Source organism: Falsiroseomonas stagni DSM 19981 (assembly GCF_900114315.1).
GTDB lineage: Bacteria > Pseudomonadota > Alphaproteobacteria > Acetobacterales > Acetobacteraceae > Falsiroseomonas > Falsiroseomonas stagni.
In genome coordinates this window covers 56,800-111,838 of sequence record NZ_FOSQ01000009.1, presented here as the reverse complement: position 1 = coordinate 111,838, position 55,039 = coordinate 56,800, and the positions used below count along the sequence as shown (strand labels likewise).

General features: G+C 70.6%; 56 protein-coding genes (2 of these 56 running past the window's edge). 40 read left to right on the top strand and 16 right to left on the bottom strand.

Annotated elements, in window-relative coordinates; translation table 11 throughout:
- Both BM041_RS20675 and glmS read left to right on the top strand, forming a co-directional pair.
- Positions 1–233, top strand: partial view of a glycosyltransferase family 4 protein gene (locus BM041_RS20675; protein WP_092961796.1) — the 3' portion only. 859 nt of this gene lie to the left of the window's left edge; 233 of the gene's 1,092 nt are visible here — the last part of the coding sequence; its start codon lies off the left edge, out of view; its stop codon occupies positions 231–233.
- 127 nt (positions 234–360) lie between these two features.
- Positions 361–2,184, top strand: a complete 1,824-nt coding sequence (gene glmS / locus BM041_RS20670) for a glutamine--fructose-6-phosphate transaminase (isomerizing) (RefSeq protein WP_092961795.1) — start codon at positions 361–363, stop codon at positions 2,182–2,184.
- 254 nt (positions 2,185–2,438) lie between these two features.
- Here the strand turns inward: glmS and BM041_RS20665 are convergent, their stop codons facing one another.
- Positions 2,439–3,158 (bottom strand): ImuA family protein, encoded by a 720-nt coding sequence (locus BM041_RS20665; RefSeq protein ID WP_139226120.1) that lies wholly within the window; start codon positions 3,156–3,158, stop codon positions 2,439–2,441.
- Between the two features lie 286 nt (positions 3,159–3,444).
- Between BM041_RS20665 and BM041_RS20660 the strand changes: the two genes are divergently transcribed.
- The 4 genes from BM041_RS20660 to BM041_RS30715 all read left to right on the top strand — a co-directional run bounded on the left by BM041_RS20660 (position 3,445) and on the right by BM041_RS30715 (position 7,342).
- Positions 3,445–4,209, top strand: coding sequence for a S1 family peptidase (locus BM041_RS20660; protein ID WP_092961793.1), 765 nt, complete (start codon positions 3,445–3,447; stop codon positions 4,207–4,209).
- A 77-nt stretch (positions 4,210–4,286) separates the two neighbouring features.
- Positions 4,287–4,712 (top strand): septal ring lytic transglycosylase RlpA family protein, encoded by a 426-nt coding sequence (locus tag BM041_RS20655; RefSeq protein WP_245762196.1) that lies wholly within the window; start codon positions 4,287–4,289, stop codon positions 4,710–4,712.
- A gap of 177 nt (positions 4,713–4,889) precedes the next feature.
- On the top strand, positions 4,890–7,091 hold the full coding sequence (locus BM041_RS20650; protein ID WP_092961791.1) for a ComEC/Rec2 family competence protein: 2,202 nt from the start codon (positions 4,890–4,892) through the stop codon (positions 7,089–7,091).
- 95 nt (positions 7,092–7,186) lie between these two features.
- Positions 7,187–7,342 carry a hypothetical protein gene (locus tag BM041_RS30715; RefSeq protein ID WP_175534060.1) on the top strand — a complete coding sequence of 52 codons (156 nt, stop codon included), beginning with the start codon at positions 7,187–7,189 and terminating at the stop codon, positions 7,340–7,342.
- 39 nt (positions 7,343–7,381) lie between these two features.
- Here the strand turns inward: BM041_RS30715 and lexA are convergent, their stop codons facing one another.
- The 6 genes from lexA to BM041_RS20620 form a co-directional block, all read right to left on the bottom strand.
- The gene (gene lexA / locus BM041_RS20645) at positions 7,382–8,119 is read right to left on the bottom strand and encodes a transcriptional repressor LexA (protein WP_092961790.1); all 738 of its coding nucleotides are present in this window, start codon (positions 8,117–8,119) and stop codon (positions 7,382–7,384) included.
- Positions 8,120–8,313: 194 nt separating this feature from the next.
- Positions 8,314–9,519, bottom strand: a complete 1,206-nt coding sequence (locus BM041_RS20640; RefSeq protein ID WP_092961789.1) for a molybdopterin molybdotransferase MoeA — start codon at positions 9,517–9,519, stop codon at positions 8,314–8,316.
- Entirely contained in the window at positions 9,519–9,992 is a 474-nt protein-coding gene (gene moaC, locus BM041_RS20635; RefSeq protein WP_139226119.1) for a cyclic pyranopterin monophosphate synthase MoaC, read from the bottom strand. Before moaC ends, BM041_RS20640 begins: the two co-directional genes overlap by 1 nt.
- 7 nt (positions 9,993–9,999) lie before the next feature.
- Entirely contained in the window at positions 10,000–10,818 is an 819-nt protein-coding gene (trpC, locus tag BM041_RS20630; RefSeq protein WP_456303966.1) for an indole-3-glycerol phosphate synthase TrpC, read from the bottom strand.
- Between the two features lie 9 nt (positions 10,819–10,827).
- The gene (gene trpD / locus BM041_RS20625; RefSeq protein WP_092961786.1) at positions 10,828–11,856 is read right to left on the bottom strand and encodes an anthranilate phosphoribosyltransferase; all 1,029 of its coding nucleotides are present in this window, start codon (positions 11,854–11,856) and stop codon (positions 10,828–10,830) included.
- Positions 11,857–11,901: 45 nt separating this feature from the next.
- The gene (locus BM041_RS20620; protein WP_092961785.1) at positions 11,902–12,492 is read right to left on the bottom strand and encodes an anthranilate synthase component II; all 591 of its coding nucleotides are present in this window, start codon (positions 12,490–12,492) and stop codon (positions 11,902–11,904) included.
- Positions 12,493–12,591: 99 nt separating this feature from the next.
- Here BM041_RS20620 and BM041_RS20615 point away from each other — a divergent pair, with 99 nt between their 5' ends.
- From BM041_RS20615 to BM041_RS31900, 7 genes are all read left to right on the top strand, one after another.
- Entirely contained in the window at positions 12,592–13,287 is a 696-nt protein-coding gene (locus tag BM041_RS20615; RefSeq protein ID WP_342713813.1) for a GntR family transcriptional regulator, read from the top strand.
- Positions 13,288–13,324: 37 nt separating this feature from the next.
- Positions 13,325–14,293: a Bug family tripartite tricarboxylate transporter substrate binding protein gene (locus tag BM041_RS20610; RefSeq protein ID WP_245762194.1), complete on the top strand. Its 969-nt coding sequence runs from the start codon at positions 13,325–13,327 to the stop codon at positions 14,291–14,293.
- Positions 14,294–14,297: 4 nt separating this feature from the next.
- Entirely contained in the window at positions 14,298–15,206 is a 909-nt protein-coding gene (locus tag BM041_RS20605; RefSeq protein WP_092961782.1) for a dihydrodipicolinate synthase family protein, read from the top strand.
- 26 nt (positions 15,207–15,232) lie between these two features.
- Complete coding sequence (locus tag BM041_RS20600; protein ID WP_245762193.1) at positions 15,233–16,195, top strand: Bug family tripartite tricarboxylate transporter substrate binding protein; 963 nt, start codon at positions 15,233–15,235, stop codon at positions 16,193–16,195.
- Complete coding sequence (locus tag BM041_RS20595; protein WP_092961780.1) at positions 16,192–17,397, top strand: mandelate racemase/muconate lactonizing enzyme family protein; 1,206 nt, start codon at positions 16,192–16,194, stop codon at positions 17,395–17,397. The genes BM041_RS20600 and BM041_RS20595 overlap by 4 nt, the downstream gene beginning before the upstream one ends.
- A gap of 44 nt (positions 17,398–17,441) precedes the next feature.
- Positions 17,442–18,965 carry a hypothetical protein gene (locus BM041_RS20590; protein ID WP_092961779.1) on the top strand — a complete coding sequence of 508 codons (1,524 nt, stop codon included), beginning with the start codon at positions 17,442–17,444 and terminating at the stop codon, positions 18,963–18,965.
- A 111-nt stretch (positions 18,966–19,076) separates the two neighbouring features.
- Positions 19,077–20,081: a sensor histidine kinase gene (locus BM041_RS31900; RefSeq protein ID WP_092961778.1), complete on the top strand. Its 1,005-nt coding sequence runs from the start codon at positions 19,077–19,079 to the stop codon at positions 20,079–20,081.
- Positions 20,082–20,093: 12 nt separating this feature from the next.
- Here the strand turns inward: BM041_RS31900 and BM041_RS20580 are convergent, their stop codons facing one another.
- Positions 20,094–20,999 (bottom strand): hypothetical protein, encoded by a 906-nt coding sequence (locus BM041_RS20580; protein ID WP_092961777.1) that lies wholly within the window; start codon positions 20,997–20,999, stop codon positions 20,094–20,096.
- Positions 21,000–21,147: 148 nt separating this feature from the next.
- Between BM041_RS20580 and BM041_RS20575 the strand changes: the two genes are divergently transcribed.
- The gene (locus BM041_RS20575) at positions 21,148–21,696 is read left to right on the top strand and encodes a hypothetical protein (protein ID WP_092961776.1); all 549 of its coding nucleotides are present in this window, start codon (positions 21,148–21,150) and stop codon (positions 21,694–21,696) included.
- 37 nt (positions 21,697–21,733) lie between these two features.
- On the opposite strand, the gene trpE is transcribed toward BM041_RS20575, so the two are convergent.
- The gene (gene trpE / locus BM041_RS20570; protein ID WP_092961775.1) at positions 21,734–23,233 is read right to left on the bottom strand and encodes an anthranilate synthase component I; all 1,500 of its coding nucleotides are present in this window, start codon (positions 23,231–23,233) and stop codon (positions 21,734–21,736) included.
- Positions 23,230–25,131 (bottom strand): peptidylprolyl isomerase, encoded by a 1,902-nt coding sequence (locus BM041_RS20565; protein ID WP_175534059.1) that lies wholly within the window; start codon positions 25,129–25,131, stop codon positions 23,230–23,232. The genes trpE and BM041_RS20565 overlap by 4 nt, the downstream gene beginning before the upstream one ends.
- 87 nt (positions 25,132–25,218) lie before the next feature.
- On the opposite strand from BM041_RS20565, the gene tpiA reads away from it, so the two are divergent.
- Positions 25,219–25,968, top strand: a complete 750-nt coding sequence (tpiA, locus tag BM041_RS20560; RefSeq protein WP_092961898.1) for a triose-phosphate isomerase — start codon at positions 25,219–25,221, stop codon at positions 25,966–25,968.
- A 3-nt stretch (positions 25,969–25,971) separates the two neighbouring features.
- On the opposite strand, the gene BM041_RS20555 is transcribed toward tpiA, so the two are convergent.
- Entirely contained in the window at positions 25,972–26,358 is a 387-nt protein-coding gene (locus tag BM041_RS20555; RefSeq protein WP_092961773.1) for a type II toxin-antitoxin system VapC family toxin, read from the bottom strand.
- Entirely contained in the window at positions 26,355–26,621 is a 267-nt protein-coding gene (locus BM041_RS20550) for a type II toxin-antitoxin system Phd/YefM family antitoxin (protein ID WP_092961772.1), read from the bottom strand. Before BM041_RS20550 ends, BM041_RS20555 begins: the two co-directional genes overlap by 4 nt.
- 116 nt (positions 26,622–26,737) lie before the next feature.
- On the opposite strand from BM041_RS20550, the gene secG reads away from it, so the two are divergent.
- From secG to BM041_RS20530, 5 genes are all read left to right on the top strand, one after another.
- The gene (secG, locus tag BM041_RS20545) at positions 26,738–27,052 is read left to right on the top strand and encodes a preprotein translocase subunit SecG (RefSeq protein WP_092961771.1); all 315 of its coding nucleotides are present in this window, start codon (positions 26,738–26,740) and stop codon (positions 27,050–27,052) included.
- A gap of 133 nt (positions 27,053–27,185) precedes the next feature.
- Entirely contained in the window at positions 27,186–28,823 is a 1,638-nt protein-coding gene (locus BM041_RS20540) for a CTP synthase (protein WP_092961770.1), read from the top strand.
- A 13-nt stretch (positions 28,824–28,836) separates the two neighbouring features.
- Positions 28,837–29,001, top strand: coding sequence for a hypothetical protein (locus BM041_RS30710; protein WP_175534058.1), 165 nt, complete (start codon positions 28,837–28,839; stop codon positions 28,999–29,001).
- A gap of 44 nt (positions 29,002–29,045) precedes the next feature.
- Entirely contained in the window at positions 29,046–29,351 is a 306-nt protein-coding gene (locus tag BM041_RS20535; RefSeq protein ID WP_092961769.1) for a hypothetical protein, read from the top strand.
- Between the two features lie 68 nt (positions 29,352–29,419).
- Positions 29,420–29,728, top strand: coding sequence for a hypothetical protein (locus BM041_RS20530; RefSeq protein WP_092961768.1), 309 nt, complete (start codon positions 29,420–29,422; stop codon positions 29,726–29,728).
- A gap of 14 nt (positions 29,729–29,742) precedes the next feature.
- Here the strand turns inward: BM041_RS20530 and BM041_RS20525 are convergent, their stop codons facing one another.
- Positions 29,743–30,615: a dienelactone hydrolase family protein gene (locus BM041_RS20525; RefSeq protein ID WP_092961767.1), complete on the bottom strand. Its 873-nt coding sequence runs from the start codon at positions 30,613–30,615 to the stop codon at positions 29,743–29,745.
- Positions 30,616–30,817: 202 nt separating this feature from the next.
- Here BM041_RS20525 and BM041_RS20520 point away from each other — a divergent pair, with 202 nt between their 5' ends.
- The 4 genes from BM041_RS20520 (at position 30,818) to BM041_RS20505 (ending at position 34,110) form a co-directional block, all read left to right on the top strand.
- A complete protein-coding gene (locus tag BM041_RS20520) occupies positions 30,818–31,939 on the top strand; it encodes a methyl-accepting chemotaxis protein (RefSeq protein WP_092961766.1) in 1,122 nt (373 codons plus the stop codon).
- 71 nt (positions 31,940–32,010) lie between these two features.
- Positions 32,011–32,274, top strand: coding sequence for a hypothetical protein (locus tag BM041_RS20515; RefSeq protein WP_092961765.1), 264 nt, complete (start codon positions 32,011–32,013; stop codon positions 32,272–32,274).
- Positions 32,275–32,355: 81 nt separating this feature from the next.
- On the top strand, positions 32,356–33,633 hold the full coding sequence (gene eno, locus BM041_RS20510; RefSeq protein ID WP_092961764.1) for a phosphopyruvate hydratase: 1,278 nt from the start codon (positions 32,356–32,358) through the stop codon (positions 33,631–33,633).
- 114 nt (positions 33,634–33,747) lie between these two features.
- Positions 33,748–34,110, top strand: coding sequence for an FtsB family cell division protein (locus BM041_RS20505; protein WP_245762192.1), 363 nt, complete (start codon positions 33,748–33,750; stop codon positions 34,108–34,110).
- A 16-nt stretch (positions 34,111–34,126) separates the two neighbouring features.
- Here the strand turns inward: BM041_RS20505 and BM041_RS20500 are convergent, their stop codons facing one another.
- Positions 34,127–35,170 (bottom strand): phytanoyl-CoA dioxygenase family protein, encoded by a 1,044-nt coding sequence (locus BM041_RS20500; RefSeq protein WP_139226116.1) that lies wholly within the window; start codon positions 35,168–35,170, stop codon positions 34,127–34,129.
- A 197-nt stretch (positions 35,171–35,367) separates the two neighbouring features.
- Between BM041_RS20500 and BM041_RS31460 the strand changes: the two genes are divergently transcribed.
- The 11 genes from BM041_RS31460 (at position 35,368) to BM041_RS20450 (ending at position 44,587) form a co-directional block, all read left to right on the top strand.
- Positions 35,368–35,712, top strand: coding sequence for a patatin-like phospholipase family protein (locus BM041_RS31460; protein WP_245762191.1), 345 nt, complete (start codon positions 35,368–35,370; stop codon positions 35,710–35,712).
- Positions 35,685–36,098 carry a patatin-like phospholipase family protein gene (locus BM041_RS31455; protein WP_342713812.1) on the top strand — a complete coding sequence of 138 codons (414 nt, stop codon included), beginning with the start codon at positions 35,685–35,687 and terminating at the stop codon, positions 36,096–36,098. The genes BM041_RS31460 and BM041_RS31455 overlap by 28 nt, the downstream gene beginning before the upstream one ends.
- Before the next feature lie 98 nt (positions 36,099–36,196).
- A complete protein-coding gene (locus BM041_RS20490) occupies positions 36,197–36,397 on the top strand; it encodes a hypothetical protein (protein WP_092961762.1) in 201 nt (66 codons plus the stop codon).
- A gap of 281 nt (positions 36,398–36,678) precedes the next feature.
- Positions 36,679–37,728, top strand: coding sequence for a pyruvate dehydrogenase (acetyl-transferring) E1 component subunit alpha (pdhA, locus tag BM041_RS20485; RefSeq protein WP_092961761.1), 1,050 nt, complete (start codon positions 36,679–36,681; stop codon positions 37,726–37,728).
- A gap of 1 nt (position 37,729) precedes the next feature.
- Positions 37,730–39,067, top strand: a complete 1,338-nt coding sequence (locus BM041_RS20480; RefSeq protein WP_092961760.1) for a pyruvate dehydrogenase complex E1 component subunit beta — start codon at positions 37,730–37,732, stop codon at positions 39,065–39,067.
- Positions 39,068–39,084: 17 nt separating this feature from the next.
- Positions 39,085–40,377: a pyruvate dehydrogenase complex dihydrolipoamide acetyltransferase gene (locus BM041_RS20475; RefSeq protein ID WP_092961759.1), complete on the top strand. Its 1,293-nt coding sequence runs from the start codon at positions 39,085–39,087 to the stop codon at positions 40,375–40,377.
- Positions 40,374–40,865, top strand: coding sequence for a GNAT family N-acetyltransferase (locus BM041_RS20470; RefSeq protein ID WP_092961758.1), 492 nt, complete (start codon positions 40,374–40,376; stop codon positions 40,863–40,865). Before BM041_RS20475 ends, BM041_RS20470 begins: the two co-directional genes overlap by 4 nt.
- Positions 40,866–40,870: 5 nt before the next feature.
- Positions 40,871–42,265, top strand: coding sequence for a dihydrolipoyl dehydrogenase (gene lpdA / locus BM041_RS20465; protein WP_092961896.1), 1,395 nt, complete (start codon positions 40,871–40,873; stop codon positions 42,263–42,265).
- Positions 42,243–43,094 (top strand): class I SAM-dependent methyltransferase, encoded by an 852-nt coding sequence (locus tag BM041_RS20460; protein ID WP_175534057.1) that lies wholly within the window; start codon positions 42,243–42,245, stop codon positions 43,092–43,094. The genes lpdA and BM041_RS20460 overlap by 23 nt, the downstream gene beginning before the upstream one ends.
- A gap of 40 nt (positions 43,095–43,134) precedes the next feature.
- A complete protein-coding gene (lipA, locus tag BM041_RS20455; protein ID WP_092961756.1) occupies positions 43,135–44,106 on the top strand; it encodes a lipoyl synthase in 972 nt (323 codons plus the stop codon).
- Positions 44,107–44,113: 7 nt separating this feature from the next.
- Entirely contained in the window at positions 44,114–44,587 is a 474-nt protein-coding gene (locus BM041_RS20450) for a type II toxin-antitoxin system RatA family toxin (RefSeq protein ID WP_092961755.1), read from the top strand.
- Positions 44,588–44,600: 13 nt separating this feature from the next.
- On the opposite strand, the gene BM041_RS20445 is transcribed toward BM041_RS20450, so the two are convergent.
- Both BM041_RS20445 and BM041_RS20440 read right to left on the bottom strand, forming a co-directional pair.
- Positions 44,601–45,242 carry a hypothetical protein gene (locus tag BM041_RS20445; protein WP_092961754.1) on the bottom strand — a complete coding sequence of 214 codons (642 nt, stop codon included), beginning with the start codon at positions 45,240–45,242 and terminating at the stop codon, positions 44,601–44,603.
- Positions 45,243–45,327: 85 nt separating this feature from the next.
- Entirely contained in the window at positions 45,328–45,876 is a 549-nt protein-coding gene (locus BM041_RS20440) for an amino acid synthesis family protein (RefSeq protein ID WP_175534056.1), read from the bottom strand.
- A gap of 122 nt (positions 45,877–45,998) precedes the next feature.
- On the opposite strand from BM041_RS20440, the gene BM041_RS20435 reads away from it, so the two are divergent.
- The 5 genes from BM041_RS20435 to BM041_RS20415 form a co-directional block, all read left to right on the top strand.
- Positions 45,999–46,646: a glutathione S-transferase family protein gene (locus tag BM041_RS20435; RefSeq protein ID WP_092961895.1), complete on the top strand. Its 648-nt coding sequence runs from the start codon at positions 45,999–46,001 to the stop codon at positions 46,644–46,646.
- Positions 46,647–46,796: 150 nt separating this feature from the next.
- Positions 46,797–49,535 carry a beta strand repeat-containing protein gene (locus BM041_RS20430; RefSeq protein ID WP_139226115.1) on the top strand — a complete coding sequence of 913 codons (2,739 nt, stop codon included), beginning with the start codon at positions 46,797–46,799 and terminating at the stop codon, positions 49,533–49,535.
- A gap of 127 nt (positions 49,536–49,662) precedes the next feature.
- A complete protein-coding gene (locus BM041_RS20425; RefSeq protein ID WP_092961751.1) occupies positions 49,663–51,183 on the top strand; it encodes an amidohydrolase family protein in 1,521 nt (506 codons plus the stop codon).
- A gap of 81 nt (positions 51,184–51,264) precedes the next feature.
- Complete coding sequence (locus BM041_RS20420; protein ID WP_092961750.1) at positions 51,265–52,332, top strand: threonine aldolase family protein; 1,068 nt, start codon at positions 51,265–51,267, stop codon at positions 52,330–52,332.
- Positions 52,333–52,419: 87 nt separating this feature from the next.
- Positions 52,420–55,039: the 5' portion of a beta strand repeat-containing protein gene (locus tag BM041_RS20415; RefSeq protein ID WP_092961749.1), read on the top strand. Its footprint extends 1,013 nt past the window's final position; the window shows 2,620 of its 3,633 coding nt (coding positions 1–2,620); its start codon is at positions 52,420–52,422; its stop codon lies beyond the right edge, outside the window.

The following is a 55,039-nucleotide window of genomic DNA, read 5'->3' as shown; positions in this document are numbered from 1 at the left end:
TGAGCCTCGGCAAGCCGGTGCTGGCCTCCCTCAGCTCCAGCTTCCCGGAAGTGATCGGGCCGGCGGGGCTGTTCTTCGACCCCTTCTCCGTCGACGGCTTCGTGGCGGCGCTGGAGGAGATGTCGAACCCGTCCGTCCAGGCGGAGCTGGCGGCGCAGGCGATGCCCCAGGCGGCGCGCTTCAATGCGGGGGTCATGGCGGCGCCGGTGCTGGAGTGGCTGGCGGGAGGGTAGCGCCGCAATCCGGCGAAGCATCTTATGATCGGGCGCGGCGCCTGTTTGCGGCGGCGCAGCATTCCGCCGGCGCGGGGGCATCGCCTAATCTCCGCCGCGACAAGGCTACAGGGGGACTGCCGGCTTCATGTGCGGGATCGTGGGGGTGATCGGCCGGGCCGATGCAGGGCCGCTGCTGCTGGAGGCGCTGCGCCGCCTGGAATACCGGGGCTATGACAGCGCCGGCATCGCCACCCTGGTGAATGGCCACATCGACCGGCGCCGGGCGGAAGGCAAGCTCGGCAACCTCGCCGCCGTGCTGGCGCAGGACCCGCTGCCGGGCACCACGGGCGTCGGCCACACGCGCTGGGCCACCCATGGCGCCCCCACCGAACGCAACGCCCACCCCCACGCCACCGCCCGCGTCGCCGTGGTGCATAACGGCATCATCGAGAACCACGCCGAACTCCGCACCGAACTGGAAGCCGAAGGCGCGGTGTTCGAGACGGAGACGGATACCGAGACCTTCGTCCGCCTGCTGGACCACCTGCTGGCCCAGGGCCTGGCGCCGGAAGCCGCCTTCGCCGCCGCGCTGAAGCGCGTGCACGGCGCCTTCGCGCTGGCCGCCATCTTCGCGGGCCACCCGAAGCTGCTGCTCGGCGCGCGCCAGGGCGCGCCGCTGGCGGTCGGGTTCGGGGAGGGGGAGATGTTCCTCGGCTCCGACGCGCTGGCGCTGGCGCCACTCACCCGCCGCATCGCCTATCTCGAGGAAGGCGACTGGGTGGCGGTGACGGAAGACGGTGCCCGCTTCCACGACGCCACCGACCAGGCCGTGGAGCGTGCCGTCGTCGTCACCGCCGTCTCCGGCGCCGCGGTCGGCAAGGGCAACTACCGCCACTTCATGGAAAAGGAACTGCACGAGCACCCCGCCGTCATCGGCGATACGCTCCGCCAGTACCTGGACCCCGGCACCCACGCCGTGCGCCTGCCGCGCCTGCCCTTCGACCCGGCGGTGGTGCCGCGCCTGACGCTGTCCGCCTGCGGCAGCGCCTTCCTGGCCGCCCATGTCGGGCGCTACTGGATCGAACAACTCGCCCGCATCCCCTGCGACGCCGATGTCGCCAGCGAACTCCGCTACCGCGACCCGCCGCTGGCGCCAGGCGGCGGCGCCATCCTCGTCTCCCAGTCCGGCGAGACGGCGGACACGATGGCGGCGCTGCGACTGCTGCGGGACGGCGGGCAGCGGGTGCTGTCCATCGTCAACGTGCCGGAAAGCACCATGGCACGCCTGTCCGACGCCGCGCTGCTGACCGTGGCGGGCCCCGAGATCGGCGTCGCCTCCACCAAGGCCTTCACCGCCCAGCTCTCCGTCCTGGCCTGCCTGGCACTCGGCTTCGCCCGCGCCCGCGGCACCATCGATGCGGCGGAGGAGGAGCGGCTGACGGAGGCGCTGCTCTCCATCCCCGGCCACGCCGCCGCCGTGCTGGAACAGGATGGGCGCATCAAGGCCCTGGCCGCGGAGATCATGACGGCGCGGGACGTGCTCTTCCTCGGCCGCGGATCGATGTTCCCGATCGCCATGGAAGGCGCGCTGAAACTCAAGGAAATCAGCTATATCCACGCGGAAGGCTACGCGGCCGGAGAGATGAAGCACGGCCCCATCGCCCTGATCGACCCCGCCGTGCCGGTGATCGCGCTGTGCCCCTCCGGCCCCCTCTTCGAAAAGACGGCCTCCAACCTCCAGGAAGCCGCGGCGCGCGGCGGACGCATCATGGCCTTCACCGACGCCGCCGGCGCAGGACCACTGGGCCGCTTCGCCGAACAGGTCATCACCCTGCCCAGCATCGACCCCTTCGCCGCCCCCATCCTGCACAGCATCCCCGTGCAACTCCTGGCCTACCACGTGGCCGCCCTGAAAGGCACCGACGTGGACCAGCCCCGGAACCTGGCGAAAAGCGTGACGGTGGAATAGCGGGGGGCGTGTTGCGCTCGTTGCTTCCAGGAGGGGCTTTGCCCCTCCCGGACCCTCCCCACCAAAGGCCAGCGGGCCTTTGGAAACCAGAGGATGGGGTGGGGAAAGAGGGGGCCGGCGCACCCGTTTCACGGTCACTCCGGCCCCCTCTTTCCCCACCCCATTGCTCGCGGTCCAGGGTCCCGTTGGACCCTGGTGGGGGAGCACGAGGGGGCAACGCCCCCTCGTGAATCACCGGCGCAACACGTGCCCCGCTAAGCCCGCCGTCGCCTTGTCGCCGGCATCGGGGTTGTGTCCCCTTCGGTGTCCAGTCGGTCGAGGGTGGTGCGCCAGGTGGCGGTCCAGGTGCGGGGTTGGCCGCTGCGGCAGCGCAGCAGGTCGAGGGACCAGCGCGGGTCGCCGAGGTTGTGCTGGGTGCCGCCGAGGCCGGGCAGGGCGTTGACGCGCCAGCGGGTGAGGGCGGCGGAGGGGCCTGGTTCCTCGGTATCCGGGCGGAGCAGGAGGCCGAGCGCGCCGCCGGCTTCGGCGGCGAGCTGGAGGCGGCGGGCGGCGGTGAGGTCGATGTCCGAGAGGGTCAGCAGGGCGCCGGCGATGGCGGGGCAGCGCAGGGCTTCCTCCATGGCCCAGAGGGCGTCGGCGGGGCGGGGGGCGCGGACCATGACGAGGTTGGCCGGGGAGAGTCCGTAGCGGGCGAGGCCGGAGGGCCAGGCATCCGGGTCCGGTCCGATCCAGAGCACGGGGCCGTTGGCGCGGCCCAGGATGAGGCTGGCGAAGCCGGTGGCGGCGCCCGGTTCGGCGGCCAGGATCTCATGCAGCCCGGCGCGGGCCAGGCCGCCATCGGGCAGGGTGGCGTCGATGGAATCGGCGAGGGGGATGGTGCCGGCCTCGGCGCGGGCGAGGGCGGCCGCGGCGCCGCCGCGTTCGAGCCGGCCGATGCGGGCGCGGAGCGCGGCCATCAGGGCGGGCCGGTCCATGGGGAGGGGATCCGTGGGGATGCCGTCCGGCGGGGCGTTCGCGGCGAGGGGGGGAAGGATATCGGGGGCCATGGCTGTTCTTGCTATGTTCCGACCCCGAGGTGGTCGCGGTCAAGCGATTTGGAAGGATGGAAGCGATACGATCCCTGACGATCGTTCGTAATCAGCTACTTGCGATGTTATCCTGATGTAAGTTGCCAATGGGGGTTGGCGGGCTTCTTCCAACCACACGGCGGGTTAACCTGTGTGTCGCACAACCCGGGGGCTACTGACCGGAACCCCGAGGATGCGAGTCGCCCCGCCGTCGCGCCTGGCCTGGCTGGCACCATGGCTCGCGTCATGCCTGCTGCTGTTCCTGGCCGGCTGTGCCCGCCTGCCGGCGGAGGAGGCGCGGGCCACGCCGGCCGCGGCCGTGGCCGCCTGGGGCTTTGCGGCGTTGTCGAGCCATGGCGCGCCGCTCGGTTCCGCCGTGGCCGTGGCGCCGGGGCGCCTGCTGACCAGCGCCCATCTGCTGCCCGATGGCGTGGCGGTGGTCGAGGCCCGGCGCGGCGATGGGGTGGGGCGGGCGCCGGCAAGGGTGCTGGCGCGCAGCGCGGTGATGGATCTGGCCGTGCTGGCGGTGCCGGAGGGCGTCTTCGAACCGGTGCCGGTGGCGCGGCAGGCGCCGGTGGCCGGCCAGCGCCTCTGGGCGCTTGGCGCGCCTTCCGTCGGGCCGGCCATGGCGGTGGGGGTGGTGACGCGGCCTTCCGCCGTGATGCCGGGGCGTGGCGAGGGGTTCACGGCCCGGATCGGCGCGCTGATGGGCTATTCCGGCGGCCCGGCGCTGGATGCGGAGGGCCGGCTGCAGGGCCTGGTCACGGCCCTGCCGGGGGCGGGGGGCGCCACGGCGCTGGCGGCGCTGACCGGGATGGACCTGGACGGCATCGCGAGGGGCGTCGAGGGCAGGGAGGCCTTCTTCCTATCCATCGCCGCCGCGCTGGTCGAATCCGAACGGATCGCGCCCGCCGGCCGTGGCCTGGCCCACCATGTCGTGAGCGCCCGGCAACCCTGAGCCCCCAGCCACGTCGCCTGCCCGCCGATCAGGCGGAACACCGTGGCGGGGGGCACGGCGAACAGGAGGAGAGCGGGATGCGAAAGACGCGGATGGCGATGATGGCGGCGCTGGCGCTCGCGGCCTGTGGGGCGACGGGGCCGGTGGCGCCGGGCCGGGCGGTGGCGACCGAATCGCGTGCCGAGGCTCAGCGTGGCGAGGCCTCCTTCTACCACCCCGATCGCTTCACCGGCCGGCCCATGGCGAATGGGGAGCCCTTCGATCCCGGCTCCAACTCCGCCGCCCACCGCACCCTGCCGCTCGGCACGGTGGCGGAGGTGACGAATCTGCGGAACGGGGAGAGCCGCACGGTCGTGATCGAGGATCGCGGCCCCTATGTCCGCGGGCGGATCATCGATGTGTCGCCGCGCACGGCCGATGAACTCGGCATGCGGGAAAGCGGGACGGCGCCGGTGGAGGTCCGCCCCATCGGCCGCCAGGCGAATGCGGGGCGGGAGGAGTAGTTTGGAGACCGCTTGAGCACACCGTCGGGTCGGCTCCTCGGGTCTTTTCCGCCCCTGCCGCGTTGGCCGGCTTGCAGGACCGGAAAATCCCTCGCGGATCCTCAGCCGCCGGCATCCTCAAGCGATCTCTCAGCTTCAGGTTGAATGTTGGGCGGGAAATGACGACGATCCCGCGACATGTCCCTGGCCCTGCTCCCCGCCGAGCGGATCGGCGTTTCCGCGCGCATCCGGGCGGGGGCGTCGGCGGTGCTCGCCCGGCAGCAGGGGCGCTTCGCGCCCTGGCTGGCGGTGGCGCTGGGGGCGGGGGTGCTGCACTACCTGGGCCTGGCCGGGGAGCCGGCCTGGCAGCCGCTCTGGGTCGCCCTGCCGCTGGCCGGGCTGGCCTTCTGGCTGGCGCGGCGCTGGCTGCTGCCGGGCTGGGCGCTGGGGTTGCTGGCGGCCTTCCTGCTGGGTCTCGGCGTGGCGGGCTGGCATGCCGCGCGGATGCCGCCGCCGCTGGTCCTGCCTTTCGGCGCGGTCCAGCTCTCCGGCGTGGTGGCGGAGGTGCAGCCCCTGCCGGAAGGGCGGCGGCTGGTGCTGGAGCAGGCCCGGATCGGGGAGGGGGCGGCGCTGCCGCGGACCATCCGGGTGCGGCTGCGCGCGGATGATCCGGCGCGGCCCCTGCCGGGTGATGTCGTCAGCCTGCGGGCGCTGATCCGCCAGCCGGGGATGCCGGCGGTGCCGGGCGGGTGGGATTTCCAGCGGGCGGCCTTCTTCAGCGGCCTGGGCGGGTCCGGCTTCGCGCTGGGGCCGGTCGTGGTGGAGCGGGGGGCGGAGGAGCCGCTGCTGGCCGGGCTGCGCGCCTGGCTGGACCAGCGGGTGGCGGCGGCGATTCCCGGCGCCGCGGGGCCGGTGGCGGCGGCGCTGCTGACGGGGACGCAGAGCGCGATCCCGGAGCCCGCCATGCAGGCCATGCGCGATTCCGGGCTGGCGCATCTGCTTTCCGTCTCCGGCCTGCACATGGCGATCGTCATCGGGCTGGTCTTCGGGCTGTTGCGGGGCGCGATCGCGCTGGTGCCCTGGCTGGCGCTGCGGGTGCCAGCCAAGCCGGTGGCGGCGCTGGTCGCGCTGGCGGCAGGCGCCTTCTACATGCTGCTGACGGGATCGCAGGTGCCGATGCAGCGATGCCTCGGCATGGCGGCGCTGATGACGGTGGCGATGCTGGCGGGGCGGCGGGTACTGTCCGTGCGCGTGCTGGCGGTGGCGGCCGCGGCGGTGCTGCTGGTGGCGCCGGCCGAGGTGGTGGGGCCGTCCTTCCAGATGTCCTTCGCCGCGGTGCTGGCGCTGGTTGCGGGGCATGAGGCGCTGCGCGGGCCGATCGCGGCCTTCCGCGCGGGGGGCGTTTCGGGCCCGCGGGCCTGGCGGCGGGTGGCGCTGGTGGTGCTGGGGCTGGTCGCGACCTCCGCCCTGGCCGGCGCGGCGACGGCGCCTTTCGGGCTGCACCATTTCGGCCGGCTGCAGGTCTATGGCATCGCGGCCAATGCGGTGGCGGTGCCGCTGACCTCGCTGCTGGTCATGCCGGCGGGGCTGGCGGCGATGCTGGCGCTGCCCTTCGGGCTGGAAGCCTGGCCGCTGGCGGTGATGGGCTGGGGGACGGAGGGGATCCTGTGGGTGGCGCGGGCGGTCGCGGCCTGGCCGGATGCGGCGCCGGTGATGGTGCCGCTACCGGGATGGGGCCTGGGGCTGGCCAGCTTCGGCTTCTGCTGGCTGTGCCTGTGGCGGGGATGGCTGCGGCTGCTGGGGGTGCCGGTGGTGGTGGCGGGGCTGGCCGCGGGGCAGGTGACGCCGGCGCCGGATGTGCTGGTCTCCCCGGATGCCCGGATCGTGGCGCTGCGCACGGCGGAGGGGGTGTTCCTGCATCGCCTGCCCGGCGCGAGCAATTTCACGCGGGATTCGATGCTGCGGGCGCTGGGCGTGACGGCGGCCAGCCCCTTGCCGGAGACCGGGGAGGTCGCGGGCGGCGCCATCGCCTGCACGCCCGCCGCCTGTCGGTTCCGCCCGCATCCGGGGGCAGGGGAGGCGGTGCTGCTGCGCAGTCCGCCGCCGGCGCGGGGCCGCCGGGCGGACCCGCCGGACCCCGCCGCGCTGGCGGCCGCCTGCGGCCGGGCGGCGCTGATCCTGGCGCTGGAGCCGATACGCCCGCGCTGTGGCCAGGGCGAGACGATCGACCGCTTCGCGATGTGGCGGGATGGTGCGCAGGCGGCCTGGCTGGGCCAGGCGGGGGCGCTTGTGGTGTCGGACCGGGCCTGGCGGGGTGACCGGCCCTGGGTGCCGCCGGTGCCGCTGCCGGGCCGGGTGGAGGCGCTGCCGCTGGCGCCGGTCGACCCCGGCGGCCATTGACCGTCCCCATCAACACGCCGCCATCGGATGGAACGGTGGCAGTTACCCTCCCTTAAGACCTTGCGACCTAGATTAACGGGGCAGGAAACAAGGGAATGAAGGACATGATCGCGACCATCGCGTCCTATCCGGCGCTCATGGATTTCGGCCTCGTTGCCATGGGGCTGCTGGCCGGCGCTGGTGCGCTCACGGCCTGGCAGCGCCTGCATGCGTGGCGGGAGCAGCGCCAATCGGAATGGGACCCCTACTGAGGCGGGGCGGCCCGGCCTTCCGGCCGGGCCATCGGTGCTTCAGTACTTGCGCAGCAGGCCGATCAGGCGGCCCTGCACGCGGACCCGGTCGGGTCCGAAGATCCGCGTCTCATAGGCGCGGTTGGCGGGTTCCAGGGCGACGGAGTTGCCGCGGCGGCGCAGACGCTTCAGCGTCACCTCCGCCTCATCCACCAGCGCCACGACGATGGATCCGTTCTCCGCCGTGTCGCCGCGGCGGATGATGACGGTGTCGCCATCGAGGATTCCGGCCTCCATCATCGAATCACCGGCGACTTCCAGCGCGTAGTGCTCGCCACCCGCCAGCAGGGCGGCCGGGACTTCCACCATCGCGGTGGAGTCGCGCAGAGCCTCGATCGGCATGCCGGCGGCGATGCGGCCATAGAGGGGCAGCGATACCGCCGTCGCGTCATTCGCCGTCTTCTGCACGCCGGCCAGGCCGGGCGCGAAATTGCCGCGGATGACATTGGGCGTGAAGGCCGGGGCGGCGGGGGGCGCCGCCGGCGTGGCGACGGGCGCGGGATCGGCCCTGCGGGGCGAGACGTTCTCCGGCAGGCGCAGCACTTCCAGCGCGCGGGCGCGATGCGCGCGGCGCTTCAGGAAGCCCCGTTCCTCCAGCGCCGTGATCAGGCGGTGGATCCCCGACTTCGACTTGAGGCGAAGGGCCTCCTTCATCTCCTCGAAGGACGGGGAGAAGCCGGTGGCGCGCAGGTGCCGGTCGATGAACATCAGCAATTCGTGCTGCTTGCGCGTGAGCATGGGTTTCTCCACTGCCGGTTCCCCCTGGGGTGTTCCGAAGGGGTGGGGGCGCCTTCGCCCCGAACAAACAAGCAACCGACGTGGATGTTCTATGTAGGTTCCTGCGGCGTCGTCAAATGTTTTCCACAGACCCAGGAAAAACCTGGGCTGAATCGAGATTCTTGACCAGTGGAAAACGCGTGAATCCGCGCGAATCAGAGGCCGAGGCGATCCAGCGGAATCGCCTCCACCGCCGCGCCCTCGGGCAGGGCGGGGGCGTAGGGGGCGCGCAGGATCAGGGCTTCCGCCCGCGCCAGGGTCTTCAGCATGGAACTGTCCTGCTGCGGGAAGGGGGTGGCCACGACGCGGCCATCGCGGTCCCGGGACAGGGTGGCGCGGAGGTGGTCGAAACGCTTGTCGTTCTCCGGCAGCGCGCTTCCGGCATGGGCCTGGATGGTGGGGGGCGGTGCGGCGGGTTCGCCGGACAGCACGGCGAGGGCCGGCATCAGGAACTGCACGGCGCAGACCATGGCGGAGACCGGGTTGCCCGGCAGGCCCAGCACGGGGGTGGTGCCAAGCCGCCCCCAGATCAGCGGCTTGCCCGGCCGCATGGCGATCTTCCAGAAATCCAGCGCGAAGCCGTCCTGCCCCAGCGCGGTCTGGATCAGGTCGTGGTCGCCCACGCTGGCGCCGCCGGTCGTCACCAGCAGGTCGCAGGCGCGCGCCGCGGCGGCGGTGGCGGCGATGGCTTCCCGGTCATCGGGCGCGATCGGCAGCACGAGGGGATCGCCGCCCCCGGCGCGGACCATGGCGGCGATGGCATGGGCGTTGCTGCTGACGATGCCGCCGGGGGGGATCGGATCGCCGGGGAGCGCAATCTCATCTCCCGTGGCCAGGATGCCGATGCGCGGGCGGCGATGGACCATCAGCCAGGGGTGGTTCGCGGCGGCGGCCAGGCCGACATCGCGGGCGGTGAGGCGCCGGCCGGGGGCGATCAGCGCCTCGCCCTCGGCGAAGTCGAGGCCGCGGCGACGCACCCAGCGGCCGGCGCGCACGGCTTCCCGGACCTCGACCACGCCATCCGCCGCGACGGCGTCCTCCTGCAGCAGGATGGCATCCGCGCCCTGAGGGATGAAGGCACCGGTGAAGATGCGGACGGCCTGGCCGGGGCCGACGCGGCCGGCATAGGGATGGCCGGCGGGGGCCGATCCCACCACGGCCAGCCTTGCGTCCAGCACCGCATCGGCGGCGCGGACGGCATAGCCATCCATGGCGGAGACATCGGCCGGCGGCTGGGTCAGGCGCGCGATCACGGGGCGGGCGAGGACGCGGCCCCAGCCCTCCGGCAGGGCCACCGCCTCGGCGGGGGTGGGGGCGAGGCCGCCCAGGATTCGGGCCCGGGCTTCCTCAACCGATAGCATCAGGTCGCCTCGTAAGTACCGGATTTGCCGCCGGATTTATGCACCAGGCGGATATCCTCGATCCGCATCGCGCGGTCGGCGGCCTTCACCATGTCATAGACCGTCAGCGCGGCGACGGTGACGGCGGTCAGCGCCTCCATCTCCACGCCGGTCTGGCCGGTGAGCTTGACCGTCGCCTCGATCTCCACCGCGTCGGGGGCCACCGGTACCAGGTCCACCGTGACCTTGGAGATCAGCAGGGGGTGGCAGAGGGGGATCAGCTCGCTCGTCTTCTTCGCGGCCATGATGCCGGCGATGCGCGCCACGCCCAGCACATCGCCCTTGCCGACCTGGCCGGCCTGGATCAGGGCCAGCGTCTCCGGCTGCATGACCACGCGGCCGCGGGCGGTGGCGGTGCGGCTCGTCTCCGCCTTGGCGGAGACATCCACCATGGCGGCGCGGCCGGCCTCGTCGAAATGGGTGAGCTTCGTCACGGGGGGCTCAGTCGAGCGCCGTGATGAGTTCCCGCGCCGCCGCCTCCACATCCGCCTGGCGCAGCAGGTGTTCGCCCACCAGCAGGCAGCGGGCGCCGGCGCGGCACATCCGGCGGACATCGTCGGGGGTGCGGATGCCGCTTTCGCCGACCGGAATGCGGTCCGCGGGGATCAGCGGGATCAGCTCGTCGGAGGTGCCAAGATCCGTCACCAGGGTCTTCAGGTTGCGGTTGTTCACGCCGATCAGCCGCGTCTCCAGCCCCAGCGCGCGGTCCAGCTCCCGCCGGTCATGCACCTCCGCCAGCACGGCCATGTCGAGCGACCGGGCGACATCCTCCAGCTCCTGCGCCTGGTCGTCGGACAGCGCGGCGAGGATCAGCAGGATGGCGTCGGCGCCCATCGCGCGGGCCTCGAACACCTGCCAGGGATGGACCATGAAGTCCTTGCGCAGGACGGGCAGGGAGCAGGCGGCGCGGGCCTGGACCATGTGGCCGAGGTCGCCCTGGAACCAGGGGCCGTCCGTCAGGACGGAAAGGCAGGCGGCGCCGGCCTTCTCATAGGCCTGGGCGATGGTCGCGGGCTCGAAGGGGTCGCGGATCAGCCCGCCGGAGGGGGAGGCGCGCTTGATCTCCGCGATCAGGCCGACCCGGCCTTCCGCCACCGCATCGCAGAGCGCGCGGGTGAAGTCGCGGGGCGCATCGGCGGCGGCGGCGCGCTTCTCCATCTCATGCAGGCTGACGGCGGCCGAACGCTCCCGCACCTCCTCGTATTTGTCGGCGAGGATGCGGGCCAGGGTGTCGGACATGTTGGGCGTAGGCGCGTTCATGGGGGGGACTCAGGCAGTCGGTTCAAGGGGGGCAGGCGGCGCCGCGGCGGCGCGGAGGCGGTTGAGCACGTCGAGCGCCGCGCCGCCATCGATGGAACGCGCGGCGATCGGCACGGCGTCGCGCAGCGTCGGCGCGACCCCGGCCACGACCAGGCCGGCGGCGGCATTCAGCAGCACGACGTCGCGATAGGGGCCGGGGGCACCCTCCAGCAACGCCAGAACGGCGGCCGCGTTCTCCGCGGGGTCGCCGCCTTTCAGCGATTCCGCGGGGGCGCGGGGCAGGCCGGCATCCTCGGGCGAGACCTCGAATTCCCGGATCAGCCCGTCCTTCAGCTCCACCACCTGGGAGGGGCCGGCGAGCGTCAGCTCATCGAGCCCCATGCCATGCACCAGCCAGGCGCGCTGCGTGCCGAGGCGGGCCAGGGTCTCCGCCATGGGGCGCAGCCATTCCGGGGCGAAGGCGCCCGTCATCTGCCGCGTCACCCGGGCGGGATTCGCGAGCGGCCCCAGCAGGTTGAAGATGGTCCGCGTGCCGAGTTCCACGCGCGGCCCGGCGGCGTGGCGCAGCGCCGAATGGTGGCGGGGCGCCATCAGGAAGACCATGCCGGCTTCCGCCAGCACCGCCGGCAGGCGATCGAGCGGCGTCTCCATCACGGGGATGCCGAGTGCGGAGAGCGCATCCGCGGCGCCGGAGCGGGAGGAGAGCGCGCGGTTGCCGTGCTTGGCCACCTTCACCCCCGCGCCCGCGACCACGAAGGCGCTGGCGGTGGAGATGTTGAGCGTGCCGGCGGCATCGCCGCCCGTGCCGACGATGTCGATCGCATCCGGCGGCGCTTCCACCGCGATCATGCGGGCGCGCATGGCCCGCACGGCGCCGGTCATCTCCGCCACCGTCTCGCCCCGCACGCGCATGGCCATCAGCAGGCCGGCGATCTGGGCGGGCGTTGCCTCGCCGGCCATGATCATGCCGAAGGCGGCTTCGGCCTCGCTCTCCGCCAGGCGTTCGCCCTGGGCGAGCCGCGCCAATACTTTCTTCATGCTGCCGCGGTCTGCATGGCGAAGGTGTTTCGGGGTGCCATCGGATCAGGCGGCCGCGAAGGCGTTTCGCTGCCCGGCCAGGGCCAGGAAGTTCCGCAGCATGTCGTGGCCATGCTCGCTGGCGATGCTCTCGGGGTGGAACTGCACGCCCCAGATCGGCAGGTCCCGGTGCGCCATGCCCATGACCAGGCCGTCCGAGGTCCGGGCCGTCGGGATCAGCGTCTCCGGCAGATCCTCCACCACCAGGGAATGGTAGCGGGTGGCGCGGAAGGGGGAGGGGAGGCCGGCGAAGATGTCCGTGCCGCCATGGGTCACGTCCCAGACCTTGCCGTGCACGGGCGTGGGCGCCCGCACCACCTTGCCGCCGAAGGCCTGGCCGATGGCCTGGTGGCCGAGGCAGACCCCCAGCAGGGGCAGGCGTTCGGCCGCGGCGGCGGCGATGACATCAAGGCAGATGCCCGCCTCATTCGGCGTGCAGGGGCCGGGGGAGAGGACGATCGCGTCCGGCTTCAGGGCCAGGGCTTCGTCGGCCGACAGAGAATCATTGCGCCGAACCTCCACCACCGCCCCAAGGTCACCCAGGAAGTGGTAGAGATTCCACGTAAAGCTGTCGTAATTGTCGATCAGCAGGATCATGCGGCCCGATGGTCGCCCCGCGCCCGCGGTTAATCAAGTGTGGCGGAAGCGGGGCGGGGCTGCGTCGCGGCTGGAACAGCGGATTGACGGCGCCCTGCCATCTGCCATGGTAGTTTCAACCAAGCAGGAAACGTCCCCCTGTCCGTCCTCCGCCCCTTCACCGAGACCGACCTGCAATCCCTGGCCGCCCGCGCCTATGCGCGGATCCGGGAGGCGATCGTGGCGGGCAGCCTGGCGCCGGGGCAGCGGATTTCGGAACGCGGGCTGGCCGCGGCGCTCGACATCTCCGCCCAGCCGGTGCGGGAGGCGCTGCGGCGGCTTGAGGTCGAGGGGATGGTGGAAACCAGGCCCCGCAGCGGGACCTATGTGGCCGATCTCGGCCGGGACCGGCTGTTCGAGATCGGGCTGATCCGCGCGACGCTGGAAGCGGTTGCCGCCAGGCTGGCCGCCGAACGCGCGACGCCCGCCGACCATGCGGCGATGCGGTCCAGGCTGGATGCCATCGCCGGCGCGATGCGGAGCGAGGATGCGGCCGCCGTGACGCTGGCGAATGAGGCGCTGCACGACGCCATCCACGCCGCCGCCGCCAGCCGGGACGTGACCCGGCTGCTGGAGGGGTTGCGCGCCTATGACCATTTGACGCGCGAACGCATCCTCTCCACGGCGGAGGAACGCGCGACCGCGCAGGCGGAACACCAGGCCATCGTGCAGGCCATCATCGCCGGCGATGCCCGCGCGGCGGAGGCCGCCATGAAGGCCCATGCGCTGAGATCACTATCCGTCGCCCTGCCCTGAGCGGGGTGGCGGCAAAATGTTGAGGGAGGAAAGAAGAATGAACCGTCGCAGCCTGCTGGGGGCGCTTGCCGCCAGCGCCGCCCTGCCGATGCCGGCCTTCGCCCAGGCCCGGCCCTGGCCGTCCCAGCCCATCCGCGTGATCATCCCCTTCGCGGCGGGGGTGACGGACACGCTCGGCCGGCTGGTGACGCTGGAGATGGGCCGCCGCCTGGGCCAGACCTTCGTGGCGGAGAACCGGCCCGGCGCGGGCGGCAATATCGGCGCGGAAGCCTGCGCGCGGGCGCCCGCGGATGGCAACACCATCTGCATGGGCACGATCAGCAGCCACGCGATCAACCCCGCCATCATGGCGCGGATGCCCTATGACAACCTGCGCGACTTCGCGCCCATCACGCAGCTGTCGCACCAGCCCAACGCGCTGGTCATCAACAACGACGTGCCGGCGCGCACGCTGGCCGAGTTCATCGCGCTGGTGAAGGCGAGGCCCGGCTTCTTCAGCTACGCCACATCGGGCGTCGGCACCTCCACGCATCTCGCGGGCGAATCCTTCGCGCAGCTGGTGGGCGCGGAGGTGGTGCATGTGCCCTATCGCGGCAGCGGCGGCGTCATGACCTCCGTCATGTCCGGCGAGACGCCGATGTCCTTCGACAATCTTTCTTCGGTTCTGCCGCTGGCGCGGGAGGGTCGCATCCGGCTGATCGGCGTGGGCAGCAAGGAACGCATCGCGGCGGCGCCGGATGTGCCGGCGATCGCGGAGGCGCTGCCGGGCTTCGAGAGCCTGTCCTGGCACGGGTTGTTCGCGCCGGCCAACACGCCGCCCGCCATCGTCGCGCGGCTGCATGCGGAAGCCGTGGCGGCGCTGCGGGAGCCGGCGCTGGCGGCAAGGCTGACGGAATTGGGCTTCACGCTGGTCGGCAGCAGCCCGGATGAATTCAGGGCCTTCATCGCGGCGGAGACGCAGCGCTGGGGCGATGTGGCGCGGCGCGCCAATCTCCGGGTGGAGTGAGTCGATGGCAGTCACTGAACGCGTGGCGACGGCGCTGCGCGGGGTCTCCGGCATCCTGGTCACGCCCTTCGATGGCGATGACCAGCCGGTGCCGGGGAGGCTGGCGCCGATCGTGGACCGGGCGGTCGGCGCGGGCATCGGCGCGCTGACGGTCAATGGCAACACCAGCGAGTTCTATGGGCTGACACTGGAGGAAGCGCGGCAGATGCAGGCGGCGGTGCCGGGCATCGTCGGCGGGCGCGCCGTTGTCGTGGCGGGCGTGGGGCGCAGCGTGAAGGAGGCGGCCAGCCTCGCGAAGGCGGCGAAGGCGGATGGCTGCGACGCCATCATGATCCACCAGCCGCCGGACCCCTTCCGCGCGCCGCGCGGCGTGGCGGCCTATGTGGAGCGGGTGGCGGAGGCGGCGGATGGGCTGCCGGTGCTGCTGTATCTCCGGGATGACAGCGGCGGGCTGGATGCCATCGCGGCGCTCTGCGCGGTGCCGGGGGTGGCGGGGGTGAAATGGGCGACGCCCAACCTGCTGAACCTGGCGGCGGCACGGCGGGCGGCGCCGCACCTCGCCTGGATCTGCGGGTTGGCGGAGCCTTGGGCGCCGCCGATGACGGCGATGGGGGCGCGGGGATTTACGTCAGGTATCATCAACGTCGCGCCGCATCTGTCCATGGCGGTGCTGAACGCACTGGCGGCGGGCGACTATGAGGCCGCGGATCGCGCGGTTCTCGCCATCGAGAACTTCGAAAAGCTGCGGGCGCAGGAAGGCAACGGGGCGAATGTCTCCGTGGTGAAGGCGGCGCTGGCGCTGCGGGGGGAGGATGTGGGCGCGGCCCGCCCGCCCGCCGCCTGGCCGCTGGCGCCGGCGGCGACCGAGGCTCTGCGTGGCGTGCTGGCGGGTTGGGACAAGAACGCCGGCTGAAGCCGGCGATGGGAAGGAAGCGAACCATGAAGCGACGCCTGCTGGGGGCGCTATCGGCGCTGTTGTTCGTGCTGCCGGCGATGGCGGCCGATCTGCCTGAACGCCCCATCCGCATCATCGTCCCCGCCCCCCCGGGCGGCACCAGCGACATCATGGCCCGCGTGCTGGCGGAGGCGGCAGCGCCCTTCCTGCCGCGCGGCGCCGTCGTGGAGAACCGCGGCGGCGCCGGCGGCAACATCGCGGCCGCCGAGGTCGCACGCGCCATTGCGGATGGCACGACCGTCCTGCAATGCAGCTTCGGGCCGTGTGGCGCGAACCCGTCGCTCTACGCCAATCCCGGCTATGATCTGCTGAAGGACCTGGCGCCGGTGATCCTGACCGGCGCGGTGCGTAACGTGATGTCCGTCCGCCGCGACCTGCCGGCGCAGAACGTCCAGGAATTGCTGGCGCTGGCCCGGGCGCGGCCGGGGGCGCTGACCTACGGGTCCTCCGGTGTCGGGGCCTCCAACCATATCGGGCCGGAACTGCTGCGGTCGCTGACGGGGATCGAGATGCAGCACGTGCCCTATCGCGGATCGGGGCCGGCGACGACGGACCTCATCGCCGGGCGCATCGATATCTTCTTCGACAACCTCCCCTCCATCCTGCCGCATATCCGCGCGGGCGCGGTTCGGCCGATGGCGGCGGTGAGCGCCGCGCGGCTGCCGGAACTGCCGGACCTTCCGACCTTCGCGGAACAGGGCGTGGAGGGCATGGCGATCGACAGTTGGTTCGGCTTCCTCGCGCCCATGCGCACGCCCGCCCCCGCCATCGCCGCGCTGAACACGGCCTTCGGCAAGGCATTGGAGAATGAGGTGGTGCGGCGGCGCCTGGCCGACCTCGGCGTGGTCGTGCTGGGCGGCACGCCGGCGCAGATGGATACCTACATGCGCGGCGAGGTCGCGCGCTGGGCCGAGGTGGTCCGCAAGCAGGGGATTCGCGCGGAATGAGTGCCTCGTCCAGGATCACCTGCGTCCGCACGCTGCGGGTGCCGGAACGCGCCAATCTCTGCTGGGTGGAGATCGAGACGGCGGAGGGCCTGACCGGCCTCGGCGAGGCATTTCGCGGCGCGGCGGCGGTGGAGGGGCAGATCCATGACCTCGTCGCGCCCTATCTCCTCGGCAAGGATGCGCGGGACATCGAGCGGCACCACCGCTTCCTGATGACGCCCTATGTCGGCTTCGGGGCATCGAGTGCGGAGATGCGCGCGGCATCCGCCGTGGACATCGCGCTGTGGGATCTGGCGGGGCAGCGGCTCGGCGTGCCTGTCCACGAAGCACTCGGTGGCCTCTCCCGGGACCGCATCCGTGCCTACAACACCTGCGCGGGCTACGACTACAATTCCCGCCCCAACCGGCGGGAAGTGGCGGGGGCGGAGGATCGCGCCGGCCCCTATGACGACCAAATCGCCTTCATGAACGCGCCGGATGAGCTGGCTCATTCGCTGCTGGAGGAAGGCTTCACGGCGATGAAGATCTGGCCCTTCGACATCCATGCGGCGGAATCGGGCGGGCAGCTCATCAACCTGGTCGATCTCAACAAGGGCATGGAGCCCTTCGAGAAGATCAGGGCCGCGGTCGGCGACCGGATGGAGGTGATGGCGGAACTCCATTCGCTGTGGTCGCTGCCTGCCGCGTCGCGCATCTGCAACGCGCTCGCGCCCATCCGGCCCTTCTGGGTGGAGGACCCGATCCTCAAGATGGATGACACGGCGGCGCTGGCGGAATTGCGGCGCATGGCGCCAGGGGTACCGATCTGTGCCAGTGAAACCCTGGGCGGCAAGGTGGCGTTCCGTGACCTGCTGGTGGCCGGCGCCACCGATATCGTCATGGTGGATTTGACCTGGTGCGGTGGACTGACGGAGGCTCGGAAGATCGCGGCCATGGCGGAAGCCTGGGCGCGTCCGGTCGCGCCGCACGATTGCACGGGGCCGGTGACGCTGGTCGCGTCGCTCCATTTCGCGCTACACGCGGCGACGGCAATCTTCCAGGAGGTGGTGCGGGCGACGCTGGCCACCTGGTACCGGGACCTGGTGACGGTGCTGCCGCGGGTGGAGCGCGGCTATTGCCTGCCGATGCAGGGGCCGGGGCTGGGGACCGCCTTGCAGCCGGACACCAGGAAGCGCGCGACGATCCGCGAGAGCAGGGCCTAGGCAGCTTCAGGGGCTGGCGGGGGGAGGACGAGGTCCCCACCCCCGTGCCCGCGCCGGCGCGGCGGCTCGACCTTGATGCCGCGCTCGGCCTGGTGGCGCCGGATGCGCTGCTGGTCGTCACCACCGCCTATCTGCTGCTGCCCGCGCTCATCTTCGCGGCCGGGTTCCTGGCGCTGCCCTGGGCGGCGACCTGCCTGCTGGCGGGGCTCGGCGCTTTCGCGATGATGCCGGGGTGGCGGGGCGGCTGGCCGCTCTCCGCCCGCGCGACCCTGGCCTGCGCGGCGGGGGCGCTGGCCTGGGGCTTCGGGGCCAGCGGGACGCACCACCTTCTGTACGCCGCGGTCGATTGGCAGATCCGGGACGCGGTGCTGCATGACCTCTCCACCGGGCCCTGGCCGGTGCTCTACGCGATCGGGGACCTCGCCTGGCTGCTGCGGGCGCCGCTTGGCTACTACATGCCGGCGGCGGCGGTCGGCCGGCTGGGGGGCATCGCCGCGGCGCAGGTGGCGCTGTTCCTATGGACCGCGCTCGGCCTGTTCCTGGTGCTGGCGCTGCTGGCGGCGCTGGCGCGGGATGTGCTGCCGGGGCGGCGATACGCGGCGCTGGTGCTGGCGCTGGTCTTCGTCAGTTTCGGCGGGCTCGACCTGCTGCCCAATCTCTGGCTGGACGCGACGGAAGGCGAGGGCATCGGCGCCTATTGGGGCCGGGGCGGCGAATGGTGGGCGCGGGAGTTCCAGTTCTCCGGCCATCTGACCCTGCTGCTCTGGGTGCCGAACCATGCGCTGCCGGCCTGGCTGCCGGCGCTGCTGCTGCTGCGCCATGCGCGCCAGCCGCGCTTCGCCGCCATGGCGGGGCTGCCGCTGGCCGCCGCCGCGATCTGGGCACCGCTGTCGGCGCTGGGCGCGGGGGTGCTGACCGGCGCCGCCTTCCTGCTGGCGGGCTGGCCCGTGATCCGCGGCGCGCTGGCGGGGCCGGCCAATTGGCTGGCGGTGGTGCTGGTGGTGCCGGCGGGGCTGTTCCTGATGGCGGGGGCGTCCTCCATCCCGCATGGGTTCCTGTTCGGCATCCATGGCTGGGACAGCCTGCCGCGCCTGCTGCTGTTCCTGCTGGTGGAGGTCGGCGCCATCGCCGCCGCCGTGCTGCTGCTGGCGCGGTCCCGGCTGCTGGCGGTCGCGGTCGGGCTGCTCGCGGTCCTGCCGCTCTATGTCTTCGGGCCGGGCAACGAGATGACGATGCGCGGCGGCATCGCCGCCCTGGCCTTCCTGGCCGTGGCGGGCGCGCTGGCGTTGCTGCACGCCGCGCCGGGCTGGCGCCGCGCGCTGCTGGCGGCGCTTCTGGCCATCGGTGCGCTGGGGCAGGGGATGGAGGCCTCCATCCTGGTCAACGAACCCTGGGCGCTGAGCCGCGGCTGCACCCTGCCGGAGGCCGCGGCGCAATCCGTCTTCACCGACACGGACTGGTCCCACTACGTCATCCCCTGGCCGGATGGCGCCCTGGCCGCCCTTCTGGCCGCGCCGGCCGAACAGCTGGTGGACCCGGAAGCGGTGGCCCGCTGCTGGCCGGAGTAGCGCCGGCGAAGGCCGGCAGCCCCGGCCCGTCCCTCGCAGCGCCGTGACGGCCGTGGTAGTCAGCGTGGCTCAGCGCGCCGTGACTGCACAGACCCGCCAGGGATCAAGCCCATGTCGATCGTCACGGCGCCGCCGCAACCCGGCTGGGACCCCGCGCATCTCCAGGCCGCCATCGCCGCCGCGGGGGTCGGCCTGTGGTGGTGGAACGTGCAGACCGACGAGATCGCCATGGACAGCCGCGCCCAGGGGCTGTGGGACCTGCCGATGAGCAGCGTCACCACCTTCGAGGCCATGTCGACGAAGATCCATCCCCGGGACCTCGACCGGGTGCGCGCGGCCTTCGCGGCCACGCGGGTGACGCTCGGCCCCTATGAGATCGATTTCCGCATCCTGTCCGGCGACGACATCCGCTGGGTATCCGCGCGCGGGCAGGGCAATGACGCGGATATCCATGAACAGGTGATGCGCGGCATCTTCCTCGACGTGACGGGGCGCAAGCAGGCGGAGGAAGCGAACGAATTGCTGGCCGGGGAGATGAGCCACCGGGTCAAGAACCTGCTGCTCGTTGCCTCCCAGCTCGCGCAGATCACGTCCCGCTCCTCCGCCACCACGGCGGAGATGGCCAAGGATCTGGCGAAGCGGCTGACGGCCCTCGGCCGGGCGCATGATCTGGTGCGCCCCGCCGGCGGCGCGAAGGTGCAGGCGGCGCTGCTGGCGGATCTGCTGACGGTGCTGCTGCAGGCCTATGACGAGACCGATGGCCATTCGGGGCGGATCCGCATTGCCGTGCCGCGCATGGATATCGGGGAGGCCGCGGCGACGACGCTGGCCCTCGTCGTGCATGAACTCGCGACCAATTCGCTTAAATACGGCGCGCTGTCCGTGCCCGCCGGCACGCTGGACCTGCGCTGCGCCGCGCCGGAGGAGGAGGTGGTGCTGGCCTGGACGGAACGGGGCGGCCCGCCGGTCGTGCAGCCCCCGGGCCCCGTGGGCTATGGCAGCGAACTCATCCGCCGCAGCGTGGCGCGGCAGCTCGGCGGCGGGATCGACTATGATTGGTCCGCGGAAGGGCTGATCGTGCGGCTGCGGATGCGGCGGAACCGCCTGGCGGCCTGACCCCGGCGAGGCTCAGGCGAGGGACGTGGCCGGCAGCGCGGCCGCCGCATCGGCCAGCAGCGCCGGGCCGAACAGGCGCGGGATGTCGTTGTGGGGCGCGCTGGTCAGCAGCACGCGGAAGCGCGGCGCCCCCAGCCCGGCCTGCCCCAGCCCGGCCGCCAGGCGGCGCGATGGCGCTTCCGTCGCCGTCCCCGGCCGGGCGATGACGGCCAGCGCCGGGGGGGGCACCCCCGGCCGCGCATCCGCCGCCCGCGCGCGCGCCCAGCGCAGCACCGGGCCGTGATCGCCATAGAGCGCGTCGAACAGATGCGCCTCATCGACGCGAAGCACGCCGCGCAGGCTGGTCTCCAGGATGCGCGCCAGGCCGGAACCGCCGCCGGAATGCGCCGTCAGGACCAGCTGCGTCGGCGCCGGCAGGCGCGGGCCGAAGCCCGCCAGCGCTTCCTCCACCACCGCCTGCAACCCGCCGGGCGTCGCCAGCGCCGGCCAGTCGAAGGCGCCGGGACGGCCGGGGAGGGGGCGGCCACGGGGCAGGATGGCGATGGTGGGCGGGAAGGCGGGCAGAACCAGGCCGCTGCCGGGCAGCCGCCCCTGCACCAGGCGCAGCGGTTCGTTCGGCGCGCTGAAGCCGTGCAGGTGGACGACGATGCGAAGCTGCGTCGCGCCGGCGGGGATCGCGGTCCAGCGCAGCGCCGCATCGGGCTCCCCGGGCAGCGTCCCATGGGCCGACAGCGCGTTGAGGCGCGGCACCGCCATCTCCCCCGCCGGGATGCCGCCGGACACGCCCGAACGCGGGCCCGCGCCGCAGGAGGCGAGGGCCGGCGCGGCGAAGAGCGCGGCTCGGCGGGTGAGGGCGACCATGCGCCCGCCTATGCCATGGGCGGGTACGGGGCGGGAGGATTCGATGGGGCCGGGCATGACGGACGCTCCGCTTCATCGGCCGGAACGCAACCGAACCGTGCCGGTTCGCACCATGGCAGCGCGAAACCGTCCGAAACCGTCGTCACCTTGCGGGTTGCGGGGGGTGGCGGGACATTTCCGGCCTCGCTTCAAGGATCGGCGCGGCATGGGCTGGTGGGAAAAGAAGTCGTCGCGCTGGCAGTCCTGCGTGGTGGCGCAGGCTGGCGGTGCGGCGGTGCTCGGCGGCGGCGTATTCTTCATCCAGTTCCGCAGCCCGGATGTCAGCGTGAAGCCCTGCTTCGTCGCCATCGCGGGCGGCGCCGGCATGGGGGGCAGCATCGGCAGCGCCGTCTCCATCCCCTATTCCGACATCGTCCGGCAGCTCATCAACCCCAACTTCCGGCCGCCCACGGATGATTATGGCTGGGGGGCGATGAGCGGCAATTTCTCCTGCGAGGACATCCAGCGGGAGCAGTTCGACATCGCGCAGATCGGCGCCTCCGCCGTGGTGATCGGCGCGCAGCTTGCGGCCTTCACGATCCGGGAGGTGGCGATCTTCGGGGAGGGCGATGTCATCACCGCGACGCGCTTCAACATCCCCCGCAACCTGCCGAGCTTCGGCCGCGCGGTGCTGGACCTGCCGCAGGTCCAGGGCGCGATCGGGGTGGGCGGCTTCGCCTTCCGCGGCGTCGTTGCCTATATCGGGGCGGGCTGAACCCGCCCCTTATCACCGCCGCTGGGCGGCGGGGGCCTTACCGCCGCTGCGCGGCGAAGCGCACGGCTTCCTCGGCGGCGCGGAACAGGGCGCGGGCCTTCTGGTGCGTCTCCTGGTACTCGGCTTCCGGATCGCTATCCGCCACCACGCCGGCGCCGGCCTGGACATGCATGACGCCATCCTTCACCAGCGCCGTGCGCAGCGCGATGCAGGTGTCCATGTCCCCATCGGCGCCGAAATAGCCGACGCCGCCGGCATAGATGCCGCGGCGGGACGGCTCCAGCTCCTCGATGATCTGCATCGCCCGCACCTTGGGAGCGCCCGAGAGCGTGCCCGCCGGGAAGCCCGCCGCCAGCGCATCCAGCGCATCGAGGCCGGGGCGCAGCCGGCCCACCACCTCCGACATGATGTGCATGACCTGGCTGTAGCGCTCGACCTGGAATTTCTGCGTGACGCGCACGCTGCCGATTTCCGCCACCCGGCCGATGTCGTTGCGGCCGAGGTCGATGAGCATGAGGTGCTCCGCCAGTTCCTTCGGGTCCGCCAGCAGTTCCATCTCCAGCCGCTTGTCCTCCTCCGGCGTCGCGCCCCGGGGGCGGGTGCCGGCAAGGGGTCGCAGCTTCACCTCCCCATGCTTCACGCTGACGAGGATTTCCGGGGAGGCACCGACCAGCGAGAAACCGGCGAAATCGCAATAGAACAGGTAGGGCGCCGGGTTCAGGCGGCGCAGCGCGCGGTACAGCGCGAAGGGCGGCAGGCCGAAGGGGGCGGAGAAGCGCTGGGACGGCACCACCTGGAAGGCGTCGCCGGCATTGATGTAGTCCTTCGCGCGCAGCACCGCGGCCTTGAATTCCTCCTTCGTGAAGTTGGAGGTCGGCGCGGGCGGCGCGGGCAGGGCGGCGGCGGGGGCGGGGCGGGGCAGGGGCCGGTCGAGCGCCGCCTCGGCCTCATCCAGCCGGGCATTCGCCAGGTCCCAGGCCGCCTGGGGGTCCATGTCAGGCTCGGGCCAGACGGCTGTCACCAGCGTCAGCGTATCCCGCACATGGTCGAAGACGGCGACCAGCGTCGGGCGGATCATCACGGCTTCCGGCACGCCCAGCACATCCGGATTGGTCGCCGGCAGGCGTTCCATCTGCCGGACCATGTCGTAGCCGAGATAGCCGAACAGCCCCGCCGCGATGCTGGGCAGCCCCGCCGGCATCGGCATCCGCGTCGCCTGCACCAGGGTCCGCAGGCTGTCGAGCGGCGGCGCGGGGTCCGGCACGAAGGCATGGGGGGCGGACAGCGCGTGGCGGTTGATCTCCGCCTGGCCGTTGCGGCAGCGCCAGACCAGGTCCGGCTCCATGCCCAGCGCCGAGAAGCGACCCCTTGCGGCGCCGCCCTCCACCGATTCCAGCAGGAAGGCGTTGGGCCTGCCCTGCACCAGCCGCAGGAAGGCGCCCACGGGCGTATCGAGGTCCGCGACCCGTTCGCGGAACAGCACCTGGCCGCGCCCGGCGGCGATCGCCTCCCGGAAGGCGGCGAAGCTCGGGCTCACGGGATCACCTGCTGCATCAGGCCCTGGTTGATGCGCGGCGCCGCGCGGGTGCGGAGCGCGGCGAGGTAGGCTGCTTCCAGCTCATCCGCCGACTGGCTCATCAGCGTCGTGCGCGCATTCGCGACCGCCGCGGGATCGGCGGCCGGGTCGGCGGCGATGATCTCCAGCAGCTGCGCCACGGCGAAGCCGCCACGGGTGGGGACCATTGTCGCCTCCCCGACGCGAAGGTTGAAGATGGCGGGCAGCAGTTCCGGCGGCACGGTCAGGCCGGGCGTGCCGGCCACGGGCTGGCGGCCGAAGGGGCCCATCCGGTCGCTCTGCACGCCCTGCGCCGTCGCGGCATCCGCCAGCGAGGCTCCGTTGCGGCTGGCGCCGAGGAGCGCGGCGGCCTTCTCCTCCTGGAAGCGGCGGCGGGCATCGACGATGAAGGCAAGCCGCACCTCATCCGCGATGCTCTCCAGCGGCTTCAGCGCGGGGGGCGTGATCGCCTTGAGTTCCACCGCCATGAAGCCCTCGGCCTGGCGGAGTTCCGCGAGGCGCGGCGCGCGGCCCATCTCGGCCGTGAAGATCGACCGCAGCGCTTCCTGGCGCGCGGCGGCGGGGACCGGGAGGACCACGGGCAGGCCCTCCGCATCCCGGCCCTCGGCATCCAGCTTCACGGTGGTGACGGTCATGGCGTAGCGGCGGGCCGCTTCCTCCAGCGTCGCGCCGCCGGCGATGGCGTCCTCCACCCGGTTGGCGCGATCGAAGGCGAGGTCTCCGGCGCGTTCCAGCGCGACCTCCCGCCGCAGCCGGTCCGCGACCTCCGCCAGCGGCGTGGTGACGCCGGGGGTGATGCGGGCCACGCGCATGACGTGCCAGCCGAAGGGGGATTGGACGGGGGCGGTGATGCCGCCGGCGGGGGCGGCGAAAACCGCCGCGGCCAGCGCCTCGATCGGCAGATCGGCGCGGGTCAGGTCGCCGAGGGACAGCGCGCCGCCACCGGCGGCCGTCGCGGCCTGCTGGATGGCGTCGAAATCGGCGTTGGCGGTCCAGGCGGCGGCGATCGCGCGGGCGGCGTCCTCGGTCGGCAGCAGGGCCTGCTGCAGGTCGCGGCGCTCCGGCGTCTCGAACTGGGAATGGCGGGCTTCGTAGGCGGCGGCCAGGTCGGCGTCGGAGACCTCGACCTGGTCGGCCAGCGTCTCCGCCGTCAGCACCGCGACGGTCGCCTCCCGGATCGCGGGGGTGGAGAAGCGGTCGGGGTTGTTGGCGTGGAAGCGGGCGAGGGCGGCTTCGGTCGGCGGCTCCGGCTCCGGCGCTTCCAGCAGGGGGAACTCCGCCACCTGGGCCACGCGCTGCTCACGCTCGAACCGCACCATGGCGTTGGTCAGCAGGGTGGGGGCCATGGCGCCCGTGCGGACGGCGCCGATCAGCTGGATGCGCTGGAGGTCGTCCCGCACGAGTTGCAGGAACATCGCCTCGTTCATGTCGTTCTGGCGCAGCCATTGGTCGAGGATGAGCCGGTTGAAGCGGCCGCCGGTCTGGAAGTTGGGGATGGAGAAGACGTATTCCTGCACCACCGCATCCGGGGTGGACACGCCGATGCGGGTGGCTTCCAGGCGCTGGGCGCGTTCGCTGATCAAATTCTCCACCGCCTGCATGGCGACGGCGCGGCGCAGCGGTTCCTCCGGCTCGAAGCTCGGGCCGAGCTGGCGCGTCACGCGCTGGAGTTCCCGGCGCGCGGCGGTCTGGGCTTCCGGCACCTCGATGCTGGCGCCTTCCATGCGGACGACCGCCGTCTCCCGCCACAAATTGCGGACGGTGTCCTCGATCCCCCAGATGCCGAAGGACAGCACCAGGAGGAGGAACAGGACCTTGGCGATCCAGGTCTGGGTAAGCGCGCGGAACCAGGTGATCATGCCCGCCGGGGTAGCCGAGAAATCCGCACGTTGCCAGCCCGGGGCGGTGTTGGTAGGGCCGTCCGCATCAATGCAAGGGAGATGGGCATGACCCCCGGCGTCCGGCCGCTGATCGCGGGCAACTGGAAGATGCATGGCACGCTGCGGGAGGCCGCGGCGCTGGCGGAGGCGGTGCGGGCCGGCGCGGTGGCGGAGGCCCTGCCGGCGGACCTGCTGGTCTGCCCGCCCTTCCTGCATGTGCAGGTCCTGGCCGCCGCCATGCTGGGCCAGCCCGTGGCCGTGGGCGCGCAGGATTGCCATGCCGCCGCCAAGGGAGCCCATACCGGCGACATCGCCGCCGCCATGCTGCGGGATGTCGGCGCCACCCATGTGATCCTCGGCCACAGCGAACGCCGGGCCGACCATGGGGAGACGGATGCGGTGGTGCGTGCCAAGACGGTGGCGGCCCTGGCCGCCGGCCTGGTGCCGGTGGTCTGTGTGGGGGAGACGGAGGCGGAGCGCCTGGCGGGGCAGGCGGAGCAGGTCGTCTCCCGCCAACTGGCCGACAGCCTGCCGGACGGCTTCGCGGGCATCGTGGCCTATGAACCCGTCTGGGCCATCGGCACCGGCCGCACGCCGACGGAGGGCGACATCGCCGCCATCCACGGCACCATCCGCGCCGCGTTGGCGACACGCTTCGGGGCGGCGGGGGCCGGGACGCGGATCCTCTATGGCGGGTCGATGAAGCCGGGGAACGCCCGCGCCATCCTGGCGCTGCCCAATGTGGATGGCGGGCTGGTCGGCGGCGCGAGCCTGGTGGCGGCGGATTTCCTCGCCATCGCCCGGGCGGCGGGATGAGGGTCAGGCGGAGGCGCTGATCAACCGGACCGGATCGGCGGGCGCATGCCCGTCCGCGGTCAGGAAGGCGGCGCCCTCCGCCAGGCATTGCGCGATCAGCAGATGGTCGAAGGGGTCGCGGTGGTGCGCGGGCAGGGCCTGCAGCGCCACCAGGTGCGGGACGGCGATCTCCAGCAGGCTGAAGCCCTGCCCGCGCATCGCCGTCGCGATCTCCGCCACATCGGCCTCGAGCTTGCCGATCCGCACCTTGACCGTGATCTCCCAGAGCGAGGCGGCGCTGACCAGGACCTCGTTCACGGGGTCGGCGATCAGGGCGCTGGCCGTGGGGCCGAGCCGCTGATCGCCCGCGAGCCACCAGAGCAGGGCATGGGTGTCGAGCAGGATTCTCACCCCAGCGGCGCTTCCATCGAGTCGATCATCTCCGGCGGCGTTTCGTCGAAATCGGGGGCCAGGCGGATGCGGCCGGCCAATACCCCGGGCTGCCGCCGTGGCGCGGCTTCCGGCGGCGGTGGCCGAAGTTCGGCCACCACCTGGTCGTGCGAGGTGACGAGGAAGGCGGAGCCCTGGCGGGCTTCCCGCAGGAAGGTCGTGAGGTTGTCACGCAATTCGCGGACGCCGACGCGCTGGGGTGATCCCGGGCCTGGGCTGGGCATTGATTGCCTCCGGTGGTCACTGAGTGTGTACACAAAGGGCGAGGCAGGTTCCAACCTTCCCGACGATTGAGCCACCGCTGGCCTTCCCGCGCGCGGCAGGCTAGAAGCGGCGCGCCATGACCACAGTCCTCCTCGTCCTCTTCCTGCTCGTCACCTTGGCGCTGATCGGGGTCATCCTCGTCCAGCGGAGCGAGGGGGGTGGGCTCGGCATCGGTTCCTCCCAGGGCATGGGCAGCTTCATGACGGGGCGCGGCACCGCGAACCTGCTGACGCGCACCACCGCCATCCTCGGCACCGCCTTCATGGCGCTGGCGCTGGTGCTGGCGATGCTCGGCAAGGGGCAGAACCCGCGCGGTTCCATCCTGGATGCGACGCCGCCGGCCGCCACGGCCCCGGCCGTGCCCGCGGCGCCCGCCGTTCCCAACAACTGAAGTCCGCCATCCCGCGCCCCGCGCGGGCTTGGCATCTACGCCCGCGCCCCGCGCGGGCTACATGGCAGTATCCCGGTTCCACAACGCGCGCGCGGCTTTGCTTGCCCGCGCGGCTTCGCTATGAGGGGCGTCCATGACGCGGTTCGTATTCGTCACCGGCGGCGTGGTCTCCTCCCTCGGCAAGGGCATCGCTGCGGCGTCGCTCGGTGCCCTGTTGCAGGCGCGCGGCTACAAGGTGCGCCTTCGCAAGCTCGACCCCTACCTCAATGTCGATCCGGGCACGATGTCCCCGTATCAGCATGGCGAGGTCTTCGTGACCGATGACGGGGCGGAAGCCGACCTCGACCTCGGCCACTACGAGCGTTTCACGGGTGTCCATGCCTCCAGGGCGGACAACTGGACCACCGGCCGGATCTATTCCGACGTGATCGCGAAGGAGCGCCGGGGCGACTACCTCGGCGGGACCGTCCAGGTCATTCCGCACATCACGGACAAGATCAAGGACGTGATCCAGGCCGAGACCGATGGCTACGACTTCGTCCTGGTCGAGGTCGGCGGCACGGTGGGCGACATCGAGTCGCTGCCCTTCCTGGAAGCCATCCGTCAGCTGGCGAACGAGGTGGGCCCCACCCGCAGCCTGTTCGTCCACCTGACCCTGGTGCCCTACATCCCGTCGGCCGGCGAATTGAAGACCAAGCCGACGCAGCACAGCGTCAAGGAACTGCTCGGCGTCGGCATCCAGCCCCAGATCCTGCTCTGCCGCTGCGACCGCCCGATCCCGGAGAATGAGCGCCGGAAGATCGCGCTGTTCTGCAACGTGCGGCCCGAATCGGTCATCCCGGCCTATGACGCCGACAGCATCTACTCCGTGCCGATCAGCTACCATGCGGAGGGGCTGGACCGGGAAGTGCTGCGGCACTTCAACCTTTCCTTCTATGGCGAGCCCGACCTGCGGCGCTGGGAGAAGATCGTCCAGTCCATCCGCGCGCCGGAGGGTGAGGTGACGATCGCCGTCGTCGGCAAGTACACGAACCTGCTCGACAGCTACAAATCGCTGGCCGAGGCGCTGACCCATGGCGGCATCGCCCACAATGTGAAGGTCAGGCTGGACTGGGTGGACAGCCAGATCTTCGAGGCCGGGGACGAGGAGGCGGTGAAGCGCCTGGAGGGCGTGCACGGCATCCTGGTGCCCGGCGGCTTCGGCGAACGCGGCACCGGCGGCAAGATCGAGGCCGTCCGCTTCGCCCGTGAACGCAAGATCCCCTTCTTCGGCATCTGCTTCGGCATGCAGATGGCGGTGATCGAGGCGGCGCGGAACCTGGTCGGCCTGAAGGGCGCGTCCTCCACCGAATTCGGCACCTGCGCGGAACCGGTGGTGGGGCTGCTGACGGAATGGACCAAGGGCAACCGGGTGGAGACGCGATCCGCCGGCGGCGACCTGGGCGGCACCATGCGGCTCGGCTCCTACACCGCGCATCTCGCGGAGGGGTCCCTGGTGCGGGAGGTCTATGACGGCGCGGCCGAGATCCAGGAACGCCACCGCCACCGCTTCGAGGTGAACGTGGCCTACCGGGAGAAGCTGGAAGGCGTCGGCCTGAAGTTCTGCGGCATGTCGCCCGATGGCAGCCTGCCGGAGATCGTGGAAGTGCCGGACCATCCCTGGTTCATCGGGGTGCAGTTCCACCCGGAGCTGAAGTCCAAGCCCTTCGCGCCGCATCCGCTGTTCCGCGGTTTCATCGGCGCGGCGGTCAAGCAGGCCCGGCTGGTCTGAGGAACGAGGCACGATGGACGAGAAGGCCAGGCTGAAGCGGCTGGGGATCGGCGCCGCGGCGACGCTGGTGCTGACCATCCTGGCCGCCACCGTCTTCGGATCCATCGCCGTGCCGCTGGCGCTGGCCGTGGGGCTGGGCGCCACGCTGCTGCTGGGCGGCGGACTCGGCAAGAAGTAGCGCGCCGCAACCGGCCGCTAACCGTTTCGTGGCCATGATGGACCATGCGCACCATCAAGGGCCATGGCGATACCGAGACCTACCTGTTCGAGCCGGGTGACCTGGTGCGCCTGCTGAAGGCGGAAACCGGGCCCCTCGCCAGCGGCAAGCCGGGCGACTGGGGGGTGGTGATGCGCGTGCATCCCTGCGGGTCGCTCGACCTCAAGCTCGCCGGCTATTCCCGGCCGAAGGATGCGGGCATGGCCCGCGCCATGGCGATTCCCCGCGGCCATGTGGAACCCTGCGATCGCCAGGGGCTGCCGCTGCGCCGGGGCTTTTCCGCGGTGTGGGACACGCGCGCGCCGCGCTGAGCCGGGCCCGCTTCCCACCGGCGCGGGTGGGTAACATCGCGGCAAAAGCTGTGGGGTCTCCTCGCCCCATGCAAAGCCATGATCCCCGAGACGCCCAGCCCACCCGGCCCATCGCCATCGGCGACTTCGTCCGCCTGCGGCGTGACGAACCCGGGGATTTCGTCACCACCCGCGCCGGGGATTGGGGCCAGGTGGCCCGGGTCAACCGGAACGCGACGGTGGATCTGATGCTGGCGGGCTATTGCCGCCCGCGCACCACGCCGCAGCCGCGCGCCACCTCCATCCCGATCAGCATCGTCGAACGCTGCGATGCCTTCGGCCGCCCCCCGGCCGAAACGCCCCGCCGCCGCGTCTGGGGCACGGGCGAGCCGCTGTAGGGGCGGCGGCCGGTTCAGGTGATCGCCGGCTCCCGCCCGACCGGCTCCCCTCCGATCGGCGCCGGGCGTGGCATGGCGTAGAGCGAGAGGAGGTCCGGCGCCGCGGCAGCGGCATCGGCCAGCGCCGCATGCAGGGCGGTGGCACGCGGCAGCGCCTCCTCCGGGGTCATCCGGCCTTTTCGCGTGAGCGCCAGCTGGATCCGGGCCACGCTGTTGGCGTGGCCGCGCTTGAGGGTCAGCAGCGTGTAGAAGGTGTGCTGCGCCGTGGGCAGCGCCGCCACCGTCACGCCCGGCATGCCGGTCAGCAGGCTGGCCTGGGCGACGTCCCGCGCGTTGCGCGCGGGATGCAGGATCGCGGCGCGGAAACGCCCGTCGCTGGCGGATACGGCCTTGCGGACCCAGGGTCGCGTATCGCCGAAGCGTTCCAGGTTCCGCCGCTGCGTCGGCGTCTGCCAGCCCGCGGCCACGACGCGTTCATGATGCGCCACGCGCCAGCCCGCGGCCTCCGGCGGCCAGACGCAAATCATCGGGCTGAAGGCGAGGACGCTGATCCGGGCGGCAGGCCGCAGCACGGACATCATCGCGGCATACAGGATGGCGGCGTAGCCGCCGGTGCTGAAGCCCAGGACCTGCAGATCGGCTGCATCCTGCCAGCCGGTGGCGGCGAGCAGGGCCCGGACGACCTCATCCGCATCGGAGTCGAAGCGTTCCATCTCCCGCGCCGACATCACGGCCAGCGGGCGGTCGTCATACCCGCTCGGGCCGAACCAGGCCGCCGTCTCCTCGATGGGGGAGGGGTGGATGATCAGGAGCGGCCGTCCCTGCCCGGGCCGGAAGTGCAGGCGATAGGAACCTGCCCGCAGCGATTCGATGCGCGCGCCGTTCATCGAGATTGCGATCCTGCCAGCCGGTGCCCGGAGATACCCCCTGCCGGTGCTATACCTTCGGCCGCGGGATGGCCGGACACCCCCGGATTATGGCGCATGCCGCGCGGGCGGACCATGGCGCGGGCCGGCCAGCAGGGCCGCACCCTCAAGCCTTCCTTAGTGACCCTGCCGTTATGCAGCCCGCGGCAACAGGGGTATCCTGATGGACGGAACGAACTTCACCCTGCGCCAGCGTTCCGCCGCGCTGCCTGGCGCTGTCGATGGCAGCGCCGATGGCGGGGATGCCACCCCCGAACGGGTGCTGGCGCTGGTGGACCGTGCGGCCGGCATCGCCGCCACCAAGGTGGAGGCCATCCAGGCCATCACCAGCCAGACCCGCATCCTGGCCCTGAACGCCACGATCGAGGCCGCGCGCGCCGGCGATGCCGGCAAGGGCTTCACCGTGGTGGCCGGGGAGGTGAAGGCCGTGGCGGCGGAAGTGGCGCGGCTGTCCACGGAAATGAACGGCGAGCTCCGCGACGCCTTCCGGGCGTTGAAGACCGTCGGCGAGCGGATGGCGGCGGAGATGTCGGGCCAGCGCCTGGTGGATCTGGCGCTGAACGCGATCGAGATCATCGACCGCAACCTCTATGAACGCACCTGCGACGTCCGCTGGTGGGCGACGGATGCGGCGGTGGTGGAAGCGGCCTCCAGGCCCGATGCGGCCAACTGCGCCCACGCGGCCAGCCGGCTTGGCGTCATCCTCTCCGCCTATACCGTCTATCTCGACCTCTGGCTGTGCGACCGGGAAGGGCGCGTCATCGCCAATGGCAGGCCGGACCGCTACCCCGGCGTGGCCGGCCATTCCGTGGCGGAGGAGGGCTGGTTCCGCGACGCGCTGGCCACGTCCTCCGGCGATGACTTCGCCGTGGCCGACGTCATGCCCTGCGATCCGCTGGGCGGCGTGCCCGTCGCGACCTATGCCGCCGCGATCCGGGAGGGGGGGCAGCCAAGGGGCCGCGTGATCGGCGTGCTCGGCATCCATTTCGACTGGGCGCCCCAGGCCGATGCGGTGCTGCGCGGCGTGCGGCTCACGCCATCGGAACAGGGGCGGACCCGCGCGCTGCTGGTGGATGTGGCGGGGCGGGTGCTCGCTTCCTCCGATGGCCAGGGCGTACTGGCGGAAATGGTGCGCCTGCCGGCGGGAAGGGGCGGCCATGGCTTCGCGGTGGAGCCTGGCGGCCGCACCACTGCCTTCCACCGCACCCCGGGCTATGAGACCTATCGCGGCCTGGGCTGGTCCGGGGTGATCGTCCAGGAACCCGCGCGGCAGGCGGGCAGGTAGCCGCCGGCCGCTTTCGGGGATGCCTCGGGGGCCCGTTTCGTCCAGACTGTCGGGCAGCGAGGGGTCGGGCGATGGCGATGCAATCCGCGGGGGCGAGCAGGCCCAGGGTCTTTTCGCGGGTCATCACCTTCGGCATCGCGACCGCCCTGATGATCGGCGGCATCGTCAATGAAGTCTCGCCCCTGCTGATCTGGAGTTTCATCGCCGCCTGGGTCTTCGCCCTCGTGCTGCTCGTGAAGGCGACCCAGGGGATCGCGGGGGAGGGATCGATGTCGGTCGATGGCGATTCGGGCGGCGATTCCGATGGTGGCGGCGATGGCGGCGGCGGCGAATAGCGCGGGCTTGCCCGCACGCAGGCTTGCCGCGCGCCCCGCACAAGGTTAATCGCGCGCCATCCCCCAGCCCCGGAGTGCCCCATGGCCGCCATCGCCGACATCATCGCCCGCGAGGTCCTCGACAGCCGCGGCAACCCGACGGTGGAGGCCGAGGTGGTGCTGGACAGCGGCGCCCGCGGTCGCGCCATCGTCCCCTCCGGCGCCTCGACCGGCGCGCATGAGGCGGTGGAACTGCGGGACGGCGACAAGGCCCGCTTCGGCGGCAAGGGCGTCCGGCGCGCCTGCGGCAATATCGAGGGCGAGATCTTCGACGCGATCGGCGGCATGGATGCCTATGACCAGGTCCATATCGACGAGACGATGATCGAGCTGGACGGCACGCCCAACAAGTCGCGCCTGGGCGCCAACGCGATCCTGGCGGTGTCGCTGGCGGTGGCGAAGGCCTCGGCCATCGACCTCGACATCCCGCTGTATCGCCATGTCGGCGGCGTCTTCGCGCGCACCCTGCCGGTGCCGATGATGAACATCATCAATGGCGGCCAGCACGCGGACAACCCGATCGACATCCAGGAATTCATGATCATGCCGGTCGCCGCCGGCACGGTGGCCGATGCGGTGCGGATCGGGTCCGAGATCTTCATGCAGCTCAAGAAGGCGCTGCACGACGCCGGCCTTTCCACCAATGTCGGCGACGAGGGCGGCTTCGCCCCGAATATCGGCAGCGCGTATGAGGCGCTGGGCTTCATCGCCAAGGCCTGCGAGAAGGCCGGGCACCGTCTGGGCGAGGACATCATGCTCGCCCTCGATTGCGCGGCGACCGAGTTCTACAAGGACGGCGTCTACGACATGGAAGGCGAGGGCAAGAAGCTCGATAGCGCCGGCATGGTCGACTACCTCGCCGGCCTCTGCGCCAAGTTCCCGATCGTCTCCATCGAGGACGGGATGAGCGAGGATGACTGGGCCGGCTGGAAGCTGCTGACGGACAGGCTCGGCAAGACCGTGAACCTGGTCGGCGACGATCTGTTCGTGACGAACACGGAACGCCTGCGGCGCGGGATCGAGACCGGGACGGGCAACGCCATCCTGGTGAAGGTCAACCAGATCGGCAGCCTGACGGAGACGCTGGAGGCGGTGGAGACCGCGCACCGCGCCGCCTACAAGGCGGTGATGAGCCACCGCTCCGGCGAGACGGAGGACAGCACCATCGCCGACCTCGCGGTTGCCACCAATTGCGGGCAGATCAAGACGGGCTCGCTGAGCCGGTCCGACCGCATGGCGAAGTACAACCAGCTGATCCGGATCGAGCAGGAACTGGGCAGCGCCGCGCGCTACGCCGGGCGTTCCGTCCTGCGCCGCTGAGGGTTGGGCCGCGCGCGCCGGGGGGGGGGGCGCGTGGTTAACCTTGTTTCGCTGGACAGGGGTACAAACTCCTGTTTTCCTGGCGGCGCGGAGACGGGCGGGGGGCTCGAAGACGTGAGTGATGAGTACGGGGCGCCGGAGCGGCGCGAGGGTATCCTCGCGGCCATCGGGCGGGGGTTGCGCAGCGCCGTGCTGCCGGTGTTCTTCATCGCGGCCTGCGGCTATTTCGTGTGGCATGCGGTGCATGGCGAACGCGGGCTGATCGCCAGCGAACAGCGACTGCAGCTGCTGGCCGATGCGCGCCAGGATCTGGACCGCGCGCGGGCCGAATTGGAGAGCTGGGAACGCCGCGTGCAGGGCATGCGGGGGGACCGCCTGGACCGCGACCAGCTGGATGAGCGCGCCCGCCAGCTGCTGAACTTCGTCGGCAAGGAAGAGCTGGTGATCCCCTACGGCCCGGATCGCCGCCTGTTCTGACGCGGGCTGTTCCGGATCAGGCCGCGGGCGGGTCCGCCGGCCGGCGGGTGCCGGCGAAGCGCCAGCCATTGTCCCGCCCGCGCAGCCGCTTCACGGCGTGGTCCAGCCAGCCGAAGGCCCGGGTCGCGGCGCCTTGCAGCGCGGGGATCCGCATGTCCCCGCCGGCCCAGGGCAGGAAGGGCGATCCGCGGCTCTGCGCCCAGATGGAGATGCGGCAGGCGAAGCCCTCGCTCAGGCCGCGCCGGTGGAAGCCGCTGGTATCGGCGATGATGAGCGTGTTGGGCTGCGCTTCCAGCTTGCGGGGTGGCGCATAGCGAAGCCGCGCCAACTCCGCCTCCGTGATGCGGAGCGACCCTTCGCCGGTCAGCCGGTCCCGCCCCTCATGTGCCGTGAAGGACACGCAGCGTTCCCAGGCCAGGTGCCGGCGGTTCGGCAGGTGGCTGCCGGGGATGTAGGTGAAGCCGGCCTCCGCCTGGTTCACCGGTGTCAGCAGTAGCCAGGACTTCACCGTCGGGAAGAAGGTGTCGGTGTGGTAGTGGCTCTGCACATCCGGCGGGCCGTCCCGCACGCCGGAGAAGATGGTCTGCACGTAGAAGCGGGGCAGGCGGCGGAAGCTGCCGATGTAGTGGTGCAGGCCGAGGTAGCGGGGCGTCAGCAACGCGCCCCGCGTCGCCGGCATCTGGCGCAGCGCGATGGCGTCCAGCGGGATCAGCCGCGTCATCGTGTAGCCGTCAATTGATTCGCGGGCGCGGGCGTCCCGGGCCATGACTTCCGCGCGCATCGCCTCGAAGCGTTCGGGCGGCAGGAAATCGGGGATCACCAGGTAGCCATCCCGCAGGAAGGCCGCGCGCTGGTCGTCCGTCAGCAGCGATGCCATGGCCGCGCGCCGGCGCGCGGCCATGCGGTGCGCCAGGCGCTTGCGGGCGATGTGCAGGCCCAGGCGGTTGAGCCGGGGGCTGCCGATCACGGGATTGTCGCGGAAGGCCTTCTCGCTCGTCGCCACGCGCAACGCGTGCCACGGCAGGAGCAGCCATCGCAGCGGGTTCAGGGCAGTCGCCATGACCCTGGGTGTTAGCGCAGGCCCGCGCGCCCTTCCAGCCATCCGCCGCCGCCCCGGCGCCGGTCGTCGCGGCGTAACCCTGCCTGCAACCGTCACGAATTCCCCTCGTCAAGGCTGCTGCCCCCATGGAGATCGCCGCATGACCGTCCCCCCATTCCCGCCCCGGCCCGCATCCTACGACAAGAGGGGTCGGACTGGTGCTGCAGGGCGGCGGCGCGCTCGGCAGCTACCAGGCCGGGGTGCATGAGGCGCTGGCGCGGTCCGACTACGAGCCCGACTGGGTTGCCGGCATCTCGATCGGTGCCATCAACGCGGCGATCATCGCCGGCAACCCGCCGGAACACCGGGTGGAACGGCTGCGCCTTTTCTGGGAACGGGTGACGGAACCGCGGGGCTTCTGGGCCGGCTGGCTGGAAGGGCTGGTGCCGCCGCCCGCCCATCGCCGGACCCTTGGCGCGGCGGAAGCGCTGCTGTTCGGCCAACCCGGCTTCTTCGCGCCGCAGCCGGCCACGTCCTGGTTCGGCACGACGCCGCCGCGCTGAAGGGCACGCTGGACTCGCTGGTCGATTTCGATCGCATCAACCACGGGCCGATGCGGCTTTCCGTCGGCGCCGTGAACGTCCGCACCGGCAACTTCGCCTATTTCGACAGCGCGGAAATCCCCATCCGGGCGGAGCATGTCATGGCCAGCGGCGCGCTGCCGCCGGGCTTTCCCGCCATCGAGATCGATGGCGAGCACTCCTGGGATGGTGGCCTCGTCTCCAACACGCCGCTGCTGCTGCTGCTGCTGCTGCTGCACGCGCAGCGTCACACCTACGACCCGCGGCGCGATCCCGTGGCCTGGGTGGATGCCATCATCGCCTGGACCATCCGGGGCGGCGGCGGCGTGGCCCTGCCGGCGATGCCGATGGAGGGCGCGGCGGATTGAGGCGGCCCGCGCGGTGACGCCCTGTTCCCGCGGGAACAGGAGGCGCCAGGGCCTGCCCGCCATTCTCCCGGCACCAGACGCGCCGAGGAGCCGCCCCGATGACCACCACCCGCACCGGCCTTGCCCTTCACGCCCTGCTGCTGCTGGGCATCCTCGGCATAGGGGGTGGCCTCGGCATCGGCTTCGCGGTGCCGGCGGCGCAGGCGGTCCAGTCGAAGATACCGGCCGTGCGGGCGATGCTGGACGGGTCGGTGCTGCAATTCCAGCTGGCGGCAGCGCTGGCGGAGCGGCGGCGCTAGGAAGCACGCCCGCGCAACAAATGGTCGGGGCAGAGGGGGCGCGCGCATCATCCTCCCTGCCCGCGCCGCCGCCGGTATTCAATCCCGTCGCGCGGGGCCGGCGGGCCTCGCCGGGGCGTGCAGGACGGCGTCTCCGGGGCTGGAATGGCAATTAACCATGGTTCGGTTAATTGTCGTATTGCGTTGCAGCATCAACGCTTTTCGCAGCTTCTTCCGCCTTGCGCAGCCCTGCCGGGCCGCGTAGATGCGAAAAACAAGGCAAGCCCTGAGGAGGACACCGCATGGCCGAGACCGCCACCCGCAAGCCGCGGGGCAAGGGGGCGCCCAAGGGGGCGGAGCCCGGCATCAGCAAGCCGGAACTGACACGCGCCTATCGCGACATGCTGCTGATCCGCCGGTTCGAGGAGAAGGCCGGCCAGTTGTACGGCATGGGCCTCATCGGCGGGTTCTGCCACCTCTATATCGGCCAGGAAGCGGTCGTGGTCGGCATGCAGCTCTGCCTGAAGCCGGGCGACCAGGTCATCACCTCCTACCGCGACCACGGGCACATGCTGGCCACCGGCATGGAAGCGCGCGGCGTGATGGCGGAGCTCACGGGCCGCATCGGCGGCTATTCCAAGGGCAAGGGCGGGAGCATGCACATGTTCTCCCGCGAGAAGGGCTTCTACGGCGGCCACGGGATCGTGGGGGCGCAGGTCTCGCTCGGCGCCGGCCTGGCCTTCGCGAACTGGTACCGGGAGGACGGCGCCGTCGCCGTGACCTATTTCGGAGAGGGCGCGTCCAACCAGGGCCAGGTCTATGAGAGCCTGAACCTGGCGGCGCTGTTCAAGCTGCCCTGCATCTTCGTCATCGAGAACAACAAATACGGCATGGGCACCAGCGTGGACCGCGCCAGCGCGTCCAAGGACCTGTCGAAGAACGGCAGCCCCTGGGGCATTCCCGGGGAGCAGGTGAACGGCATGGACGTGATCGCGGTGCGGGAGGCCGGCGAGCGTGCCGTCGCCCACTGCCGCGCGGGCAACGGCCCCTATCTGCTGGAGATGAAGACCTACCGCTACCGCGGCCATTCCATGTCCGACCCGGCCAAGTACCGGACGCGGGAGGAGGTGCAGAAGATGCGGGAGCAGAATGACTGCATCGAGACCGCGCGCCGCCTGCTGATCGAACAGTTCGGCGTGACGGAGGCCGAGCTGAAGGTGATCGACGACGAGGTGAAGGCGATCGTGCAGGACAGCGCCGATTTCGCCCAGACCAGCCCGGAGCCCGATGAGAGCGAGCTCTGGACCGATGTGCTGATCGATGACGCGTCCGTGGTGGCAGGGGGCCGCTGACATGACCCAGATCCTGATGCCCGCGCTCAGCCCGACGATGACGGAGGGCAAGCTCGCCCGCTGGCTGAAGAAGGAAGGCGAGACGATCAAGGCCGGCGACGTGATCGCCGAGATCGAGACCGACAAGGCGACCATGGAAGTGGAAGCCGTGGATGAGGGAACGCTGACCGCCATCCTGGTGCCGGAAGGGACCGAGGGCGTGTCGGTGAACACCCCGATCGCGGAGCTGAATGGCGGCGCAACTGCGGCGAAGGCAGCACCGGCGGCTGCACCGGCCCCCGCGCCCGTCGCGGCGCCCGCCCCGGCTTCCGTCCCCGCCCAGCCGCGTGCCGCGGTGGCGGAGAAGGATTGGGGCCCGACCAAATCCATCACGGTGCGCGAAGCGCTGCGCGACGCCATGGCGGTCGAGATGCGCGCCAGCAAGGATGTCTTCCTGATCGGCGAGGAAGTCGGCCAGTACCAGGGCGCCTACAAGATCAGCCAGGGGCTGCTGGACGAATTCGGCCCGAAGCGCGTGATCGACATGCCGATCACCGAGCACGGCTTCACCGGCATGGCGGTCGGCGCGGCGATGACGGGGCTCCGCCCGATCGTCGAGTTCATGACCTTCAACTTCTCCATGCAGGCGATCGACCAGATCATCAATTCGGCGGCGAAGACGCTCTACATGTCGGGCGGCCAGCTCGGCTGTCCGATCGTCTTCCGCGGTGCCAATGGCGCGGCCAGCCGCGTCGCGGCCCAGCACAGCCAGTGCTACGCATCCTGGTACGCGCATTGCCCGGGGCTGAAGGTGGTGGCGCCGTGGTCGGCCGCCGATGCCAAGGGCCTGCTGCGCGCGGCGATCCGCGATCCGAACCCGGTCATCTTCCTCGAGAACGAGATCCTATACGGCCAGAGCTTCGAGATGCCGGTGGCGGATGACTTCATCCTGCCGATCGGCAAGGCGAAGGTGGAGCGTGAGGGGACCGACGTCACCATCGTCGCCTTCTCCATCATGGTGGGCCTGGCGATGCAGGCCGCCGATGCGCTGGCGGCGCAGGGGATCAGCGCGGAGGTCATCAACCTCCGCAGCCTGCGGCCCCTGGATACCGAGACCATCGTGCGGTCGGTGAAGAAGACCAACCGCCTGGTGACGCTGGAGGAAGGCTGGCCCTTCGCCGGCATCGGCAGCGAGGTCGCGATGCAGATCATGGAGAACTGCTTCGACGACCTGGATGCGCCGCCGGTGCGCGTCCATGGCCTCGACATCCCGATGCCCTATGCCGCCAACCTCGAGAAGCTGGCCCTGCCGCGGATCGAGCAGGTGATCGATGCCGCCAAGCGCGTGACCTACAAGTAAGGGGAGGGAGCAGGACGATGGCGACGAACATCCTGATGCCGGCGCTGTCCCCGACCATGACGGAGGGGACGCTCGCGCGCTGGCTGAAGAAGGAAGGCGAGCAGGTCAAGGCCGGCGACATCATCGCCGAGATCGAGACCGACAAGGCGACGATGGAAGTGGAGGCCGTGGATGAAGGCATCCTCGGCAAGATCGTCGTCGCCGGCGGCACGGCGGGTGTGAAGGTGAACGACGTGATCGCGGTGCTGGTCGAAGCGGGCGAAAGCGCGGATGCCGCACCGGCCGCGAAGCCCGCGCCGGCCGCGGCGGCGCCGAAGACGGAAGCCGCGCCGGCACCGGCACACGCTGCGGCACCGGCAGCCGCGCCGGCAGCCTCGGGCAGCCGGATCATTGCCTCCCCGCTCGCCCGCCGCATGGCGGAACAGGCGGGGCTCGATCTGTCCGGCGTGGCCGGCAGCGGCCCGAATGGCCGGATCGTGAAGGCGGATGTGGATGCGGCGCTGGCCAGGGGCCCGGCGGCGAAGCCGGCGCCTGCGGCTGTCGCCGCACCGGCACCCGCCGCAGCCCCGGCCGCTGCGCCGGCGCCGAAGCCTGCCGCGCCCGTCATCACGGCGCCGCATACCGCCGTGCCGAACAGCACCATGCGCAAGGTGATCGCGCGGCGGCTGTCGGAATCCAAGCAGAATGTGCCGCATTTCTACGTCTCGATGGATATCGAGATCGATGCGCTGCTCAAGCTGCGGTCGCAGCTGAACGCCACCTCGCCCAAGGATGGGCCTGGCGCCTTCAAGCTTTCGGTCAATGACCTGGTCATCAAGGCGGCGGCGGTGACGCTGCGGCGCTTCCCGGCGGTGAACGCGACATGGACGGAGGATGCGATCCTCCAGTACCACGACGTCGACATCTCCGTCGCCGTCAGCATCCCGGATGGGTTGATCACGCCGATCATCCGGAAGGCGGACCAGGCGGGCCTCGCCTCCATCAGCAACCAGATGAAGGACCTGGCTTCGCGGGCCAAGGCTGGAAAGCTGAAGCCCGAGGAGTTCCAGGGCGGCGGCTTCTCCATCTCCAACATGGGCATGTATGGCGTTCGCGACTTCGCGGCCATCATCAACCCGCCGCAGGCCGGCATCCTCGCCGTCTCGGCGGGCGAGCAGCGGCCCGTGGTGAAGAATGGCGCGCTGGCCATCGCGACGGTGATGACCTGCACGCTCTCCGTCGATCACCGCGTTGTCGATGGCGCGCTGGCGGCGGAGTGGATCCAGGCCTTCAAGCGGATCGTCGAGGAACCGCTGAGCCTGATGCTGTGACCAGTCGCTTCTCGCTCCGCGACGCGGTCGAGGCGGACCTGCCGGAGATCAACCGGCTGGTCCGGGCGCTCGCGGAGTATGAGAAGCTGCTGCATGATGCCGTGGGCACGGAGGATGATTTCCGCCACGCGCTTTTCGGCCCGAACCCGACCGTGTTCTGCATCCTCGCCGAGGTCGAGGGCAGGGCGGTCGGCCAGTGCATCTGGTTCCCCATCTTCAGCACCTTCACGGGCCGCCACGGCCTCTATGTGGAGGACGCTTTCGTGGAGCCGGAGTACCGGGGCCTCGGCATCGGGGAGGCCTTCTTCCGCCGCTGCGCTTGCATCTGCGTCGCCCGCGGCTGGAAGCGGATGGAATGGCAGGTGCTGGACTGGAACGAGCCCGCGATCCGCTTCTACCGGAAGATCGGCGCGCGCGGCATGGATGAATGGCGCGTGCAACGCGTGACCGGCGAGGCGCTGCACGCGCTTGCCGCAACAAAGGGGTGACGGCCATGGCCGACAGCTTCGATATCGTGGTGGTGGGCGGCGGGCCCGGCGGCTATGTGGCCGCGATCCGCGCCAGCCAGCTGGGCATGAAGGTCGCGCTGGTGGAGCGCGAGAACCTCGGCGGCATCTGCCTCAACTGGGGCTGCATCCCGACCAAGGCGCTGCTGCGCGCCAGCGAGATCAACCACCTGCTGCACAGCCTGGACCAGTACGGCTTCGCCGCCGACAACATCCGCTTCGACTTCGCGAAGGTCATCAAGCGTTCGCGCGGTGTCGCCGGGCAACTCTCGGGTGGCGTGAAGCACCTGATGAAGAAGAACAAGGTGACCGTCTATGACGGGCACGGGAAGCTGGCCGGGCCGGGCAAGCTCTCCGTGACCAAGGATGGCAAGCCGGTCGCTGACATCGCGGCGAAGCACATCCTGCTGGCCACCGGCGCGCGCGCGCGCGTCCTGCCGGGGATGGAGCCGGATGGGAAGCTGATCTGGACCTACCGGGAGGCGATGACGCCGACCGCGCTCCCGAAGAAGCTGATCGTCATGGGAAGCGGTGCCATCGGCTCCGAATTCGCCAGCTTCTACCTGAACATGGGCGCCGAGGTGACGCTCATCGAGGTGATGGACCGCATCCTGCCGGTGGAGGACGCGGAAATATCCGCCTTCGTGCACAAATCCTTCACCAAGCAGGGGATGAAGATCCTGACCGGCGCGCGGGTGCAGGGCATCCGCAAGGGCGCGGACAGCGTCACCGCGGTGGTCGAGGCCGGCGGCAAGGTGCAGGACATCGTGGCGGATCGCCTGATCTCCGCGGTCGGCATCGTCGGCAATGTCGAGGACCTCGGCCTCGAAGGCACGAAGATCAAGGTCGAGAAGACCCACATCGTCACCGATGCCTTCGGCAATACGGGGGAGCCCGGCGTCTACGCCATCGGCGACCTGACCGGCCCGCCCTGGCTGGCGCACAAGGCGAGCCATGAGGCGATCATCTGCATCGAGGCGATCGCGGGCAAGCACCCCCACGCCATGGATGTGCTGAACATCCCGGGCTGCACCTATTGCCGCCCGCAGGTCGCCTCCGTGGGTCTGACCGAGGCCCGCGCGAAGGAACTCGGCCACACCGTCAAGGTCGGCCGCTTCCCCTTCATCGGCAACGGCAAGGCCATCGCCATGGGGGAACCCGAGGGCCTGGTGAAGACGGTGTTCGATGCCAAGACCGGCGAGTTGCTCGGCGCGCACATGGTCGGCCCGGAAGTGACGGAGATGATCCAGGGCTACGGCATCGCCCGCACCCTGGAATCGACCGAGGCGGAACTGATGCATACGGTGTTCCCGCATCCGACCGTCTCCGAAACCATGCATGAATCGGTGCTGGACGCCTATGGCAGGGTCATCCACATCTGACGGCCCATCCGATTGGCGCCGCCTGAACCAGGCGAACTGGGATGAACGCACCCGCGTTCATCTCGGCCCGCGGGGCTACGACCTCTCCTCGCAGCGGGCGGGCCTCGGGCGGCTGGATGCGATCGTTGGGGCCGAGATCGGGGACGTCTCGGGGCTGAACATCCTGCATCTGCAGTGCCACCTGGGCGATGACAGCATCGCGCTGGCGCAGCGCGGCGCTGCCAGGGTCGTGGGCGTCGATTTCAGCCCGCCGGCGCTGGAGGCCGCGCGCAGCCTCGCCGCCGAATGCGGCGTGACCAATACGCGCTTCGTCCTGTCGGACGTGCTGGAGACGCCTTCCGCCATCCCGGAGGAAGCCGGCGCCTTCGACCTGGTCTTCACGGCCTGGGGCACCATCACATGGCTGCCGGACCTGGACGCCTGGGCCACCGCCATCGCCTTCGCGCTGCGGCCGGGCGGCGCCTTCTACTTCGCGGACATGCATCCCGTGGCCTGGGTCTTCGATGATGGTGGCATCGCGGCCCCCGGTTTCCCCGGCTGGCGCTACCCGTATTTCGAGCCCGGGCCGGTCCCCATCGACAACCCGACCGACTACATGGACACATCAGCCGAACTCGCGAACCTGCAGACCATCGAGTTTCCGCACAGCCTTGCCGAGATCCTCGGCGCGCTGCGCCGCGCGGGCCTGCAGCTGGATTGGCTGCATGAACATCCGCGCCTCGTCTGGAAACCCTTCGAGGGCAGCGTGCGGGATGCGGACGGCATGTGGACCTGGCCCGACAGGCCATGGTTGCCCCTCTCCCTCAGCCTGCGCGCGGTGAAGCCATGAAGCCCTCGTCGTCGCCCCGCACCGTCGCTATATCTCGGCCATGAGCACGCGCGTCGAGATCGACCACAGGGCAGCCCGCACCGGGGCCGACAGGCACCCGGAAAAGGCCAACCGGCCGGACAACCCCATCCAGCGGAAACCCGCCTGGATCCGGGTGAAGGCGCCGACCTCCCCGATCTACCGCGAGACCCAGGCGCTGATGCGCGCCAACAATTTGGTCACGGTGTGCGAGGAAGCGGCCTGCCCCAACATCGGGGAATGCTGGTCCCAGCGCCACGCCACCATGATGATCATGGGCGATACCTGCACCCGCGCCTGTTCCTTCTGCAATGTCGCGACGGGGATGCCGAAGGCGCTCGACGCCGATGAGCCGAACCGGGTGGCGGATGCTGTCGCCAAGCTCGGCCTGCGCCATGTCGTCATCACCTCCGTGGACCGGGACGATCTGAAGGATGGCGGCGCGGAGCATTTCGCGCAGACCATCCGCGCCCTGCGCCAGGCGGCCCCCGACACCACAGTGGAGATCCTGACGCCCGACTTCCTCCGCAAGGATGGCGCGCTGGAGGTGGTGGTGGCCGCCCGGCCTGACGTCTTCAACCACAACCTGGAGACCGTCCCGGCGCTGTACCCGACGATCCGCCCCGGCGCGCGCTACTACCATTCGCTGCGGCTGCTGGACCGGGTGAAGCAGCTCGACCCCTCCATCTTCACCAAGTCGGGCATCATGGTCGGGCTCGGGGAGAAGCGGATCGAGGTGCTGCAGGTCATGGACGATTTGCGCAGCGCCGATGTCGATTTCCTCACCATCGGGCAGTACCTGCAGCCCACGGTGAAGCACGCCGCGGTGGACCGCTTCGTCACGCCGGAGGAGTTCGAGGACTACGCCAGTGCCGCGCGTGGGAAGGGGTTTCTGCTCGTTTCCTCGACGCCGCTGACGCGCAGTTCCTACCATGCGGATCGCGACTTCGCGGCGCTGCGCGATGCCCGTGCCGCGAAGCTGAAGGCGGCCTGATCGCGCCATGCCCACGCATGCGGAAAAGCGCATCCTCCCCTATTCGGAGGAACAGCTCTTCGACATGGTGGCGGATGTCCGCCGCTATCCCGAATTCCTGCCCTGGTGCGTCGGCGCGCGGGTGCTGACGCGGACGGACAAGGAACTGACGGCCGACCTCACCATCGGCTTCAAGATGTTCCGGGAGACCTTCCGCAGCCAGGTGCTGCTGGAACGGCCGCACCACGTCCATGTCCGCTACCTCACGGGCCCCTTCCGATATCTCAACAACCATTGGCGGTTCAGGCCGGTTGCGGGTGGGACGGAGGTCGATTTCTTCGTCGATTTCGAATTCAAGTCGCGGCTTCTCCAGGCCGTCATCGGCACCGTGTTCAACGAGGCCGTGCGCCTGATGGTGCGCGCCTTCGAACGGCGCGCCATGGCGCTGTATCGGCGCGCGCCACCGCCGGCCGCGCCCGCCACGCCTGCGCCGACGGCGTGACTACCGGCCCCCTCTAGCGACCCCTGTGGCGGCCAGTCGGCAGGTAGGGCCAGTCCAACCCGTTGAGGCGGTAGAATCCCTCTAATGCGGCGGCGCCCTCCATGGGTTCCGCGACGCCGAGGCGGAACGCCAGGAAGCCGTCATCCGGCTTCACGCCGCGGTTCTTCTCCGCATCCAGCCAGTCATCCTGCGCGCCGTGCTGGATGCGGGTCAGCAACTGCCGGTTCAGCGCCTGCACGATCTCCCGCGCCTCGGCTGACCAGGCGCCGTATTTCGCGCCCGGCGCCACGGCGGTGATGGGAATCCGTCGAAAACCCGAACCCTCCTGCCGCCAGCAGCCCATGATGTCGTAGTCCGAGACCATCAGCAGGCCGTTGGCGCCCATCACGGCGCCGGAACTGCCGGATTTCGTGCTGGTGACGGCCGTCTTGGCCGGCAGCAGCCCGTGCAGGGATCGCGCCGCCAGGTTCGGGCAACGGAACACCAGCAGCACGGCGCGGGCGGCGCAGAGGGTGCGGATGGTCATGACATCCTGCGGGTCGAAGCCCGTCAGGCGTGCGATGCGGGTGTCCTCTGCCGTCGCGCCGGCGCGGGCGGCGGCGCCTTCGCGCTGGAAGGCCAGGTGATCCCCGATGCTGGCCGTCAACCCGCTCATGCCGCGCCTCCCTCAGGGCACGAAAGGTTTCACGGCTGCGCCGCAACCGCCAGTCGCGAAGCCGCCAGGATGGTTTCGCGCGGCTTCACCGCAGGGGCCCGGCCCCGCAGCGGTTCCAGACGCGCCCGCCATCGGCCAGCGCCATGGCGACCAGGATCTCCCCGGGCCTCGGCCCATCGGCCATGCTGACCGTGATCGTGTCGAAATGCGCGAAGCTCCAGGAATCATCCTTGTGGCCGAGCGGGATGTCGATCGGCGTGCCCGCGGCCGCGACCTTCACCGCCGATGGCACGGGGGAGGCTCCGCCGCCGATCGCGGCACGCATCGGCTTGCCGAGGCGCGGATGCACCACGGCGCCGCCATGCTCGACCTCCCCGGCCACGCCGACGATGGCGGCCTTGCCGTAGGACACGGCCGGCCCGCCGAGCATCGCCGCGAGTTCGGGCATCAGGCGGTCACCCAGCGCCGCGCCGGCTTCCCACAGCACGCCAAGGTCTTCGACCCCCTGTTGGCCGGCGAAGGGGTTGGCGATGACGGCCATGGCGACGGCGCGGATGATGGGGCGGGGCGCCTGGTGGCCCATCTCCCCGAAGACGGTTTCCCGCCAGGTGGCGATCTTGCGGATGGGGGGCATCGAATCCTCCGTCGGTTCCGGCGCCGATCCTGAAGGCTTCGCGCTCGGCATCAATCCCGCTTCTGGCCCGCATCAACGGAATGCAATGGCGCAGCGGCGCGGTCCCGCGCCAGGCTGGTCGCATGACCTACATCCTGTATGGCGACCTCGGTTCCGGCTCCGCGCCGGTGGAAATGGCGCTGGCGGAGATCGGCGCGCCGGTCGAGTTGCGCGATGTGCCGCTGGAGGGCGACCACCAGCTTCGCGCGGAGTACCGCGCCATCAACCCGATGGGCCGGCTGCCGACCCTGGTGCTGCCAGCCCATGGGACTGCTGGCACGGTGCTGACAGAGAGCCTGGCGATCCTGGTGAGCCTGGCGGATCTCCATCCCGGCACCGGGCTGCTGCCGCCCCCCGGCGATCCCGGCCGCGCCGTCGCGCTGCGCTGGATGGCGCTGCTGGCGGGCGAGTTCTACCCGCAGGTCACGCGCTGGGACTACCCCGCCCGCTTCGGCTATGCGCCCGACCAGGCGGAGGCCGCGCGCGACAACGCCCTCGCCATGGCCCGCGACGTGCTTCGCATCATCGAGGATCACGCCGGCCTCTCGCAGGATGGCCCCTTCCTGCTGGGCCCGCGCTTCTCGGTCGCCGATATCTACCTGGCGGTGCTGTCCCGCTGGATGAAGGGGCGGGACTGGGTGCCGGCCAATTTGCCGCGCATCCAGGCGCTGGCGGAGGCGGTGGCCGCGCGGCCCGCCATCGCGCCGGTCTGGGCCAGGCATCGTCTGTAAAGTTGTGGTGGGTGCCGCGTCGGCGGCGTGGTTGGCTGCGGGGCACGCCGTGTCATCCCGTAGTCGTTGACCGTCCCTGTCCAGCTCGTTAACCATTCAGAACCAGATTGGTTCCGACGGGGAACCGGTTGGCTTGCAAGGCTCACTGGTATGGCCATACTCGTAGGGACTGTTGCGAGCAACAACCTTGTCGGTACGGCCGATGCGGATACGATCACCGGGCTGGCAGGTGCCGACACATTGCGGGGCGCAGGTGGCGCCGATCATCTGGACGGCGGTGTCGGCAACGACGTGATCGTCGTGAACACCAACGACGTGGTGGCCGGGGAGCGTCTGATCGGCGGCAACGGCACCGATATCCTTTTTGCTGACAGTAGCACCAATATCTCGGCTGCGACGCAGATCATCGGCATCGAGTACTTGCTGCTCGATGCGAATATCACGGTCACGCTTTCGGCGGCGCAGGTCAGTGCCTTCGGTGGCATCCAGACCCAGGGCGCGTTCGGCTGGAATCTGCTGGCAGCCGGGAGCGGCAGCTTCGATTTCCGGACGACGACGCTGGACAGGTTGGTTGGCTTCGTGGCCTCGGCCGGGGCCGACACCATCCTGGGTGGCGCAGGCAATGAGGCCTTCTCCGGTGGTGCCGGGGCCGACAGCATCGATGCGGGCGACGGCAACGACCGCGTGGTGGTGAACACCAATGACGTCGTGGCCGGAGAGCGTCTGGCCGGCGGTGCCGGCATCGACATCCTTTATGTGGACAGCAACACCAACATCTCGACAGCGACTCAGATCGTCGGGTTCGAGTACCTGTTGCTGGATGCGAATGTCACGGCGACGGTGTCTGCCGCGCAGATCGGCGCCTTCGGCGGCATCCAGACCCAGGGTGCGTTCGGCTGGAACCTGCTTGCGGCCGGGACCGGCAGCTTCGATTTCCGGACGACGGTGCTGGACAGGTTGGTTGGCTTCGTGGCCTCGGCCGGGGCCGATACCATCCTGGGCGGCGCGGGCAATGAGGCCTTCTCCGGCGGCGCTGGGGCCGACAGCATCGATGCGGGTGACGGCAACGACCGCGTGGTGGTGAACACCAATGATGTCGTGGCCGGGGAGCGTCTGGCCGGCGGTGCCGGTATCGACATCCTTTATGTGGACAGCAACACCAACATCTCGGGCGCGACGCAGATCGTCGGGTTCGAGTACTTGTTGCTGGATGCGAATGTCACGGTGACGGTGTCCGCGGCGCAGATCGGCGCCTTCGGCAGCATCCAGAGCCAGGGTGCGTTTGGGTGGAACCTACTGGCGGCGGCCAGCGGCCGCTTCGACTTCCGGACGACGACGCTGGATGGATCGGTCGGGTTCGTGGCCACGGCGGCGGCGGACACCATCATCGGTGGCGGGGGTGACGAAGCCTTCTACGGCGGTGCCGGAGCGGACAGCATCAATGCAGGAGACGGCAACGACCGCGTCATGGTGAATACCAATGATGTGGTGGCCGGCGAACGTCTGGTCGGCGGGGCGGGTATCGACATTCTGTTCGCCGATTCGGATGTCAATATCGCCGCTGCAGCGGCAATCACGGGGTTCGAGACGCTGCTGCTGGATGCCAACGTGTCCGTGGCGCTGGCGGCATCCCAGGTCGCCGCTTTCAGGATCATCGAAGCCGAAGGCGCTTTCGGCTGGAACCTCTTCGCTGCCAATACCGGGACATTCGACTTCCGCAAGACGACGCTCGGCGGTTCGATCGGCTTCGTGGGCACAACCGGGGCGGACACGATCCGCGGCGGCGCGGGCGACGAAGCCTTCAGGGGCGGCGCCGGCGCTGACTCCATCGACGCCGGAGCCGGCAACGATACCGTCAGCCTGAACACCGCCGATGTGGTGGGCGGCGAGAGGCTGGTCGGCGGGGCGGGTATGGACGTCCTGTTCGCCGACACCGATGTGAACATCTCCGCAGCCGCGGCAATCACGGGGTTCGAGACGCTGCTGCTGGATGCCAACGTGTCCGTGGCGCTGGCGGCGTCCCAGGTCGCCGCTTTCAGGATCATCGAAGCCGAAGGAGCTTTCGGCTGGAACCTCTTCGCGGCCAACACCGGGACCTTCGATTTCCGCAAGACGATACTCGGCGGTTCGATCGGCTTCGTGGGCTCGGGCGGCGCCGATACGATCCGCGGCGGTGCCGGCGACGAAGCCTTCCTGGGTGGCGCCGGCGCTGATTCCATCGATGCCGGAGCCGGCAACGATACCGTCGCCCTGAACACCGCTGATGTGGTGGCCGGGGAACGGCTGGCGGGTGGGGCTGGGATGGACGTCCTGTTCGCCGATACCAATGTGAACATCTCCGCGGCCGCGGCAATCACGGGGTTCGAGACACTGCTGCTGGACGCCAATGTATCCGTGGCGCTGGCGACGTCGCAGGTCGCTTCCTTCAAGATCATCGACGCCGAAGGCGCTTTCGGTTGGAACCTTCTCGCGGCCAACACCGGGACCTTCGATTTCCGGAGGACGGTGCTCGACGTTTCGGTGGGCTTCGTGGGTAGCACGGGCGGAGACAGCATCCTGGGTGGTTCCGCCTCCGAACGCTTCGACGGCGGCGCCGGCGCCGATACCATCAATCCCGGGGATGGCGCCGACACCCTGCTGGGCGGCACCGGCGATGATGTCTTCGTGCTCGTGGCGGGCCAGGCCGATGGCGATCGTATCGCCGATTTTGCCGGGGCGGGAGCGGCCGGTGGCGATCGGCTGCGCTTCGAGGGCTTCGGGGCCAATGCGTCCTTCGCGCATGTCGGCGGCGGCCTCTACGAAATCAGGGTCGGTGGCGTCGCGGTAGAGACGTTCACTCTGGTCGCCGCCGGTGCCGTCGCCAACAACTCTGACGCGGTATTCGTCTAGGGAGCGGCCCGTCCGGTCGGGGGGCTGTGCCGCGCCCCCCCCCGCGGCCGGTCTGCGCGTTTTCCTTGCCCTGGCAGGCTGCGGCACGGCAGGCTCTCCCTCGGGGAAGCGACAAGGAGAAGGCGTCATGACGGGTTTCCTGACCGAGGATGACCTCGCGAAGCTGCAACCCGCGGATGAGGCGATGTTCCCCTCGCCCATCCCGACGCAGGTGATCGCCTCCGACGAATTCTGGCCCATGCCGCAGAATGACCGCCAGAAGCGGGTCGAGGCGCGGATCAAGGCCATGGCGGATGAGATCGCGCCGAAGCAGGGCATGACGCGGCGCCGCTACCTCCAGACCGCCGCCGGCATGGCGGCCGCCTTTCTCGCGATGAATGAGGAATACGGGCCGCTCTATGGCGTCTCGAAGGCCGAGGCGCAGACGCCGGGCGCAGCGGAAGCCCGCGCGGCCACACTTTCCGACCAGTTCATCATGGATGTCCACACGCATTTCCTGCGCCCGGACACGCGGCTGATGACCTTCGTGGAGGCGCGGCGGAATGTCGGCCGCGCCGGCTGGAACCCGCAGATCAGGGTCGAGGAACAGACCATCCAGAGCCTCATGGAGGCCAACTGGTTCAAGGAGATGTTCCTCGACAGCGACACCAAGGTCGCGCTGATCAGCGGAGCGCCGTCGGAGGATGAGCGCGACTGGTTCCTGACCAACGACATGAAGTTCGATGCCCGCAAGCGGGTGAATGACGCCGCGGGCACGCGGCGCGTGCTGTCCCACGGCATCTTCACCCCCGGCCAGCCCGGCTGGATGGAGGAGGTGGAGCGCTGCATCACCGAGCTCAACGTGGACAGCTTCAAGGGCTACACGGTCGGCGACAACACCAACAAGCACCTGGCGCAGCATCCCTGGCGGATGGATGACGAACGCCTGATGTACCCCTTCTACGAACGCATCCTGCGCGCGGGGAAGGGCATCGTCTGCGTCCACAAGGGGCTCTATCCGCAGCAGGTCACGCAGCGCTTTCCGCATCTGCTGCCCTTCGCCGGCGTCGATGATGTCGGCAAGGCGGCGAAGGATTGGCCGGACATCAAGTTCGTCATCTACCACTCCGCCTATCGCTGGACCGGCGGCGGCGGCGCGGGCACGGGCGTGGAGCAGTTCGCCCGCACCGGCCGCGTGGACTGGACGACGGACCTGGCGGAAATCCCGTCGAAGTTCGGCGTCACCAATGTCTATGGCGACCTCGGCCAGATCTTCGCCCAGACCACGGTGATCGAACCCGGGCTCTGCGCCGCGCTGATGGGCACGCTGATCCGAGGCCTCGGCGCCGACCATGTGGTGTGGGGCACCGACGCGGTCTGGACCGGATCGCCGCAATGGCAGATCGAGGCGCTGCGGCGGTTGGAGATTCCGGAGGCGATGCAGCGCCAGCACGGCTTCGCGCCACTCGGTGATGCGGATGGGCCGGTGAAGCGCATGATCTTCGGCGAGACCAGCGCGCGGATGTACAACTACCAGCGCCGCGCCGATCTGCGGCACGACAATGTCAGCAAGGCCAAGGCGGACTACGCGGCGCATGGCGAGGGGCGAAGCAACCTCGCCTATGGCTACGTCATCCGGAATCCGGGGCTGGAGACGATCGTCTCCTGACGCCAAGGGGGGCGGCGCACTTCACCCGCCCTCCATTCCCTGCCACCCTGCGCGGCAACCTGAGCCACGCACGGAACACCCATGGTCCACGCCCCCGAACGTCCCCCCGCCGGCGCGCCGCCCGTGCGCATCAACCTCTATTCCGATACGCAGACCAAGCCTTCCGCCGCGATGCTCGATGCCATGATGCGCGCCGAGGTCGGTGACGAGCAGCATGGCGACGACCCCACCGTGCATGCGCTGTGCGACCGCATGGCCGCGCTGATGGGCAAGGAAGCCGCGGTCTTCATGCCGTCCGGCACCATGTGCAACGTCGCCTCCACCCTGGTGCATTGCCGGCCCGGGGAGGAGATCATCGCGCATGAGACGGCGCATATCCTGACCAGCGAGGGCGGCGCCCATGCCGCGCTCGGCAGCGTGCAGATCCTGCCCTTGACCGGCCCGCGCGGCATGTACACGCCGGACCAGCTCCGCGGGGCGCTGCGCGGCAAATCCCGCCACACGCCGACGCAGCGGCTGGTCGAGGTGGAGCAGACCGCGAATACCGGCGGCGGCGCCGTCTGGGACCGCGCCGTGCTGGCGGAGATCGCGGAGATCGCCCATGGCGCCGGGCTTTCCACCCATATGGACGGCGCCCGGCTGATGAATGCCTGCGTCGCCGCCGGCATCTCCGCCGCGGAGATGACGGCCGGCTTCGACAGCGTCTGGCTCGACTTCACCAAGGGCCTGGGCGCGCCACTCGGCGCCGTGCTCTGCGGCAGTGCCGAGTTCATCGACGAGGCCTGGCGCTGGAAGCAGCGCCTCGGCGGTGCCATGCGGCAGGCCGGTGTCTGCGCCGCGGGGTGCCTCTATGCGCTCGACCACAATATCGATCGCCTGGCCGACGACCACGCCAATGCCAAGGCGCTGGCGCGGGGCCTGGCGCAGATCGAGGGCGTCCAGGTCCAGGACCCCGACACCAACCTGGTGTTCTTCACCATCGGCGGCACCGGCATGGACGCCGTGACGCTGCAACGCGCGCTTCGGATGGAAGGGATCGCCGTGTCGCTGCTCGGCGGGCGGCTGCGGGCCTGCACTCATCTCGACGTCACGGCGCCGATGATCGGGGATGCGCTGGCGGCGATCCGGGGCGCGCTGGCAGGGCGGTAACGAAATCGTGAGGATCCTTACTTAACGGTTGAGATCGGTCCGGTCGCGCGATGACCCTGCGCCCCTGCAATTCAGGGGCGTGGTGGCGTGGCAATCTTCAACCTGACGAACCGGACGGACCGGCTGCGTGGCGGCAACAATGTCGCCGACCAGTTCATCATCGACGCCGCGGATGACCTGCAGGCTGCTGATACGATCAGCGGCGGTACGGGCAGCGTCGTCGACGTGCTCACCATCTCCTTCGGCGGCACCTACGCCTTCAACCAGGCGACGGCCTCCGCCATGCTGGTGGGGATCGAGCGCATCGACATCACGGGCGGGGCCACCGCGCTCTATTTCGGGACCGGCAGCACGCTGACGAACGTGGCGGCGTTGCGCGTCACGGGCGGCGCGGGGGGCGACATCGTCGCGATGGTGCCGAACCAGGTCGCGCCGCTGGCCAGCCCCTTCGGCCTCTGGATCGAAGGCAATGGCGGGGCGGACAGCCTCTACGGGACCGATTTCGGCGATACGCTGTTCGGCGGCGACGACAATGACCTGCTCATCGGCCATGGCGGCAATGACCGTGGCGATGCCGGCGCGGGCGGTGCCGTCATGGATGGCGGCACGGGCAGCGACACGCTGGTGGGTGGTGCCGGGAATGACGGGCTGGTGGGGCGGGAGGGCCATGATTCGCTGAACGGCGCCGCTGGCGATGACTCGATGACCGGTGGCGACGGCGCCGACACCTTCGTGGGCGGAGAGGGCAACGACACCTTCCGCGGACAGGGCGATGGCCCCGATGCCGCCTATGGCGGCGCGGGCGACGACCTTCTCGAACTCGGCAACGCCGGCGGCGCGATGTCCAGCGGCGCCGGCAACAACACGCTGCGCGGCGGCGCGGGCAACGACATGGCCCTGTCGGAGGGCGGGGGCGCGGACCGCTTCGAGGATGCCGGGGCGGGCGACGATTTCTGGTTCCTGTATGGCGGGATCAGCGGCACCTGGGATGCGGGCAGCGGCAACGACCTCCTGATCTCCTACCGTGACCGGATGGTCGTGCTGGCCGGCGACGGCCACGACACGATGTTCAGCGGGGGCGCCGACAGCATGCAGGGCGGCGCCGGCAACGACCTCTATGGCGATCATGCAGCCCGGCCCGAGGTCGCCTCCGCCAGCAGCCACGACATCTTCGACGCCGGCGAAGGCGACGATTGGATGATCGACGGAGAGGGCAACGACACGATGCTCGGGGGCGCGGGCAATGATCTGATGTCCTTCACGGGGTTCATCGTGCTCTCGAACATGCCCACGCCCGTGGTCGACGGCGATATCGTGACCTTCCAGCCTTACCCTGGCGGGACAAGCTTCTTCTTCGCGTCACACGGCAATGACAGCATGGATGGCGGCAGCGGCGACGACACCTTCACCGCGTATATCGGCAACGATACGGTCGATGGTGGCATCGGGAACGACGTCATCTTCGTGGGTGTGGGCGATGACAGCGTCATCGGTGGCAGCGGCGATGATCTCGTCGAGGTCGCCGACAGCCTCGGCGGCGACACGCTGCAGGGCGGCAGCGGCATCGACCGGCTGGTGCTGCCGGGCGGCACCACGGCGCGGCTGGGCAGTGGCGGGGTCGCGGTGACCGGCTTCGAGGTGATCGACGGGACGGGCACCGCTGCGCTCCGCCTGACCATTGCCGGCCTGGGCGACATGACGGTGAACGGCGCCGCCGGCAATGATCGCGTCGATGCCCGTGGCCAGCTCAACGCCATGGCGCTGTCCGGCAACGGCGGCAACGATACCATGATCGGCGGCGCGGCGGCCGACACGGTCATGGGCAGGGAGGGGAATGACAGTCTCGCCGGCCTCAACGGCTTCGACTCCCTCGACGGCGGCGCGGGCTCCGACAGCCTCGATGGCGGCAACGGCAACGACACGCTGGAGGGCGGCGAGGGTGACGACCGCCTGGCCGGGGGCGGCGGGTGGGATGTGCTGCGGCTCGGCACCGGCAATGACACCGCGCTGGGTGGGGCGGGCGCCGACACGGTCCTCGCCACCCTGTCCGCCGTCACGGCCGCCGACCTGATCGCGGGTGGGGAGGGGGCGGACCTGCTGTCACTGACCGCAAGCGGCGGCGATGTCCTTGCCCCCGCCGCCGCCGATCGGCTTTCCGGCTTCGAGCGTCTGGCCGTGGAGCGGACCGGCGGCGAAGGCGCGGTGTTCATCACCATCGGCGATGCGATGGTGGACAGCATCGGCGTGCCGTTCCGTGTCGAGTTGTCGGGCGCGCTGCTGCATGTGGATGGCAGCAATGTCAGCGATACGGGGTTCATCGCCGCCGGTGGCGGCCAGTCCAACCTGCTCGGCGGTGGCGGCGCGGACAGCCTGAGCGCCGGCAGCGCGGGCAGCCGGATCGAGGGGCGCGAGGGGGCGGACCTGCTGGCGCTCGGCGCCGGCGCGGATACGCTCTGGGGCGGCGGCGGCGATGACGTCATCCTGGCCGGGGAAGGCGGCTTCGACGCGGACGACCTGATCGCGGGCGACGCGGGCATCGATACGCTGCGCTTCACCGGCATCGCCGGCATCGGGTTCGGTCCCGCCAGCCTGGCCCGCGTGGAGGGGATCGAGCGGATCGAACTCGCCAATGAAGCGAACGACCTGGTGCTGCGCAGCATGGACCTGCTGCGCCCGACCGGCACCATCCGCATCCTGGGAGGGTCGG

What these genes read in the sequence shown, in the direction of transcription:
- glmS (WP_092961795.1), top strand. Translation starts at nt 361, where the DNA reads ATGTGCGGGATCGTGGGGGTGATCGGCCGGGCCGATGCAGGGCCGCTG.
- BM041_RS20665 (WP_139226120.1), bottom strand. Translation starts at nt 3,158, where the DNA reads ATGGACCGGCCCGCCCTGATGGCCGCGCTCCGCGCCCGCATCGGCCGG.
- BM041_RS20660 (WP_092961793.1), top strand. Translation starts at nt 3,445, where the DNA reads ATGCGAGTCGCCCCGCCGTCGCGCCTGGCCTGGCTGGCACCATGGCTC.
- BM041_RS20655 (WP_245762196.1), top strand. Translation starts at nt 4,287, where the DNA reads ATGCGAAAGACGCGGATGGCGATGATGGCGGCGCTGGCGCTCGCGGCC.
- BM041_RS20650 (WP_092961791.1), top strand. Translation starts at nt 4,890, where the DNA reads ATGTCCCTGGCCCTGCTCCCCGCCGAGCGGATCGGCGTTTCCGCGCGC.
- BM041_RS30715 (WP_175534060.1), top strand. Translation starts at nt 7,187, where the DNA reads ATGAAGGACATGATCGCGACCATCGCGTCCTATCCGGCGCTCATGGAT.
- lexA (WP_092961790.1), bottom strand. Translation starts at nt 8,119, where the DNA reads ATGCTCACGCGCAAGCAGCACGAATTGCTGATGTTCATCGACCGGCAC.
- BM041_RS20640 (WP_092961789.1), bottom strand. Translation starts at nt 9,519, where the DNA reads ATGCTATCGGTTGAGGAAGCCCGGGCCCGAATCCTGGGCGGCCTCGCC.
- trpC (WP_456303966.1), bottom strand. Translation starts at nt 10,818, where the DNA reads ATGAACGCGCCTACGCCCAACATGTCCGACACCCTGGCCCGCATCCTC.
- trpD (WP_092961786.1), bottom strand. Translation starts at nt 11,856, where the DNA reads ATGAAGAAAGTATTGGCGCGGCTCGCCCAGGGCGAACGCCTGGCGGAG.
- BM041_RS20620 (WP_092961785.1), bottom strand. Translation starts at nt 12,492, where the DNA reads ATGATCCTGCTGATCGACAATTACGACAGCTTTACGTGGAATCTCTAC.
- BM041_RS20610 (WP_245762194.1), top strand. Translation starts at nt 13,325, where the DNA reads ATGAACCGTCGCAGCCTGCTGGGGGCGCTTGCCGCCAGCGCCGCCCTG.
- BM041_RS20605 (WP_092961782.1), top strand. Translation starts at nt 14,298, where the DNA reads ATGGCAGTCACTGAACGCGTGGCGACGGCGCTGCGCGGGGTCTCCGGC.
- BM041_RS20600 (WP_245762193.1), top strand. Translation starts at nt 15,233, where the DNA reads ATGAAGCGACGCCTGCTGGGGGCGCTATCGGCGCTGTTGTTCGTGCTG.
- BM041_RS20595 (WP_092961780.1), top strand. Translation starts at nt 16,192, where the DNA reads ATGAGTGCCTCGTCCAGGATCACCTGCGTCCGCACGCTGCGGGTGCCG.
- BM041_RS31900 (WP_092961778.1), top strand. Translation starts at nt 19,077, where the DNA reads ATGTCGATCGTCACGGCGCCGCCGCAACCCGGCTGGGACCCCGCGCAT.
- BM041_RS20580 (WP_092961777.1), bottom strand. Translation starts at nt 20,999, where the DNA reads ATGCCCGGCCCCATCGAATCCTCCCGCCCCGTACCCGCCCATGGCATA.
- BM041_RS20575 (WP_092961776.1), top strand. Translation starts at nt 21,148, where the DNA reads ATGGGCTGGTGGGAAAAGAAGTCGTCGCGCTGGCAGTCCTGCGTGGTG.
- BM041_RS20565 (WP_175534059.1), bottom strand. Translation starts at nt 25,131, where the DNA reads ATGATCACCTGGTTCCGCGCGCTTACCCAGACCTGGATCGCCAAGGTC.
- tpiA (WP_092961898.1), top strand. Translation starts at nt 25,219, where the DNA reads ATGACCCCCGGCGTCCGGCCGCTGATCGCGGGCAACTGGAAGATGCAT.
- BM041_RS20550 (WP_092961772.1), bottom strand. Translation starts at nt 26,621, where the DNA reads ATGCCCAGCCCAGGCCCGGGATCACCCCAGCGCGTCGGCGTCCGCGAA.
- secG (WP_092961771.1), top strand. Translation starts at nt 26,738, where the DNA reads ATGACCACAGTCCTCCTCGTCCTCTTCCTGCTCGTCACCTTGGCGCTG.
- BM041_RS20540 (WP_092961770.1), top strand. Translation starts at nt 27,186, where the DNA reads ATGACGCGGTTCGTATTCGTCACCGGCGGCGTGGTCTCCTCCCTCGGC.
- BM041_RS30710 (WP_175534058.1), top strand. Translation starts at nt 28,837, where the DNA reads ATGGACGAGAAGGCCAGGCTGAAGCGGCTGGGGATCGGCGCCGCGGCG.
- BM041_RS20535 (WP_092961769.1), top strand. Translation starts at nt 29,046, where the DNA reads ATGCGCACCATCAAGGGCCATGGCGATACCGAGACCTACCTGTTCGAG.
- BM041_RS20530 (WP_092961768.1), top strand. Translation starts at nt 29,420, where the DNA reads ATGCAAAGCCATGATCCCCGAGACGCCCAGCCCACCCGGCCCATCGCC.
- BM041_RS20525 (WP_092961767.1), bottom strand. Translation starts at nt 30,615, where the DNA reads ATGAACGGCGCGCGCATCGAATCGCTGCGGGCAGGTTCCTATCGCCTG.
- BM041_RS20520 (WP_092961766.1), top strand. Translation starts at nt 30,818, where the DNA reads ATGGACGGAACGAACTTCACCCTGCGCCAGCGTTCCGCCGCGCTGCCT.
- BM041_RS20515 (WP_092961765.1), top strand. Translation starts at nt 32,011, where the DNA reads ATGGCGATGCAATCCGCGGGGGCGAGCAGGCCCAGGGTCTTTTCGCGG.
- eno (WP_092961764.1), top strand. Translation starts at nt 32,356, where the DNA reads ATGGCCGCCATCGCCGACATCATCGCCCGCGAGGTCCTCGACAGCCGC.
- BM041_RS20500 (WP_139226116.1), bottom strand. Translation starts at nt 35,170, where the DNA reads ATGGCGACTGCCCTGAACCCGCTGCGATGGCTGCTCCTGCCGTGGCAC.
- BM041_RS20490 (WP_092961762.1), top strand. Translation starts at nt 36,197, where the DNA reads ATGACCACCACCCGCACCGGCCTTGCCCTTCACGCCCTGCTGCTGCTG.
- pdhA (WP_092961761.1), top strand. Translation starts at nt 36,679, where the DNA reads ATGGCCGAGACCGCCACCCGCAAGCCGCGGGGCAAGGGGGCGCCCAAG.
- BM041_RS20480 (WP_092961760.1), top strand. Translation starts at nt 37,730, where the DNA reads ATGACCCAGATCCTGATGCCCGCGCTCAGCCCGACGATGACGGAGGGC.
- BM041_RS20475 (WP_092961759.1), top strand. Translation starts at nt 39,085, where the DNA reads ATGGCGACGAACATCCTGATGCCGGCGCTGTCCCCGACCATGACGGAG.
- lpdA (WP_092961896.1), top strand. Translation starts at nt 40,871, where the DNA reads ATGGCCGACAGCTTCGATATCGTGGTGGTGGGCGGCGGGCCCGGCGGC.
- BM041_RS20460 (WP_175534057.1), top strand. Translation starts at nt 42,243, where the DNA reads ATGGCAGGGTCATCCACATCTGACGGCCCATCCGATTGGCGCCGCCTG.
- lipA (WP_092961756.1), top strand. Translation starts at nt 43,135, where the DNA reads ATGAGCACGCGCGTCGAGATCGACCACAGGGCAGCCCGCACCGGGGCC.
- BM041_RS20450 (WP_092961755.1), top strand. Translation starts at nt 44,114, where the DNA reads ATGCCCACGCATGCGGAAAAGCGCATCCTCCCCTATTCGGAGGAACAG.
- BM041_RS20445 (WP_092961754.1), bottom strand. Translation starts at nt 45,242, where the DNA reads ATGAGCGGGTTGACGGCCAGCATCGGGGATCACCTGGCCTTCCAGCGC.
- BM041_RS20440 (WP_175534056.1), bottom strand. Translation starts at nt 45,876, where the DNA reads ATGCCCCCCATCCGCAAGATCGCCACCTGGCGGGAAACCGTCTTCGGG.
- BM041_RS20435 (WP_092961895.1), top strand. Translation starts at nt 45,999, where the DNA reads ATGACCTACATCCTGTATGGCGACCTCGGTTCCGGCTCCGCGCCGGTG.
- BM041_RS20430 (WP_139226115.1), top strand. Translation starts at nt 46,797, where the DNA reads ATGGCCATACTCGTAGGGACTGTTGCGAGCAACAACCTTGTCGGTACG.
- BM041_RS20425 (WP_092961751.1), top strand. Translation starts at nt 49,663, where the DNA reads ATGACGGGTTTCCTGACCGAGGATGACCTCGCGAAGCTGCAACCCGCG.
- BM041_RS20420 (WP_092961750.1), top strand. Translation starts at nt 51,265, where the DNA reads ATGGTCCACGCCCCCGAACGTCCCCCCGCCGGCGCGCCGCCCGTGCGC.